Annotated in this window: 43 protein-coding genes and 3 pseudogenes (1 of these 46 only partly in view); 30 read left to right on the top strand and 16 right to left on the bottom strand. The window is 64.3% G+C overall.

The annotated features are described in order from the left end of the window. On the top strand, positions 1–63 hold the 3' portion of the coding sequence (locus AB5Y48_RS06610; RefSeq protein WP_368164043.1) for an FIST signal transduction protein. 1,083 nt of this gene lie to the left of the window's left edge; only the last 63 of its 1,146 coding nucleotides appear in the window; its start codon lies beyond the left edge, outside the window; its stop codon occupies positions 61–63. A 136-nt stretch (positions 64–199) separates the two neighbouring features. Here AB5Y48_RS06610 and AB5Y48_RS06615 read toward each other — a convergent pair whose 3' ends face one another. After that, entirely contained in the window at positions 200–661 is a 462-nt protein-coding gene (locus AB5Y48_RS06615; RefSeq protein ID WP_368164058.1) for a hypothetical protein, read from the bottom strand. Here AB5Y48_RS06615 and AB5Y48_RS06620 point away from each other — a divergent pair. Next, positions 644–697, top strand: a pseudogene (locus AB5Y48_RS06620) (hypothetical protein); the annotation flags it as partial. The gene AB5Y48_RS06615 and the pseudogene AB5Y48_RS06620 overlap by 18 nt on opposite strands. Positions 698–737: 40 nt before the next feature. After that, positions 738–1,463, top strand: a complete 726-nt coding sequence (locus AB5Y48_RS06625; protein WP_368164044.1) for a diguanylate cyclase — start codon at positions 738–740, stop codon at positions 1,461–1,463. Between the two features lie 135 nt (positions 1,464–1,598). Here AB5Y48_RS06625 and AB5Y48_RS06630 read toward each other — a convergent pair whose 3' ends face one another. From AB5Y48_RS06630 to AB5Y48_RS06645, 4 genes are all read right to left on the bottom strand, one after another. Continuing rightward, complete coding sequence (locus tag AB5Y48_RS06630; RefSeq protein WP_368164045.1) at positions 1,599–2,234, bottom strand: nucleotidyltransferase family protein; 636 nt, start codon at positions 2,232–2,234, stop codon at positions 1,599–1,601. 94 nt (positions 2,235–2,328) lie between these two features. Beyond that, complete coding sequence (locus AB5Y48_RS06635) at positions 2,329–4,161, bottom strand: U32 family peptidase (RefSeq protein ID WP_368164046.1); 1,833 nt, start codon at positions 4,159–4,161, stop codon at positions 2,329–2,331. Between the two features lie 112 nt (positions 4,162–4,273). Next, the gene (locus AB5Y48_RS06640) at positions 4,274–4,876 is read right to left on the bottom strand and encodes a LysE family translocator (RefSeq protein WP_368164047.1); all 603 of its coding nucleotides are present in this window, start codon (positions 4,874–4,876) and stop codon (positions 4,274–4,276) included. A gap of 148 nt (positions 4,877–5,024) precedes the next feature. After that, a complete protein-coding gene (locus AB5Y48_RS06645) occupies positions 5,025–5,960 on the bottom strand; it encodes a LysR family transcriptional regulator (protein ID WP_050665104.1) in 936 nt (311 codons plus the stop codon). A 137-nt stretch (positions 5,961–6,097) separates the two neighbouring features. Here AB5Y48_RS06645 and AB5Y48_RS06650 point away from each other — a divergent pair, with 137 nt between their 5' ends. Beyond that, positions 6,098–7,186 carry a ketoacyl-ACP synthase III gene (locus AB5Y48_RS06650; RefSeq protein ID WP_050665103.1) on the top strand — a complete coding sequence of 363 codons (1,089 nt, stop codon included), beginning with the start codon at positions 6,098–6,100 and terminating at the stop codon, positions 7,184–7,186. A 40-nt stretch (positions 7,187–7,226) separates the two neighbouring features. Here the strand turns inward: AB5Y48_RS06650 and AB5Y48_RS06655 are convergent, their stop codons facing one another. Beyond that, positions 7,227–7,517, bottom strand: coding sequence for a hypothetical protein (locus AB5Y48_RS06655; protein ID WP_050665102.1), 291 nt, complete (start codon positions 7,515–7,517; stop codon positions 7,227–7,229). A 233-nt stretch (positions 7,518–7,750) separates the two neighbouring features. Here AB5Y48_RS06655 and AB5Y48_RS06660 point away from each other — a divergent pair, with 233 nt between their 5' ends. The 18 genes from AB5Y48_RS06660 to AB5Y48_RS06745 all read left to right on the top strand — a co-directional run bounded on the left by AB5Y48_RS06660 (position 7,751) and on the right by AB5Y48_RS06745 (position 23,333). Beyond that, on the top strand, positions 7,751–9,169 hold the full coding sequence (locus AB5Y48_RS06660; protein ID WP_050665101.1) for a coniferyl aldehyde dehydrogenase: 1,419 nt from the start codon (positions 7,751–7,753) through the stop codon (positions 9,167–9,169). A 9-nt stretch (positions 9,170–9,178) separates the two neighbouring features. Continuing rightward, entirely contained in the window at positions 9,179–9,751 is a 573-nt protein-coding gene (locus tag AB5Y48_RS06665; protein WP_050665100.1) for a TetR/AcrR family transcriptional regulator, read from the top strand. After that, positions 9,748–10,257 (top strand): SCP2 sterol-binding domain-containing protein, encoded by a 510-nt coding sequence (locus AB5Y48_RS06670; protein WP_050665099.1) that lies wholly within the window; start codon positions 9,748–9,750, stop codon positions 10,255–10,257. Before AB5Y48_RS06665 ends, AB5Y48_RS06670 begins: the two co-directional genes overlap by 4 nt. Before the next feature lie 10 nt (positions 10,258–10,267). Beyond that, positions 10,268–11,458: an iron-containing alcohol dehydrogenase gene (locus tag AB5Y48_RS06675; protein WP_050665098.1), complete on the top strand. Its 1,191-nt coding sequence runs from the start codon at positions 10,268–10,270 to the stop codon at positions 11,456–11,458. 59 nt (positions 11,459–11,517) lie between these two features. Further along, on the top strand, positions 11,518–11,817 hold the full coding sequence (locus AB5Y48_RS06680; RefSeq protein ID WP_060584765.1) for a DUF134 domain-containing protein: 300 nt from the start codon (positions 11,518–11,520) through the stop codon (positions 11,815–11,817). Between the two features lie 63 nt (positions 11,818–11,880). Further along, complete coding sequence (locus AB5Y48_RS06685) at positions 11,881–12,141, top strand: GNAT family N-acetyltransferase (RefSeq protein ID WP_050665096.1); 261 nt, start codon at positions 11,881–11,883, stop codon at positions 12,139–12,141. Continuing rightward, positions 12,128–12,697: a nucleotidyltransferase family protein gene (locus AB5Y48_RS06690; RefSeq protein ID WP_368164048.1), complete on the top strand. Its 570-nt coding sequence runs from the start codon at positions 12,128–12,130 to the stop codon at positions 12,695–12,697. The genes AB5Y48_RS06685 and AB5Y48_RS06690 overlap by 14 nt, the downstream gene beginning before the upstream one ends. A gap of 68 nt (positions 12,698–12,765) precedes the next feature. Further along, positions 12,766–14,532 (top strand): SulP family inorganic anion transporter, encoded by a 1,767-nt coding sequence (locus AB5Y48_RS06695; protein ID WP_050665094.1) that lies wholly within the window; start codon positions 12,766–12,768, stop codon positions 14,530–14,532. 70 nt (positions 14,533–14,602) lie between these two features. Then, positions 14,603–15,949, top strand: coding sequence for an MATE family efflux transporter (locus AB5Y48_RS06700; protein WP_368164049.1), 1,347 nt, complete (start codon positions 14,603–14,605; stop codon positions 15,947–15,949). After that, entirely contained in the window at positions 15,949–16,530 is a 582-nt protein-coding gene (locus tag AB5Y48_RS06705) for a hypothetical protein (RefSeq protein ID WP_050665092.1), read from the top strand. Before AB5Y48_RS06700 ends, AB5Y48_RS06705 begins: the two co-directional genes overlap by 1 nt. Before the next feature lie 106 nt (positions 16,531–16,636). Then, the gene (locus tag AB5Y48_RS06710; protein ID WP_050665091.1) at positions 16,637–17,278 is read left to right on the top strand and encodes a thermostable hemolysin; all 642 of its coding nucleotides are present in this window, start codon (positions 16,637–16,639) and stop codon (positions 17,276–17,278) included. After that, positions 17,275–18,753 carry an AMP-binding protein gene (locus AB5Y48_RS06715; RefSeq protein ID WP_368164050.1) on the top strand — a complete coding sequence of 493 codons (1,479 nt, stop codon included), beginning with the start codon at positions 17,275–17,277 and terminating at the stop codon, positions 18,751–18,753. The genes AB5Y48_RS06710 and AB5Y48_RS06715 overlap by 4 nt, the downstream gene beginning before the upstream one ends. Then, positions 18,750–19,403: a TenA family transcriptional regulator gene (locus AB5Y48_RS06720; protein ID WP_368164051.1), complete on the top strand. Its 654-nt coding sequence runs from the start codon at positions 18,750–18,752 to the stop codon at positions 19,401–19,403. The genes AB5Y48_RS06715 and AB5Y48_RS06720 overlap by 4 nt, the downstream gene beginning before the upstream one ends. A gap of 10 nt (positions 19,404–19,413) precedes the next feature. Beyond that, complete coding sequence (locus AB5Y48_RS06725) at positions 19,414–20,211, top strand: SDR family oxidoreductase (protein ID WP_136613107.1); 798 nt, start codon at positions 19,414–19,416, stop codon at positions 20,209–20,211. Positions 20,212–20,213: 2 nt separating this feature from the next. Next, positions 20,214–20,819 carry a tetratricopeptide repeat protein gene (locus tag AB5Y48_RS06730; RefSeq protein WP_224162685.1) on the top strand — a complete coding sequence of 202 codons (606 nt, stop codon included), beginning with the start codon at positions 20,214–20,216 and terminating at the stop codon, positions 20,817–20,819. Between the two features lie 81 nt (positions 20,820–20,900). Then, positions 20,901–21,572, top strand: a complete 672-nt coding sequence (locus tag AB5Y48_RS06735; protein WP_050665087.1) for a response regulator — start codon at positions 20,901–20,903, stop codon at positions 21,570–21,572. Further along, positions 21,569–23,032 (top strand): ATP-binding protein, encoded by a 1,464-nt coding sequence (locus AB5Y48_RS06740; RefSeq protein ID WP_224162683.1) that lies wholly within the window; start codon positions 21,569–21,571, stop codon positions 23,030–23,032. Before AB5Y48_RS06735 ends, AB5Y48_RS06740 begins: the two co-directional genes overlap by 4 nt. Before the next feature lie 73 nt (positions 23,033–23,105). Further along, positions 23,106–23,333: a YdcH family protein gene (locus AB5Y48_RS06745; RefSeq protein ID WP_050665085.1), complete on the top strand. Its 228-nt coding sequence runs from the start codon at positions 23,106–23,108 to the stop codon at positions 23,331–23,333. 114 nt (positions 23,334–23,447) lie between these two features. Here AB5Y48_RS06745 and nifJ read toward each other — a convergent pair whose 3' ends face one another. The 3 genes and pseudogenes from nifJ to AB5Y48_RS06760 all read right to left on the bottom strand — a co-directional run bounded on the left by nifJ (position 23,448) and on the right by AB5Y48_RS06760 (position 29,601). Then, complete coding sequence (gene nifJ / locus AB5Y48_RS06750; RefSeq protein WP_368164052.1) at positions 23,448–27,029, bottom strand: pyruvate:ferredoxin (flavodoxin) oxidoreductase; 3,582 nt, start codon at positions 27,027–27,029, stop codon at positions 23,448–23,450. Further along, positions 27,026–28,666: pseudogene (locus AB5Y48_RS06755) on the bottom strand (NAD(P)-binding protein); the annotation flags it as partial. The gene nifJ and the pseudogene AB5Y48_RS06755, both read right to left, overlap by 4 nt. Positions 28,667–28,839: 173 nt before the next feature. Continuing rightward, positions 28,840–29,601 (bottom strand): substrate-binding periplasmic protein, encoded by a 762-nt coding sequence (locus tag AB5Y48_RS06760; RefSeq protein WP_368164053.1) that lies wholly within the window; start codon positions 29,599–29,601, stop codon positions 28,840–28,842. Positions 29,602–29,700: 99 nt separating this feature from the next. On the opposite strand from AB5Y48_RS06760, the gene AB5Y48_RS06765 reads away from it, so the two are divergent. Both AB5Y48_RS06765 and AB5Y48_RS06770 read left to right on the top strand, forming a co-directional pair. Continuing rightward, a complete protein-coding gene (locus AB5Y48_RS06765; RefSeq protein WP_368164054.1) occupies positions 29,701–31,506 on the top strand; it encodes an MOSC N-terminal beta barrel domain-containing protein in 1,806 nt (601 codons plus the stop codon). A gap of 120 nt (positions 31,507–31,626) precedes the next feature. Then, complete coding sequence (locus AB5Y48_RS06770) at positions 31,627–33,342, top strand: methyl-accepting chemotaxis protein (RefSeq protein ID WP_050665081.1); 1,716 nt, start codon at positions 31,627–31,629, stop codon at positions 33,340–33,342. A 61-nt stretch (positions 33,343–33,403) separates the two neighbouring features. Here the strand turns inward: AB5Y48_RS06770 and htpX are convergent, their stop codons facing one another. The 5 genes from htpX to bioB form a co-directional block, all read right to left on the bottom strand. Continuing rightward, positions 33,404–34,276 carry a protease HtpX gene (htpX, locus tag AB5Y48_RS06775; protein WP_050665080.1) on the bottom strand — a complete coding sequence of 291 codons (873 nt, stop codon included), beginning with the start codon at positions 34,274–34,276 and terminating at the stop codon, positions 33,404–33,406. A 104-nt stretch (positions 34,277–34,380) separates the two neighbouring features. Then, positions 34,381–35,061, bottom strand: coding sequence for a dethiobiotin synthase (gene bioD / locus AB5Y48_RS06780; RefSeq protein ID WP_224162678.1), 681 nt, complete (start codon positions 35,059–35,061; stop codon positions 34,381–34,383). Positions 35,062–35,110: 49 nt separating this feature from the next. Beyond that, entirely contained in the window at positions 35,111–35,902 is a 792-nt protein-coding gene (bioC, locus tag AB5Y48_RS06785; RefSeq protein WP_050665078.1) for a malonyl-ACP O-methyltransferase BioC, read from the bottom strand. After that, positions 35,899–37,053: an aminotransferase class I/II-fold pyridoxal phosphate-dependent enzyme gene (locus tag AB5Y48_RS06790; protein WP_368164055.1), complete on the bottom strand. Its 1,155-nt coding sequence runs from the start codon at positions 37,051–37,053 to the stop codon at positions 35,899–35,901. Before AB5Y48_RS06790 ends, bioC begins: the two co-directional genes overlap by 4 nt. After that, positions 37,050–38,114 (bottom strand): biotin synthase BioB, encoded by a 1,065-nt coding sequence (bioB, locus tag AB5Y48_RS06795; protein WP_136613097.1) that lies wholly within the window; start codon positions 38,112–38,114, stop codon positions 37,050–37,052. Before bioB ends, AB5Y48_RS06790 begins: the two co-directional genes overlap by 4 nt. Before the next feature lie 93 nt (positions 38,115–38,207). Here bioB and bioA point away from each other — a divergent pair, with 93 nt between their 5' ends. Together bioA and AB5Y48_RS06805 are read left to right on the top strand one after the other, a co-directional pair. Beyond that, on the top strand, positions 38,208–39,500 hold the full coding sequence (bioA, locus tag AB5Y48_RS06800; RefSeq protein ID WP_368164056.1) for an adenosylmethionine--8-amino-7-oxononanoate transaminase: 1,293 nt from the start codon (positions 38,208–38,210) through the stop codon (positions 39,498–39,500). A gap of 97 nt (positions 39,501–39,597) precedes the next feature. After that, positions 39,598–40,428 (top strand): HAMP domain-containing protein, encoded by an 831-nt coding sequence (locus tag AB5Y48_RS06805; protein WP_224162675.1) that lies wholly within the window; start codon positions 39,598–39,600, stop codon positions 40,426–40,428. Here the strand turns inward: AB5Y48_RS06805 and AB5Y48_RS06810 are convergent. Beyond that, positions 40,378–40,725: a hypothetical protein gene (locus tag AB5Y48_RS06810; RefSeq protein ID WP_050665073.1), complete on the bottom strand. Its 348-nt coding sequence runs from the start codon at positions 40,723–40,725 to the stop codon at positions 40,378–40,380. The two genes, AB5Y48_RS06805 and AB5Y48_RS06810, sit on opposite strands and share 51 nt — an antisense overlap. Positions 40,726–40,882: 157 nt before the next feature. Here AB5Y48_RS06810 and asnS point away from each other — a divergent pair, with 157 nt between their 5' ends. The 4 genes from asnS (at position 40,883) to AB5Y48_RS06830 (ending at position 45,167) form a co-directional block, all read left to right on the top strand. Beyond that, positions 40,883–42,283 (top strand): asparagine--tRNA ligase, encoded by a 1,401-nt coding sequence (asnS, locus tag AB5Y48_RS06815; RefSeq protein WP_050665072.1) that lies wholly within the window; start codon positions 40,883–40,885, stop codon positions 42,281–42,283. A 245-nt stretch (positions 42,284–42,528) separates the two neighbouring features. Further along, positions 42,529–43,872: an anaerobic C4-dicarboxylate transporter gene (locus tag AB5Y48_RS06820; RefSeq protein WP_050665071.1), complete on the top strand. Its 1,344-nt coding sequence runs from the start codon at positions 42,529–42,531 to the stop codon at positions 43,870–43,872. A gap of 100 nt (positions 43,873–43,972) precedes the next feature. Continuing rightward, positions 43,973–44,641, top strand: coding sequence for a hypothetical protein (locus tag AB5Y48_RS06825; protein WP_368164057.1), 669 nt, complete (start codon positions 43,973–43,975; stop codon positions 44,639–44,641). A gap of 208 nt (positions 44,642–44,849) precedes the next feature. Beyond that, positions 44,850–45,167 (top strand): hypothetical protein, encoded by a 318-nt coding sequence (locus AB5Y48_RS06830; RefSeq protein ID WP_050665070.1) that lies wholly within the window; start codon positions 44,850–44,852, stop codon positions 45,165–45,167. A 43-nt stretch (positions 45,168–45,210) separates the two neighbouring features. On the opposite strand, the pseudogene AB5Y48_RS06835 reads toward AB5Y48_RS06830, so the two are convergent. Continuing rightward, a pseudogene (locus tag AB5Y48_RS06835) lies at positions 45,211–45,366 on the bottom strand (IS4 family transposase); the annotation flags it as partial.

The raw sequence follows: 45,366 nt of genomic DNA on the forward strand, positions 1-45,366 counted from the left end.
CACAACCAGACCATGACGGTCACGGCCCTTTCGGAAGCGCCCCCGCATGCATCGTCTTCTTAAGCGGCAGCTCGCTCGCTGCTTTCCTGACGGTATACCACCATCGGAAGTGCTGGCGGCCTTTATCGAGGCCGTCAACGACTCCTATGAAAGTTTTAGCGAGGATGAGGCCATATTGGGCCGCTCTCTGGACATCAGCTCACAAGAGCTCAACGAGCGTAACGATTTGCTCAACACCCTGCTCGATGCCCTCCCCGACACCTGCCTGTGGCTCGATGAGACGAACGTCATCCGCGACATCCGGCCAGGCCAATACCTGGCGCAGCTGTTTGGTGATATCGAAAAATACAGCTGCATCGACACGCTCCCCCTGTTTCGGGAACATCCCCAGTTTTTTACCCACCTCGATAACTGCCGCCGGCTCCATCGGCTCGAACAACACGAGTGCCGGCTCAAACGCAATGGCGAGACTCTCTATATCGAACTCCGCTGCTCTCCCCTCAAGAGTGGGCAGGTGCTGATCCTGTTTCGCGATATCACGGTACGCAAGGTAGTGGAGCGACTGAAAAATGCGGCGCTGGAAGAGTCTAAACGCTCCAGCAAGCAGTTGCAGGAGCTGATCAACGGGGCACCGATCGGCATCATGCTCATCGATCCCCACCGGGTGATCATCATGGTCAACAGCTACTGCGCCACACACCTGGGGATGCGCCAGGACGATCTGCTGGGACAGTGCTGTGACAGCTTCATCGCCCCCCCCCTTTCGCGAGGAGTATCTGGCCGCCGTCGATCAGAGCTTCGAGCCCCATCCCTGCGAGAGCCGTATCGATGTGGACATGTGTTCTCCCTCCCACCCGCCGTTTGCCGTCGAGATCGCCTTCAGCCTGTTTCACCACAAGGGACATACCCTGCTCACCCAGGCCTTTAGCGACATATCGGAGCGCAAGCAGATGGAGAGAGAGCTCAGGCGCCTGGCCCAGACCGACCCCTTGACCGGAGTCGCCAACCGGCGCCACTTCACCAACCGGGCCCAGGCCGAGCTGGAGTCCTGTCTCACATCCGGCGCCCCCTTGAGCCTTCTCTCCATGGACCTCGATCACTTCAAGGGGATCAACGATACCTATGGCCATGCCGTCGGCGATGAGGTGCTCAAGGCCTTCTGCCGCATGCTGGAACGCGTGGCAGGAAGCGATGCTCTGATTGGCCGTTTCGGGGGGGAGGAGTTCACCCTGCTGTTACCGCGGCAAGGGAGAGAGGAAGCGCAAGCGATGGCAGCCAGGATCCTGACTGCCCTGCACCACAGCGGGATAGAGACGCAGAAGGGGCCGCTCACCTTTACCACCAGCATAGGCATTGCCACCCGGGAGGAGGCCGGCCACCGGCTGGAGACCCTGCTCAATATCGCCGATGACCGCCTCTATCTGGCCAAGAGTCGCGGGCGAAATCGCTACTGCTCCGGTTAGGGATGGGGGCGCATAGCAGGATGATATCTTGCGCATCCGTCTCGCCCTGAGAGCGCCTGTGACGCAGCCCCTCTCTTTTTAGACCCCCGCCGTTGAGCTGACCATTGAGCCGACCCGGCGCTGCCGCCACCGAGCTCAGGCGCCCCCGTCCCCACTGCCGACAACGGCCTTCACCAGTTGCCGCAGTCGGCTGTGATCAAGAGGGTGGCGATAGCTTGCCTCAAAACAGCCATGAGTCTCGGGATCCTGCGCTTTCAGATAGGCAAAGCCCTGTTTATGGCCGAGAAACCAGAGACCGCGCAGCTCAAAATAGAGAGAGAGCAGCTCACACTGCAGCCAGGTACGGCGGTAGTGGCCATCGAGTTCGTCACACCCGGCCCGCGCCACCATCTTCTCGACCCACAACAGGGTGGAAGCCCGCTCCTGCGGGCTCATGGGTGAGCGCCCGGCCTTGAGCAAGGCATCAAGGCGCTCGAGCAGCCCCTTGCCCTCACCGGTGAGATCGAGCAGTAACTGCCCCCCGGCAAAGCGTAACCACTCGGGGTCTGTGCTGCCCAGGGCCGTGGCCGGGTAAATCCAGCCATCGAGAAAAGTGCCGTGAAAGGGCCTGGCATCCTGCTGCGCCTCCACCCCGTCACAAAAACAGACGATATCGATATCGCTCGAGGGACCCTCATCGCCACGGGCGTGAGAGCCGTAGAGGATGATGCAGTGCGGCCGATAACGCTCCATCAGATAATCCCGGGCGAGGGAGATCACATCCATGCTCATTCGTCTATCCCTGTTCAGTGAGGCGGCCCCCATAGTGCATCAGGGCCACCTCGACGAGAAGCGAAAAGGGTGGCGGGACACAGGGGCCATGAGCTCAGGGCTTGAGGCTCCCCAGCACCTGCATCTCGCAGCGCACACAATCAAAACGCAGGCGGAAGGTATCCTTGCCCATCTTGAGCTCGAGGGGCTCGGGCTTGATCTCCGGGTTCTGCTTGTGACAGAGGTGCTGGCTAAAGCGGATGCAGTGTTTGGTGATCATCAGGACCGCCTCTCCCTGCTCCTCCCCGGCCTCATAGGCGGGAGCCACCCGTCCCACTCCATGCTCCTGGAAAAACGCCACCGCCGCCTGATTGAGGGCATTGCCCAGGTAGTTGAGCCGCTTGGCCGGATAAACGGCCTCGCGCATGGCAACCCGCCGCGCCGGGCGCTGCCAACCATCGATGCGCGCCGCCTCGAGTCGTTCGGCCGCCTCCCGGCGCAGGCCGTTCAAGAGTCCCGCCGGCACGAAGCGGGGCTGCTCCCACACCACCTCGATGGCGCGAGCGGCAAACAGGGTATTGCCGAGCTTGGCGAGCTGATCACGCACCTGTTGCGAGGCCCGCTCCGGATGCTCTGCCGGGGCAAACTCCCCCTGCCCCTCGCACGTCACATTAAACCCCTGCTCGTCGGTGACCCTGAGGATGAGCCGATCGGCCGTCACCGTCAGTGCGAGGTCGAGGGCGATGCGCCTGTCGCTGCTCTTTTTCTCCAGCTGTCGGCTGAAGGCCTGATCGTGGTTGCGATAGAGGGCACTACCGGGCTTGAGGCCACGCAATGGATCGCTAAAGCGCAGCTCACCGCCGCTCACCTCGTTGACCCGGGCCCCCACCAGTTCCCCCCTGGGGTTGAAGAAAGCCACTCCGTCGCCGTTGTTGACCACCACGCCGGAGTCGAGCTCGATACCGCTGCGGGTCACCCGTTTTACCCGGCCAATGGCCTCACCGAGGGACTTTGGCGAATCTGGTGAGCCGATATCGATATTGCGACCATGCAGGAAGTAGTCGGTACTGCCCCGGTTGAAGCTCTTCTTCGGGTTGGGGGTGAAGGCATAGGTGCAGCGCCCGGCCGAGGCCGGAGCGAGATCGGGGCGGCGCGCCAGAATGGCGTCGAGCCGCTGGCGATACCAGGCGGTGACGTTCTTCACATAGCCGAGCTCCTTGAGGCGCCCCTCTATCTTGAACGAGCGCACCCCGGCGTCGATGAGCGCCTCCAGGTTGTCGCTCTGATCCATATCCTTGAGAGAGAGAAGGTGCTTGTCGGCCACCAGCACCTCACCCTCCGGGGTCTGCAGGCTGCAGGGCAGGCGACAGAGCTGGGCGCACTCGCCCCGGTTGGCACTGCGCCCGGTGCGGGCATAGCTGATGTTGCACTGACCGCTATAGGAGACGCACAGGGCACCGTGAATGAAGCACTCGAGCTGGACGTTGGTGGCCGCGCTGATGGCGCCGATCTGCTCAAGGGAGAGCTCGCGCGCCAGCACCACCTGTGAAAACCCCACATCTTGCAGGAACTTCACCTTCTCCGGGGTGCGGTTGTCGGTCTGGGTGCTGGCGTGCAGCGCAATGGGTGGCAGGTCGCACTGCAGCAGGCCGAGATCCTGAATGATGAGGGCATCAGCCCCAGCCTGATAGATGTCGTGAGCCATGCGACTCGCCGCCTCCAGCTCATGGTCATAGAGCAGGGTATTGCAGGCGACGAAGACCTGGGCTCCGAAGCGGTGGGCATGGCGGGCCAGCGCCTCGATATCGGCCACCGTATTGCCGGCGGCACTGCGGGCACCGAAGGCGGGCCCACCGATATAGACGGCGTCGGCGCCGTGATTGATGGCTTCAATGCCGTACTCCAGCGTCTTGGCGGGAGCGAGCAGCTCGAGTCGATGGCTGTGCATGGGAGAGTTCAGGCGAGAAAAAGGGGAGGAGAGTGTAGCCTCCCATCCCCCTCTGTGTCTTGATCCCGCTTAATTTATAGGGATAAAGATACCTTGTGCATTCACCTTTATCCTAGGCCACCACCTTGACCGCCAACCCCAGCAGCACCAGGCCGCTCGCCTTGTTGATCATCGAAGCCTTGCGGTGCAACCAGGCCAGCACGGGGCCGTGGGAGAGGCCGAGGGCCACCAGCAGATACCAGAGCGCATCGATGCCACCGGCGGTGAGCATCATGATGCCCCCCTCGCGCCAACCGGTCTGCTGGTGCACAAACTGGCTGAACAGCGCCACGAAGAAGATGGCGAGCTGGGGGTTGAGAAAGGCGACCATAAACCCCTCCAGCGCGCCGCGCCGGTTACTCCCCTGGTGCTCATCGGTCGCCGCCGGCCCCCCCCTGGCGAGCAGCGCCCTGACCCCGAGCCAGGCGAGAAAGGCGGCCCCACCATAGCGGATCCCGTCAAACAGCAGCGGGGTCTTGGTGATAAGCAGCGCCAGCCCCATGGCGGTAATGAGCGCATAGAGGCCAACCCCGAGACCGTGACCCAGAGCCGTGGCCACGCCGTTGCCGCGCCCACCGCCGACCGTGTTGCGAATGATCAGGGCCAGGCTCGGCCCCGGGCTCACGGCCCCCATGACACAGATGGCGGCCAGGGCCAACCAGCTACTCCACTCCATCTTTGATGCTCCATTTGCAATCGCCTTGGTATGGCCACACTGTGACAAAGTTGGTGCTATGCACAAAATAAAACTATTTCATACAAGCCATAACTTATGGCAATACCAAAGACGACCAACCCGGCTGGCCGCCTCTGCAAGCCGGTGCTCAGCATGGGTTGCCCAGTACCCGCCGGCTCTGCGCCACCCCCTGTTGCAAGTGGCCACTCAGAATGGGCCACACCAGCTCCCGCAGCCAACGATGGGCGGGATCCTGCTGGTGACGACGGTGCCACAGCAGGTGATAGCGCTGAGACCGGGTGTCAAACGGCAAGGCGGTGAAGGCAAGCGGATGGCGCTCGGCCAGCAGCCAGGCAATATGGGCCGGAATGGTGAGCAGGCAGTCGGTGCGCAGCAAGACCTCCACCGCAGCCTGAAAGAAGGGAACCCTGGCAAACCAGCGCCGGCTGCGACCGAGTGAGGCGAGCACCAGCTCGACCGGGCTCTCCTTGTCGCCGCCTCCGCTCACCTGCAGATGGGGCCAGGCGAGATAATCCTCCAGAGTCAGGGAGGAGCCCGCCAGGGGGTGATGGGCCCCCATCAGCACCGCCAGATGATCGCTCCCCTGCTGGCGGCCACAGATCTGATCCGGTACCTCGTCCGTGATGGTGGAGACCAGGTCGAGATCGAGCTCCCACAGACGCGGCAACTGCCCTTTCTCCCACAGCTGGTAGTCGATGGTCGCATGGGGTGCCTGCTCGGCCAGGGCGACGCAAATCTGCGGAAAGATATGCTGGGCCACGTAATCGGAAGAGGCGAAGCGAAACACCCGGCGACAGTCAGCAGGCTCGAAGGTGGGGGCGGCATAGAGTCGCTCGAGGGCACCAAGGGAGCCATCCAGCTCGGCCGCCAGCCCCTCTGCCCTTGGGGTCAACAACCAGCGCTGTCCCTCGCGCACCAGCAGGGGATCGCCGAACTCGCGGCGCAGCTGACCCAGCTGTTTGCTGATGGAGGGCTGACTCAGGTGTAACACCTCGGCAGCGCGGCTCACGTTGCGCGTCTCGAGTAATACCCTGAGGGTGGGCAACAGATTGAGGTTGGGCATAGGGGCTCCCATGGGACGGCCGGGAGTGCCAGCCTAGCAGCTTCACTGCCCCGTCGAAAGCCGCAGAGGATTGTGACACTCGGGTTACTTTGCGGCATAATCGGGCGATTTTCCGCCCGCATACCCGTGGTATCCCTATGACTTACGCCAACATAACCGGCTGGGGCAAGTGCCTCCCTCCTGCCGTGCTGACCAACGACGATCTCGGCACCATCATGGAGACTTCCGATGAGTGGATCTATCCGCGCACCGGCATCAAGGCGCGCCGCGTCTCCCACGTGAGCCAGAGCGAGCTGGCCACCCTGGCCGCCCGCCGCGCCCTGGCCTGCGCCGGCCTCGATGCCACCGAACTCGACGCCATCATACTGGCCACCGCCACCCCGGGCACACTGGTGCCAAACAGTGCCTCCGCCGTGCAGCAGGCCCTCGGCGCCCACCGTGCCGCCGTGTTCGATCTCAATGCCGCCTGCACCGGCTTCGTCTACTCCCTGTCGGTGGCCACCTCCCTCATCCAGAGCGGCATGATGAAGAAGATCCTGGTGATCGGCGCCGAGCGTCTCACCTACCTGCTGGACTGGGCCCGCCGCGATACTGCCGTGCTGTTTGGCGACGGTGCCGGTGCCGTGGTGGTAGAGGCAAGCGAACAGGAGTCCGGCCTCATCGCCAACAAGCTCGGCAGTGACAGCGAGGCGCGCGAGATCCTGCACGTGCCGAACTTTGGCTCTGATCGGGTGCGCTTCGCCGACACCGATGGCCACTACATCTTCAACTTCGAGGGTCAGGAGATCTTCAAACGCGCCGTGCGCGGCATGGGTGAGGCAACCGCCACCGTGCTGGCCCAGGCCGGCATCGCCCCCGAGCAAATCGATCTGTTGGTGCCGCACCAGGCCAACGTGCGCATCATCGAGTTCCTCGCCAAGCGTATGAACGCCGACATGGACAAGGTGATGGTCAACATCGAGCACTACGGCAACACCTCGGCCGCCACCGTGCCCATCGCCCTGTGCGAGGCCCTCGAGCAAGGGCGCGTCAAGCCTGGCAGCTACCTGCTGACCGCCGCCTTTGGCGCCGGGCTGACCTGGGGCGCCGGCCTCATCAAGTGGGGCGAGCGGGTCACCCCGATCGCCACCTGCGACGAGGAGCTCCCCCCCTGCGAGGCGAGCGCGCTGGATCTCATCCGCGCCGCCGTCGAAGGGTGCAACGCCGCCCCCGCCAATCAGGGTTAACCCCCCAAACACGAGGCCCCGCACTGCGGGGCCTCGTCGTTTAGTGCTTGCGGTGCCAGCGCGGCGAGCTGCTGCGCTCTCCCCAGGGGGTGGTGCAGGGAAGATGCGCCCCCTCTATCACCCGCTCTCCCCCGGCCAGGTGCGCCGCCACCGCATTGTGGAGGGCATGCAGGGCATGGGGATCGCCCCCCTGGGCCAGGGCGTGACCAGCCGCAAAGTAGTCGGCGGGATAGAGGGCCGAGAGGCGCTGTACCAGCTCGTAGGTATTGAAACTCTCGGGCATGCGGTCGATCACCTCATCCAGTTGGGTCAGCAGTCGCTCCACCGTCATAATCTATCTCCTTATAGGTATCCACTTGCTCCAAGCTACCTCCTGGCGCGGCGGCAGCACAGCCATTAATAACAGAATTGTGTTTGAAGCCACACTTCCAGAGCCCGTCCTCTATCCTCAAAGGGGCTTCGCTTGATGCCAGCTGAATAAAATGCTCACCCGCCTTTACAAAGGAAATCTCCTTGTCTAGATTTCAACCGACCAATCAGTCGGTTTTGTTGCAGGAGATGACCATGACCCAGGCCCCGGTATGGAATGCGGCCCCTATTGACACCTTGCTGGAGTGCCAGCGTCAGGCCTTCGCCGCTACCCCCTATCCCTCTCTCAAGCAGCGCCAGGAAGCCCTCGCACGGCTCAAGGAGGGACTGCTTACAGAGGGCAAACGCCTCGAGGAGGCCCTCGCTCAGGACTATGGCCAGCGCAGCGCCTTCGACACCCGCATCTCGGATCTGCTGCCCTGCGTGCTGCAGATCAACTACACCCGCCGCCGCCTGCGCCGCTGGATGGCACCCAGCCGCCGCCATGCCGGCCTGCTGCTGGCCCCGGCCTCGGTCAGGGTGCACTACCAACCGCTGGGGGTCGTGGGCATCATGGTGCCCTGGAATTTTCCGGTGATGCTCTCCATTGGCCCGCTCATTACCGCCCTGGCGGCCGGCAACCGGGCCATCATCAAGCTCTCCGAGTTCACCCCGGCCACCAATGCCGTGCTGCGGCAGCTGCTGGCCGAGCGGTTCGATGAAGACGAAGTCGCCGTGGTGGAGGGGGGGCCCGAGGTGGCGGCCCAATTTAGTGCCCTGCCCTTTGATCACCTCATCTTCACCGGCTCAACCGCCGTCGGGCGCAAGGTGATGGCGGCCGCGAGCCAGCACCTCACCCCCTTGACCCTGGAGCTTGGCGGCAAGTCCCCTTGTCTCATTGCCCCCGATATGCCGCTGGATCTGGCGGTGGAGCGGATCATCTATGGCAAGTGCCTCAATGCGGGCCAGATCTGTGTCGCCCCCGACTACCTGCTGCTGCCCCGTGGCCAGGAAGAGGCGCTGGCAGAGGCCTTCCGCCGCGCCTTCCTGCGTCGTTATCCCAAGGGACTGGGGAGTCCCGACTACACCAGCCTCATCAATCAGACTCACTTCCAGCGTCTCAGCGCCTGGCTGGAGGAGGCAAAAGCGGCGGGCGCCGAGGTGGCCAGCGTGGCCGAGCCGGGGATGGATCCCGAGCAACACCGCATGGTGCCGCACCTGCTGTGGAACCTGCCCGAGCGCTGCACCCTGCTCGAGCAGGAGATCTTCGGCCCTCTGCTCCCCATCATTCCCTACGACACCCTGGACGAGGCGCTCGACTACATTCGCGCCCGTCCGAGGCCGCTGGCCTGCTACCTGATGAGCCTGGATGAGGCGCTGACCCGACGGGTGGTGGAGGAGGTACACGCCGGTGGCATGGCCATCAACGAGACCGTCTTTCACGTGGCCGCCGACGATGCCCCGTTCGGGGGGATAGGCCCCTCCGGCATGGGTCACTACCACGGCCACGAGGGCTTCCTTACCTTCTCCAAGGCCAAGACGGTGCTGCGCCGCGGTCGCCTCTCCACCGGTGGCCTGGTCCATCCTCCCTACGGCTGGTTGCAGCGCCTGATGCTGCGCTTCTTCATGCGCTAGGAGGGGAGCATGCAGGACAAGCGCAGTCAGATCCTCGATGCCGCCCTCACTCTCTGCGCCGAGGAGGGAACGGCCGGTGCCGCCACCGCCCGCATCGCCAAGGCGGCAGGGGTGGCTAACGGAACCCTGTTCCACCACTTTCCCAACAAGGAGGCACTCATCCTCTGCCTCTATCAGGAGATCAAGGGGCGGCTCGCCGCCGCCCTGGCCCCCCCCGAGGAGACGCTTCCCCTCAAGGCGCAGGCCTATCACTACTGGGAGGGGACCATGAGCTGGCTGCTGGCCCACCCCAGGGAGCTGCGTTTCCTGCTTGGCTTCTTTCACTCGGCGGCCCTGCCCCTGGCACTGCGCAGCCGCATCATCAACGAGAGCCTCACCTTCCTGCCCATCCTCCTCGAGGAGGGGATCCGGCAGGGGGTGGTACGTCCCTGCCCCCTGCCGCTGCTGATGGAGGCATGCCAGGGACAATTTCTCGCCTGCGCCGCTCTGTTCGTCGCCGAGCCCGAGTGCTCACGCGATCCCGAGTGGCATCAGGCGGCCTTCGACCTCTTCTGGCATGCCATCGCAAGGAGTGCATCATGAGCAAAGCCCTGTCCCTCCCCCTCTCTACCCTGGCCTGGCAGGGTAAGCGCACCCTGATCTCGCTCCTGATGTGGGGCATGGGGCGCACCCTCTCCCGCGCCGCCCGGGTTGACCCCGTGGTCTCACGGGAGCTGGCGCCCCTGCCCGACGGCTTCTGCTTTCAGCTCAAGGTGCGGGGGCTAAGCTGCCACCTCACCTTGCAAAAACGGGGGGAGAGCTGGCACGTGAGCCACTCAACCCCCTCTCTTAGCATGACCTTCAAACACCCCCAGACGGCCCTGCGGGTGCTGGGCTTTCGCCTCGGCATCAACCAGAGCTTCTGTGAAGGCAGGGTGAGCGTGGAGGGGGATCTCACCGCCGCCATGCATCTGGTGCGGGCCCTGGAGGCCCTGGAGTCCCTGCTGCTGCCGGCGTTTCTGGCTCGTCCCCTGCTTCGCCAATACCGCGCCCCCGAGCGCAAACTGCCCCGCGCCCTCAATATCTGCGCCGGCCTGCTTATCGCCTGAGGAGTTCACCATGGATCACAGCCGCTATTTCGAGTTCTTCTGTCCGGTCAAACTGCTGGTGGGGGAGTCTGCCATCGAGCAGCTGCCTGCCGCCATGGCCGCCCTCGGCGCCGAACGCCCCCTGCTCATCACCGACAAGGGGATCCGCGCCAGCGGGTTGGCCGACAAGGTCTACGACATCCTGGGCGCCGGCGCCCTGGTGGCCCTGGCCATCGAGGATGAGGTACCGCCCGACTCCTCCACCCAGGTGGTCGAGCGCATCGCCGAGCGCTATCGCCGCCTCGGTTGCGACTCCCTTATCGCCCTCGGCGGAGGCTCGGTCATCGATACCGCCAAGGCGGTCAATATTCTGGTCTCCATGGGAGAGGAGAACGATCTCTTGGCCTGGTCGGGGGCCGATCTGCTGACCCGCCCCCTCAACCCCCTGGCCGTGCTGCCCACCACGGCGGGCACCGGCTCCGAGGTGACCCTGGTGGCGGTGATCCGTGACGAGAAGAGCGGACGCAAGGTGCCCTTCACCTCTCCCTTCCTCATCCCCAACCTGGCGGTACTGGATCCGCGCCTGACCCTGTCACTGCCGCTGCCCATCACGGCAGCCACGGCCATGGATGCCATGACCCACGCCATCGAGTCCCTCATTGGCAACAGCGCCAACCCGGTCAGCCAGGGGCTGGCCCTGATGGCCGTCGAGAAAATAGCCAGGGCACTGCCCGCGATCCTCGACAAACCCGATGACGCCGAGCTGCGTCTGGCCCTGGCCGAGGGGGCGACCCTGGCCGGTATGGCCTTCTCCAACTCCATGGTGGGACTGGTGCACGCCCTGGGTCACAGCCTGGGTGCCCGCTGCCACCTGCCCCATGGCCTGTGCATGAACCTCTTCCTCCCCTGGGTGCTGGAGTACAACCGCCCCGGCATAGACCCGGCCCTGACCCGACTGCTACTGGCCCTGACCGATGCCGAACACTATGCCGGCACCCCGCCCTCGGAGCGCCCCCGCGCCGCCATCACGGCCCTCTGCCGCCTGCGCGATCTGCTCTGGGAGCGGGTCAAGTTGCCGCGCACCCTGCGCGAGGCGGGCCTGACCGAGCAGAGCCTGCTGGTGGAGATCCGGGATCTCGCCATCAATGACGGTGCCCTGCTGTTTAATCGCAAGGATGCCGATCGGGAGGAGCTGCTGACCCTCCTGGAGCGTTGCTGGTAAGCCGTTTGCACCGCACCGCGGGGTCGGGTTAAATAGGCGCGTTTATCGAAGGAGGCCTCATGCCCAGACCCCGCATACCCCGTCACATCTGTGGCCAGCCGGCCCACCCCTGCTTCAAGCCAAGCGGCACCCCCCTTAGCCAACTGGAGCGGGTCACCCTGGCCGATGACGAGTACGAGGCCCTGCGCCTGGTGGATCTGCAGGGGATGCAGCAGCAGGATGCCGCCGTGGCCATGGGGGTCTCCCGTCAGACCCTGGCCAACATGCTAAAGAGCGCCCGCTTCAAGGTGGTGAGCTGCCTCTCCGAAGGCAAGGCCCTGATGATGCAACGCCAGGAGAGTGAACAGGAGCCGCTCTGAGATGGACTTGCTCGCCCCAAGCGACCATGCTTTGCGTAACCGAGCCAACTCGAGGGAAACCCGATGAACGAGATCGTCCACCAGCAGGATCAACGCCAGTTTGTCTGTGTCGTCGAAGGCCAGGAGTCCAGACTGCGCTATCGCCGTATCGATGCATCGACGGTGGAGGCCTTCAACACCTTCGTCCCTCCCGAGGCTCGCAGCGCCGGTGTAGCCGACCAGCTCGCCCGCGCCTTCTACAACTGGACCCAGAGCGAGGGGCTCAAGATAGTACCCACCTGCAGCTATATCGAGGTGTGGCTGAGCCGTTATGCCAAGCAGTGATCTCTTTGCCCTCACTCGCCAACTCCTGCTCGCCTCCCCCCTGCATCTGGGCTGTCTGCGGGCGGCCCGTACGCTCAATCTGCCCGACTGGTATCTGGGGGCAGGCTTCGTGCGCAACCTCATCTGGGATCACCTGCACGGACACACCACTCCCACCCCCTTGAACGACGTCGATCTCATCTACCTCGACCCGAGCGACCCCGAGGGTCAGCGGGAAGCCGAGCACCAGATCCGCATCCAGGCCCTCTGGCCCGCCCAATGCTGGGAGGTACGCAACCAGGCGCGGATGCACCACCGTCAGCACCTCCCCCCGTTCGAGAGCAGCCTCGCCGCCCTCTCCCACTGGGTCGAGCTCCCCACCTGCGTCGGAGTCCGACTGGCGCCGGACGACAGCCTGACCCTGGTGGCTCCCCACGGCCTTTCCCACAACTGGAGCCTGGTGGTCGCCCCCAACCCCCTCTGCCGTCAGGATCCTGCCATCTTCAACGGGCGCGTCACGGAAAAAGGGTGGCTACACCTCTGGCCCAGGTTGCGAGTCCTCTGGCCCGCCCAGTGAGGGCGGCATTGCATTTCTGTTACCTCTTTGGGCACACTTGAAAAAGCTGTAGTTTCAAAGGGTTCACTATGCGCGATTTCTTCTCTCTGGCCCGCTGGATGCCCGGCCTCGCCGCTCTGCTCCGCTACGAGCGCAGCTGGCTTGCCCCCGATTGTCGCGCCGGCCTCTCGGTGGCCGCGGTCGCCCTTCCCGTCGCCATCGCCTATGCCGAGCTGGCCGGCGTCGGTGCCGTAGTGGGACTCTACTCCTGTATCCTGCCGATGATGGTCTACGCCCTCTTTGGCACCTCACGCCAACTGATCGTGGGGCCCGATGCCGCCACCTGCGCCGTCATCGCCGCCGTGGTCACCCCCCTGGCCGCCGGGGATCCGACCAAACACTGGCAGTTGGTGATGACCATGACCGCCATGACCGGTGTCTGGTGTCTGGTGGCCAGCCGCTTCAAGCTGGGTGTGCTGGCCGACTTTCTGTCGCGCCCCATCCTGATGGGGCTGCTTAACGGCGTGGCGATCACCATCATGGTGGGACAGCTCTCCAAGATCTTCGGCTTCACCTTCAGCGAGAAGTACCTCATCGAGCGACTGGCAGGGAGCCCAGGCTACCTCTCCCAAAGCCACCTGCCGACCCTGGCCATGAGCCTCTTCACCCTGCTACTGCTGCTCGTCTGCCGGCGGCTGCGCCCCCACTGGCCCGCCACCATGCTGGCTCTGGCCGGCGCCGGCCTGCTGGTCTGGGCCGGCACCCTGGGGCAATTTGGCATCAAGACCATAGGACATGTCCCCTCCGGGATTCCCGACCTGCAACTGCCCGAGTTTCCCCCCGGTCTGCTGCGTGAGCTGGTGCTGCCGGCCCTGAACCTCGCCATGGTGAGTTTCGTCTCCATGATGCTCACCGCCCGCAGCTTTGCCGCCAGGAACGGCTACGAGATCGATGCGGATCAGGAGTTCCGGGCCCTTGGCATGGCCAACCTGGCCGCCGCCGCATCCCAGGGATTCGCCATCAGCGGAGCCGACTCGCGCACCGCGGTCAACGACGCCAACGGCGGCAAGAGCCAGCTGGTCTCCATCATCGCTGCGGCGGTGATCGCCCTGGTCACCTTTACTCTCACCGAGCCCCTGCAGTACATCCCCACCGCGGCCCTCGGTGTGGTGCTGGTGATGGCCTCTCTCTCACTGACCGACTTTCGCGGCCTGTGGGCCCTGCGCCACTCGGACCGATCCGCCTTCTGGCTGGCGCTCACCACCTTTGTCAGCGTCCTCACCATGGGGGTGATCCCCGGCATCACCCTGGCGGTGCTGCTCGGCCTGTTCCAGTTCCTGCGCAACGTGATGCGCCCCACGGACCAGCTGCTCGGCACCGATGAAGAGGGGGTGGTGCGCACCATAGGCAACAACGAGCAGGTGAAGGGGGTTCCCGGCATCCTGGTCTATCGCTTCAACTCGCCGCTCACCTACTTCAATGCCCCCTACTTCAAGCGGCGAGTGCTGGCGCTGCTGGTGCAAGACCCGCACGGTCCCCGCTGCCTGGTGATCGATGCCGTGGCCTGCTTTACCCATCAGGACATCAGCGTCATGAGCATGGTGGGAGAGCTGCACCAGGAGCTGAAACGACGGGGCATTCACATGGTGATGGCCGGTCGCCACGGCCAGCTCAGTCACTGGTTCCGCCAGGCCGGGGTGCGGGTTGGCGAGGATGGGATCCTGCTCTGCCCCGACATCTATCAGGCCCTGCGCATGACCCGCTGCTACCGCTCCGCCGAGGAGACGCTGCCCCTGGCCGAGACCGATCCCGAGCAGGAGGAGCGGGAGGTGAGCCTGGCCACCACGATTGCGTGACCCGGCCCCTTGGTGTTAAATGGCGCACCGTGGAGGGCCCTACCGGCCCTTCCGTAGCCGTGGAACACCGATGCAAAGCCATTCCGAGCGGGGCCCGGGAACCCTCTTCTCCCTCACCTGGCCCCTCTTTATCGATCTCGCCCTGCACTTTCTGACCGGGGCCCTCAACACCTTCATGGTGGGGCACGTCTCCTACCGGGGCGTGGCCGCCCTGGCCGTGGGCAACCAGGTCTTCGACCTCGCCATCACCCTGTTCAGCTTCGTCAGCATCGGCACCAGCGTGGTGATCACCCAGTATCTGGGTGCCGGCGACAGGGAGAAGGCCCGGGTGGTGATCCACTCCGCCATCGCCTTCAACCTGCTGGTTGGCCTGGTGGCCGCCGTGGGGGTCATGGGCGGCGCCAATCCCATACTGGCGCTGATGAACCTGCCGGCAGATCTGATGGACGACGGTCGTCTCTATTTACAGATCATCGGCCTGTGTCTGCTGCCCGAGGCGGCGGCGCTCTGTCTGGCCGCCACCCTGCGCGCCCACGGCCATACCCGGGAGGCCATGTACGTCACCCTGCTGGTCAACCTCATCACCTTCGCCGGCAACCTGCTGCTGCTCTACGGCTGGTTCGGCCTGCCCGAGATGGGGGTGGCCGGGGTCGCCATCAGCACGGTCGTCGGCCGCCTGGTCGGGGTGGTCCTGCTAGTCTGGCTGGTGGCCCGCAAGACCGGCATCCGCCTCATTCCCCGCGACATCCTGCGCCCGAGCCGGGAGATGCTGGGCAAGGTGCTGCATATCGGTTTGCCCGCCGCCGGGGAGAACCTCTCCTGGATGCTGCAGTTCATGGTGGTGACCGCCTTCGTCGGCCTGCTCGGCGACAAGGCGCTGGCGACCCACTCCTATTTCTTCCAGATCTGTCTCTTCATCCTGCTGTTTGGCCTCTCCATCGGCCTTGGCAACGAGATCATCATCGGCCATCTGGCCGGTGCCCGACAGTTTGAGCGCGCCTATGGGCAGCTGCTCAAGAGCCTCAAACTGGGCCTTGTCGTCACCTGTTTCATCGCGCTGGCCGCCGCGCTCAGCGGGCGTCAGCTGATCGGTCTCTTTACCCACGACCCGGATATCGTCAACCAGGTGGCGCAGCTCTTTTTGGTGAGCCTCATCCTCGAGCCGGGGCGCACCTTCAACCTGGTGGTGATCAACGCCCTGCGCGCCACCGGGGATGCCCGTTTCCCTCTGCTCATGGGACTTATCTCCATGTGGGGGATTGCCGTGCCTCTGGCCTATTTCCTCGGTATCATGCAGGGTCATGGACTGGTCGGCATCTGGCTGGCACTGGCCTGCGACGAATGGGTTCGCGGCCTGGCCATGTACTGGCGCTGGCGCAGCCGACGCTGGCAAAACAAACTCTTGGTGGAATCATGATGCGAAATTCGATTAAGACTCTCTTCGGCCTGCTGCTGGCCACACTGCTATTGGGCCAGTCGGCCCTGGCCGCCACCTGGTATCTGGCCCCGATCCAGACCGATGCCAATGCCCCGGAGCAGGCTGCGCTGACCAAGGAGTTTACCAACCAGCTCATCAAGGCGATCAAGGTCAACGAGTATCAGGTGGGCAAGCCGCTCGGCAAGGATCAGAAGCAGCCCAAGTGGGTCGTGCGCACCCGCCTCATCCCGGCCAGCGATGCCCCGCTGGCCGGCAAGAAGCATCCCCAGGGGCTCACCTATGGCAAGGGCGAGCCGACCAGGGAGATCGTCGGTGAGCTGCTGCGTGACGGGGTACTGGTGGCCCATATGGGGCAAGGGTGGCGTGAGCCGCTGGTGGCCCAGACCCCCATCGCCGAGAAGATCACTGTGGTCAACTGGCGCTATGCGGTAGGCAGCGACGCCAAGGCCGCCGACCTCGAGGAGCTGGCCGCCCAGATCTGCTTCGAGGCGGGCAAGGTGATCGCCCGGGATGGCAAGCCGCTGCCCGAGCGCAAGAAGAAAGAGAAAAAAGAGAGTTGAGAAAGGGGCGCTGCGGCGCCTCTTCCATTGGGCATCTCACCGCGCTTAAGTCCTTCTTAAGAATGGCTTGTCACCCTCTCCTCATCGACCCAGTGAGGAGCCCACCATGCCTTCAGAGATCCAGGCCCCCTATCGTCTCGTCATCGCCGACACCCCCGACGAGATCGGTCGCCTGCAAGGCTATATCCAGACAGCCTATGCCCGCGAGTTTGACGCCACCATTCCCCATTTTCTGCCCACGCTCATCGCTCTCTACCGGGCCGACGACTCCCTGGTCGGTGCCTGTGGTCTGAGTCTGGCCACAGCCCCCCTCTATCTCGAACGCTATCTGGACGCTCCCATCGAGGCGGTGATCGCCGAGCGTCTTGGGATCACCACCCGGCGCGACCGACTGGTCGAGGTGGGCAACTTCGCCTGCGCCGAGCCGGGTCACGCCCGCATCATGTTTGCGGCCCTGTGCAAGCTGTTGTGCGAGAACGCCCTCGACTATGTGGTCTTTACCGGTACGGCGCGCCTTCGCAACAGCTTCACCCGCCTGCAGTTAAACCCGGTCGAACTCGCCACTGCCCTGCCCGAGCGGATGGGGGAAGAGGCCAGCGCCTGGGGTCACTACTACCACTGCAAGCCTAGGGTGATGGTCGGCGATCTCGGCCTCGGCCGCCGGGTGCTGGCCAACCACTCCCTGCTGCTCGGCCTGTTCGCCCCCATGCCGCCCCTCTTCCCCCTGGCCAGGAGTGCCCTCTCATGACCCTGCTGACCCGGATCCGGACCACAGCGCTGTCCCACCCCGATCGCATCGCCCTGTGCGATGGTGGACAGAGCCTCACCTACCGCCAGTTGGAGCAAGGGATCGCCAGCCTGGCCATGGCACTGACCGACGCCGGGGTGCAACGCCTCGCCATCGCCCGGGACAACGGCCTGCCCTGGGCCCTGCTCGATCTCGCCTGCCTGCAGGCCGGCATAGTGTCGATACCGGTCCCGGGCTTCTTCTCAAAGAGCCAGCAGGCCTGGCTGCTCGAGAGCAGCGGGGCCGATGCCCTGGCGGTGAGCGATGCTCAAGCGGCATCGCAGCTCAGCGAGCGCGGGGCCGGCTGGCGGCTCGAGCAGTGTGAGGGCTACCCCTTGCTGCGCCGAGCCATCACAGCCCCCCCGGTGCCGGACGGCACGGTCAAGATCACCTATACCTCGGGCACCACGGGTCATCCCAAGGGAGTCTGCCTCTCCCAATCCTTGCTGGAGGCAGTCTGTACCTCTCTGGCCAGCCGGGTCGCCCCGAGCGGGGTGGTGCGCCACCTCACCCTGCTGCCGCTAACGACCCTGCTCGAGAACCTCACCGGCCTCTATGTGCCGCTGCTGATGGGAGCCCAGAGCACACTCCCTTCCTTGAGTGAGGTGGGGTTTACCGGCTCCAGCACCCTGGACCCCGGCCGCTTCACCGCTCTGTTGATGAGAGAGCGCCCCCACAGCCTGGTGCTGGTGCCCGAACTCTTGCGACTGCTGGTCGGGTTGTGTCGCCAGCAGCCGCTCCTCGCCACTCATCTGGCCGGGAGCCTGCGCTTCGTGGCCGTCGGTGGCGGCAAGGTCTCCCCTGCCCTGCTGATGTCAGCCCGCCAGTTGGGGCTTCCCGTCTATGAGGGGTATGGCCTCGCAGAGTGCGGCTCTGTGGTCGCCTTGAATGAGCCGGGTTGCGATCGTATCGGCAGCGTCGGTCGCGTGCTGCCCCACTGCCACGTGACCCTGGCACCCGATGGGGAGGTGCTGGTCGAAGGGGCCTCCATGCTGGGTTATCTGGGCGACCCTCCTCAGTGCGGCCCCATCGCCACCGGGGATCTGGGCCAGTTCGACGAGGAGGGATTCCTCACCATCACGGGGCGCAAGAAGAACGTGCAGATCACCGCCTTTGGCCGCAACTTCTCCCCCGAGTGGATCGAGGCCGAGGCCCAGCTCGAGCCGGCCATCGCCCGCTGCGTGGTCTTCGGCGACGGCCTGACCCATAACGTGGCCCTGCTGCACCCCATGCCCAGCATGGAGGGCGCCCTGGCGCAGCAGGTGGAGCGTCTCAACGAGCGACTGCCCGACTATGCCCGCATTCACCACTGGTTGGTGGCCCCCCTCACCGAGGCATCCGGGCTGCTGACCGCCAACGGACGACCGCGCCGGGAGCAGATCTTCGCCATCTACCGCACCCGTATCGAACAACTCTGCCAAGGAGAGACACAGTGAGCTTTTACCACAACCTGCAAACCGAGACGGCCGGCGAGCGCGAGTACCTGCTCAGCGCCCCCGTGATCCAGGCCTGCCAGAGCGGCGAGATCACCAGCCACACCTACATCGCCTTTCTGACCCAGGCTTACTATCACGTGCGTCATACTGTTCCCCTGCTGATGGCCACCGGCGGCCGCCTGCCCCAGGAGTACGAGTGGGTGCGCGGAGCCATTGCCGAGTACATCGACGAGGAGTATGGCCATCAGGAGTGGATCCTCAATGACATCCGCACCTGCGGCGGGGATGCCGAGGCGGTGCGCGGCGGCACCCCCTGCCTGCCTATCGAGCTGATGGTTGCCTTCCTCTATGACCAGATCCAGCGGGGTAACCCCATGGGATTTTTCGGCATGGTTCAGGTGCTGGAAGGAACCAGTGTCGCCATCGCCCTGACCGTGGCCGACCAGCTCAAGCAGGGGCTTGGCCTGCCGCCCCAGGCCATGAGCTACCTGAATTCCCACGGGGCGCTCGATCAGGAGCACCTGAGGTTCTTCGAGGGGCTGATGAACCGGGTCACGGATCCCGCCGACCAGGCGGCTATCGTCCACAGTGCACGGGTGGTCTATCGCCTCTACGGGGATATGCTGCGCACCCTGTTGCCCCGGGATTGAGGAGAAGAGCATGAACCTCGATGGCAAACGCATTCTGCTCACCGGCGCCAGCGGTGGCATCGGCGAGGCCCTGGCGCAACAACTGGCCGAGCGCGGCGCCCACCTGCTGTTGCACGGTCGCCGTGAAGCCCCCCTTCGCGATCTTCAGGAGCGCCTGCCCCACCCGGAATGCCACCAGTGGCTCTGCGCCGATCTGGCACAGGGGCTCAGGCAGCTGGCCCACGAGCCCCTGCTCGCCGGTGGCATCGACATCCTCATCAACAACGCCGGCACCAACCACTTCGCCTGGCTGGAGGATCAGAGCGAGGAGCAGATAAGGGCCCAGCTCGAGCTCAACACCCTGGCCCCCATACTGCTGACCCGACTGCTGCTGCCAAGGCTGCGCCGCCCCGGCATAGTGATGAACATTGGCTCCAGCTTCGGCGCCATCGGTTACCCGGGCTACAGCGCCTATTGCGCCAGCAAGTTTGCCCTGCGCGGCTTCTCCGAGGCCCTGGCACGAGAGCTGGAGGGAAGCGGCATCCGGGTTATCCACTTTGCGCCGCGCGCCACCCGCACTCACCTCAACACCCCGGAGGTCTATGCCATGAATGCGGCCCTGGGTACCCGGACCGACACGCCCCAGGAGGTCGCCAGACTCGCCATCGAGAGTCTGGAGCAGGAGCGCCTGCGCACCTGGGTCGGCTGGCCCGAGAAGCTGTTTGTTCGCCTCAACGCCCTGCTGCCGGGTCTGGTGGACAAGGCGCTGGCCAAGCAGCACGCCACCATCTCCCGCTTTGCTCATCACCTCTTGCACAAGGAAGGTTGACCATGAAGATGCTTCTTCTCGCCGCCCTGGCGGCCACCCCGGCCCTCGCCGCCGACCCCCTCGCCGAGATCCAGTCCGCCTGGGCCGTCTGCCAGTATCAGACTCCGGAGCAACAGAAGGAGTCGTGCTTCGAGACCTTGAGTCAGCGCGCCGATGCCGCCAGTGGCAAGGAGGCCTTTCGCACCGACCTGCTGATCTGGTCGGCCATCGTCAAGAGTACCTGGGCCGGCGCCAAGGGAGGGCTGGGGGCCCTGCCCCTGGTCAAGGAGGCCAAGGCCCGCCTCGAAATTGCCCTCAAGCAGGACGCCAGGGCCCTCGACGGGTCGGCCTACACCAGCCTGGGCTCCCTCTACTATCAGGTGCCTGGCTGGCCCCTCGGCTTCGGCGACGACGACAAGGCCGGGGAGTTGCTCAAGCAGGCCCTCGCCATCAATCCTGACGGGATAGACCCCAACTACTTCTACGGCGACTTCCTGCTCGAGAAGGGAAAGAAGGCCGAGGCCAGGCAGTACCTGGAAAAAGCCCTGGCCGCTCCGGCCAGACCGGGGAGGGAGGTGGCCGACGAGGGGCGGCGCGGCGAGATCAAGGCCAAACTGGCCAAACTCTGACCACCCGAGCCCCACCCACTGGAGCCACTCCCCGGGGCGGGGCATACTGAGGCCCTGCGAGTCGTAAAGAGGGGAGTGAGAATGCGCATCCTGTTGGTGGAAGACGATGTAATGCTGGGGGATGGCATGCAAGATGCCCTCAAGGGAGCCGGCCATACGGTGGACTGGCTCACCACCGGGCTTCCCGCCCTCACCACGCTGCAGTGCGAGGAGTTTGCCGCCCTCATCCTCGATCTCAATCTGCCCGATATCGACGGCATCAACCTGCTGCGTCGCCTGCGCCGGGAGGGACACGCCCTGCCGGTGCTCATCCTCACCGCCCGCGATGCCCTGGACGACAGGGTACAGGGACTCGACGCAGGGGCCGATGATTACCTCACCAAACCCTTCGCCCTGCCCGAGCTGGAGGCACGCCTGCGCGCCCTGCTGCGGCGCAGCCAGGGACAGGCCCAGCCCATGCTGGAGTACGGGGACCTGGTGCTCTATCCGGACGCCCAGCAGGTGATCTACCGGGGAGAGCCGGTGCGCCTCACCCCCCATGAGTATCGACTGCTCTATGAGCTGATGACCCAGGCCGGCCGGGTACTGAGCCGGGATCAGCTACATCAGCGCCTCTACGGCTGGGATGAGGGGGCCGAGAGCAATGCGGTGGAGGTGCATATCCACCACCTGCGCAAGAAGCTCTTCCCCGACCTGATCCGCACCCTGCGCGGGGTCGGCTACATAGTGCCACGCCTGGAGTCACTCCCTTGAACCAGACCCGCCACTCTCTGCGCCGTTTTCTGCTCAGCGCCGTCCTCCTGCTGGTCAGTGCCAGCCTCACCGTCAGTGCGCTGATCGGCTACCTCTCGGCCAGCCACGAGATGGAGGAGCTGTTCGATGCCCGGCTGGCCCAGTCGGCCCGCATCACCGAGAAGCTGCTGCTGCGCTATCTGGCCCAGTTGCCCGATCAGCGCGCCCAGGGCGCCATCTATGAGGAGTGGGAGCAGCCCCACGCCTCCCCTTCGGGCGATCACGGCTGGGGAGGGGACGATGACGAGCTGACCCCCTATGGGCACGAGTTCGAACGCAACCTCTCGTTTCAACTCATCGCCGACGACGGGGAGATGATGCTGCGCTCACCGAGCGCCCCCGAACGCCCGCTCGGCGCCCTGGAGCCCGGTTTTGGCCAGCACAGGGACGGGCCACACATCTGGCGCACCTTCACCCTGCATAATGCCCATCTGGGCACCTGGCTCATGGTCGCCGAACGGGATGACGAGCGCGGCGAACTGGCTGGCAAGATAGCCACCGTCTCCATGCTGCCCCTCATCATCACCCTGCCCCTGCTGCTGGTATTGTTGTGGTGGCTGATGACCCGTGGCCTGATGCCGCTCACCGAGCTGACACGGGAGATAGGAGAGCGCCACCCGGCCAACCTGACCCCTCTCAACATCCCCTCCCCCCCCAAGGAGGTGGCCCTGCTGATGGGGGAGCTCAACCGCCTGATGCACACCCTGCAGGAGACCCTGGCCCGGGAGCGACAATTCACCGACGAGGCCGCCCACGAGCTGCGTACACCGCTGGCCGTGCTGCGTCTCTATAGCGAGAACGCCCTGGCCGCCGGCGACGAGCAGAGCCGCCGCCACTCCCTCGGCAAGATGGTGACGGCGCTGGACCGCTGCGATCGCCTGCTGCGCCAGCTGCTCACCCAGGCTCGTCTCGACAACCGCCAGCAGATAGAGGCCAGTCCCATGCGCCTCGACGAGTGCGTGCGCGAGGCCATTGCCAATCTCGCCCCCCTCGCCTTGCAAAAAGATCTGCAGCTCTCTCTCGAGGTCGCCGACCCTATCACCCTTGAGGGGCAAGAGACCCTGCTGGAGATCCTGTTTGCCAACCTCATCGACAATGCCCTGCGCTACACCCCCTGTGGCGGCACCATAGAGGTGAGGGTAGAGCGGGAGGGTAACCGGGGAGTCGTACACATCGCAGACAACGGCCCCGGCGTCCCGGCGTCACTGCTGCCACGCCTGAGCGAACGCTTCTTTCGGGTCAATCCCCAGGCGGGAAACGGGGTCGGTCTGGGGCTGGCCATAGTGCGCCGTATCGCTCACCTGCACGACGCCGACATCAGCGTTCACAATCGCCCCGAAGGGGGACTTCAGGTGAGTATCTACTTCGGCCACCTGCTCGATAAGGACGCTATTTCGCCCCAGCAGATGAATTGTGATTAAAGTGATATGGGTCACGTTACCGGGGAGGGAGATAGGCTAGTTTGGACTCATACCCACCAGGAAAGGAGGCGACATGTTTCCAGAGTACCGTGACCTTATCTCCCGGCTGAAAACCACCGATGCCCACTTTCAGAGGAAATTTGATCTGCACAATCAGCTGGATGACGAGATCAAGCAACTGGAAAAAGAGTACGCAAACGACGATCAGGTTCGTGAACTGAAGAAGAAAAAGCTGAAACTCAAAGAAGATCTCTACGAGATCCTGCAAGATTACAAAGCGCGAGACCAGTCACAACAGTGACACATCGACCAAAACGACCCGGGCATGGCCCGGGTCGTTGTTTTCTGTGGCCTCCCTGATTACCACCTGCCTATGAAGAAGGGGCCTGACGGCCCCTTTACCCGGCCCCGACGATCACAACACGGGATGGAACCGTTCGGCCTCCCGGGTCGCCATCTCCTCGTAGATGGACCACTTCTGCAACGCCACCTGCTGGGCAATGGCCATCATCCGCTCGGCCTCCTCTGGGTGACTCTGGGCCAGCACCCGGTAGCGGGTCTCCTGCTCCCGATAGGTCTGCAAGGGAATGCCAGGGCGCAGGCTGTCGAGGCTGAAGGGATTGTGGCCCGCCTCACGCAGCACAGGGTTGTAGCGCATCAGGGGCCAGTGGCCCGAATCGACAGCCCGTTTCTGCTGGGTCAATCCCTGCTCCATGTCGATGCCGTGAGCGATACAGTGGCTGTAGGCGATGATGAGTGACGGCCCGGGATAGGCCTCTGCCTCCCTCAGGGCCTGCAGCGCCTGCTGGGGATGAGCCCCGAAGGCGATGCGCGCCACATAGACGTTGCCATAGGCAATCGCCTGCAGGGCCACGTCCTTCTTGGCGAGCGTCTTGCCACCCGCGGCAAACTTGGCGACCGCCCCCAGCGGCGTGGACTTGGACATCTGTCCGCCGGTGTTGGAGTAGACCTCGGTGTCCATCACCAGTACGTTGACGTCGCGCCCGGAGGCCAGCACATGGTCGAGCCCGGCCGAGCCGATGTCATAGGCCCAGCCATCCCCCCCCACTATCCAGACCGAGCGGCGCACCAGCTGGTCGAGCAGCGACAACAGGGTCAACCCGGCCTCGTCGGGATGCGGCCCAAGCCGCTCCCGCACCCGGGCAATGCGCTGGCGCTGGTCACGGATCTCCGACTCCAGGCGCTGGGGCGCGTCGAGAATGGCGGCCACCGCCGCCTCGCCCAGCGCCGGGGCCATGGCCTGCAGCGCCACTTCGGCCTGACTCCTGTGCTGATCGGCACTCAGACGCAATCCGAACCCGAACTCGGCGTTGTCCTCGAACAGGGAGTTGGACCAGGCCGGCCCCTTCCCCTCGCCGTTCTGGCTCCAGGGGGTGGTCGGCAGGTTGCCCCCATAGATGGAGGAGCAGCCGGTCGCGTTGGCCACCAGCATACGATCGCCAAAGAGCTGGGTAAGCAGACGCAGGTAGGGGGTCTCGCCGCAACCGGCACAGGCGCCGGAGAACTCGAACAGGGGCTCGAGGAACTGCACCCCGCGCACGGTGGAGAAATCCACCTTGTCCCGCGCCGGCCAGGGGAGCGATTCAAACCAGGCGAGCCCCTCCTTCTCGGCCTCGAGGTGCGCGCGCATCTCCTCCATCACGATGGCCCGCTCGCCCCCCTCGGTGCGCACCGGACACGCCTGGACACAGAGGCCACAGCCGGTGCAATCCTCCGGATAGACCTGCAGGGTGTAGCGGCTGTCGGGGAACCCCCGCGCCGTCACCGGTGCCGAGCGAACCGCATCGGGTGCATCGGCCAGCCACCTGGCGTGATAGAACTTGGCACGCAGGGCCGCATGGGGGCAGACGAAGGAGCAGTTGCCGCACTGGATGCAGAGATCGGAGCGCCAGATGGGGATCTCCCGGGCGATGGCCCGCTTCTCCACCCGGCTGGTGGCGGTGGGGTAAGTGCCATCACAGGGCAGCAGTGAGACGGGAATGCGATCTCCCTGGCCCGCCAGCATGGGTCCTGTCACCCGCTCGAGGAAGGTATGCACCTCCGACGTCACCCCGTGTGGCAAGGCGATGGGCAGGGGATAGGGGGACTCCCTCTCCTCCCCCTGTTCGGGCCAGGGGATGGGATAGAGCTCGGCCAGGGTCCCATCGACCGCCGCGAAGTTGCGCTCGACCACCGCCTCCCCCTTCTTGCCATAACTCTTGGCGATGCTCTTCTTGATCAGCGCAATGGCCTCCTCCCTGGGGAGCACGCCGGCGAGGGCGAAGAAGCAGGTCTGCATGATGGTGTTGATACGCTTGCCCATGCCGGTCTGCTCGCTGACCCGATCCGCATCGATGGCCCACAGGGCAATGCCCTTGTTGCGGATCCGGGCGCGCAGACGCGCCGGCAGTTGCTGCCAGAGCTGCTCCTTGGGCCAGGGGGCGTTGAGCAGCAGGGTGGCACCGGGGGCCGCGTGCTCGAGCAGATCGACGCTCTCGACGAAAGACCACTGATGGCAGGCGATAAAACTGGCCGCCTCGACAAGCCAGGGGGCGTCGATGGGATCGGGGCCAAAGCGCAGGTGGGAGACGGTGCGCGATCCCGACTTCTTGGAGTCGTAGACAAAATAGCCCTGGGCGTGCAGCTCGCCCCCCTCCCCGATGATCTTGATGCTGTTCTTGTTGGCCCCGACCGTGCCGTCGGCCCCGAGGCCATAGAAGAGCGCCTGCACCCGGTTGGCCGGCTCCAGATTGGGCAGGGTCGGCACCGTTAGACTCAGGCCGGTCACATCATCGAGGATGCCCACGGTAAAGCGCGGGCGCGGGGCGGGCTCGCGCAGTTCGTTGAAGATGGCCACCCCCATGGCCGGGGTGAACTCCTTGGAGGAGAGGCCATAACGCCCCCCCGAGAGCCAGGGCAGCGCCCCGATGAGTCCCCGCTGCAGGGCATCGATGAGCGCGCTCTGCACATCGAGCAGCAGCGGCTCGCCGCCGGCCCCCGCCTCCTTGGTGCGATCGAGCACGGCGATGCGCCGCACTGTCCCGGGCAGGGCCGCGATGAGGGCGGCGCTCGGGAAGGGCCGATAGAGACGCACCTGCAGCACCCCCGTCTTGCCCCCCCGGGCGTTGAGCCAGTCGCTGGCGACGCGGGCAGCCGCCACCCCCGAGCCCATCAGGATCACCACCTCGCTGGCATCCGGCGCCCCCCGATACTCCACCAGCCGGTAGGGTCGACCGGTGTGGCGGGCGAGCTCGTCCATCGCTTGCTGCACCCGGGCCGGTACCGCCTCGTAGAAGGGATTGACGCTCTCTCGCCCCTGGAAATAGGTGTCGGGGTTTTGCGCCGTGCCGCGCATCACCGGCCTGTCCGGGTTGAGGGAGCGCGCCCTGTGGCTGCGGATCCAGTCGTCATCGATCATGGCCCGAATGGTCGCCTTATCGATGGCCGCTATCTTGTTCACCTCGTGGGAGGTGCGAAAACCGTCGAAGAAGTGAATGAAGGGGACCCGGCACTGGAGAGTCGCCACGTGGGCGACCAGGGCGAGATCCTGGGCCTCCTGTACGCTGGCCGAGGCCAGCATGGCAAAGCCGGTGGTACGCGCCGCCATCACATCCTGATGGTCACCGAAGATGGAAAGCCCCTGCGCCGCCAGTGCGCGGGCCGCCACATGGAACACCGCCGGGGTGAGCTCACCCGCTATCTTGTACATGTTGGGCAGCATCAGCATCAGCCCCTGGCTGGCGGTGAAGGTGGTGGCGAGCGCCCCCCCCTGCAGGGCGCCATGCACCGAGCCGGCGGCCCCCCCCTCGCTCTGCATCTCCACCACGGTCGGTACATTGCCCCACAGGTTGGTCTGCCCCTCGTCGGCCCAGGCATCCGCCAGCTCCGCCATGGTGGAGCTGGGGGTGATGGGATAGATGGCGCAGATCTCGCTTAGCTGGTACGCAATCCGTGCGGCGGCTTCGTTGCCGTCCACCATGATCATCTGGTCGCTCATCTGGCCTCCTCCATCTCGATGGCATTGCACGGGCACTGATCGTGACAGGCGCTGCAACCGGTGCAGCGGGCCGGATCGACCCGGTAACCGAGGCCGGCCCCCAGCTTCTCGATCGCCTGCTCGGGGCAACTGCCGTAACAGCCATCGCACTCGAAGCAGTTGCCACACGAGTAGCATCGGCTCGCCTCATAACGGGCCTCGCCTTCCGAAAGCCCTCCCACTATCTCCCTAAAGTCCTGGCGTGCCGCAGCCGCCATCACGGGCTGATCGCTGGCCGGCGCCCGGGTCTGGAACCACAGGTGCAGCCCCTCGTGGCCGATGAGGGGGTGCGAGGGCGGTTTTTGGTAATGCTCCCCGCGCAGCCAGGCATCCATGTGGCGCGCCGCCTTCTTGCCATGGCCGGTGGCGATGGTGACGGTGCGCTGTGAGGGAACCATGTCTCCCCCTGCGAACAATCCGGGCACATCGGTCATCAGGTTCTCGCCCACCTGCACCACCCCCTCCTGGTTGACCCGAACACCCGGTATGGTCTCGAGCACGGTCAGGTCTACCTCCTGGCCGAGGGCCAGAATGAGGGAATCCGCCTCCAGGGTCTCGATGCGGCCGGTGGGGACAGGTCTGCCATCCCCGTTCAGGGTCATCTCTTCCACCTCGATACGGCTCTCGTCCATGTGGCGAATGGAGCGCAACCAGTTGATCTTGATCCCCTCCTCCTCGGCCTCATCGGCCTCGAAGGCGTGGGCCGGCATATGATCCCGATCGCGCCGATAGATGATCATCGCCTCCTCGGCCCCGAGGCGACGGGCGGTGCGCGCCGCATCCATCGCCGTGTTGCCCCCTCCGTAGATGGCAACCCGTCGACCCAGCTTGGGCGGTGGCAGACCTTGCTCGACGCAAAGGCTTGCCTGCTCGAGGAAGCTCACCGCATCGAGGATCCGACCCGCCTCCCGGGCCGGGATATCGACCCGCTTGGCCAGATGGGCACCGATAGCCATAAAGACCGCATCGAAGCCCCCCTCGTCACGCTCGCGCAGCACATCCTCCACCTTGTGGTTGAGGGTCAGCGTCACGCCGGCCTCCACCAGACGGGCCACCTCACCATCGAGCACCTCCCGGGGCAGGCGATAGGCGGGAATACCAAAGCGCAGCATGCCGCCGGCCAGGGGACCCGCCTCGCGGATCTCCACCCGGTGGCCGAGGCGATTGAGGTGCCAGGCGCAGGAGAGGCCAGAGGGACCTGCACCGACGACAAGCACCCGCTTGCCGCCGGTGCAAGAGAGGGGTGCCGGGCGCCACCCCAGGCGCAGCGCCTCATCCCCGAGGAAACGCTCGATGGCGTGGATGGAGACAGCCTCGTCGACGGCGGCGCGGTTACAGCCGCTCTCGCAGGGGTGATAACAGACCCGGCCATGGATGGCGGGAAAGGGGTTCTCTTCGACAAGCCGCTGCCAGGCCGCCTCGAAGTGGCCGGCCTGGGCAAGCGACAACCAGGCCTGGATGTTCTCTCCGGCCGGACAGGCGTGATTGCAGGGGGGCAGGGCCGGGCGCCAGACAGGCACCCGACTGCGCACCGGACCCGTCCCCGTCTTGCGGGAGAGATCCGGCGGCGATGTCATATCCAGTTGTCTGCTCATAACATTGCTTTCTGCTTGTGGGTGAACCGACCGCCCTGAGCCCTTGAAAACCGGTTTGCCGTGGCGGCCGGTGGCAGGCGGGGAAAAGCAAAAGCGTTAAAAACCGGAAACTCGGTACAGTGTGTAACAAACGTTTGTCGAGGATGGCCACCCAGATCAAAAAAAGGCCGATTTGTTCAAGGCTTGTCCATCGCATAACGACCGGAGCGGGAGTCCAGCACCATTTTGTCCAGCTCACCGCTCTCACGCAGGGCCTTTAGACCCAGGTTGAAACGGGCGATAAGCTCGGCGGCATCGGGCCGCTTGCGGCTGATGAGCAGATGCCCCTCGACCCTCATCACCGGCTTGCTGTGAGTGGTAAAGAGATCCACTGTGCTCGCCGGATAGAACTGGCGCAGGGAGTAAAAACCCACATCCAGATTCTCCAAAGTGAGGTCGGCTCGCCCCGAGAGGATGAGATCGAAGCTCTGACGCAGCCGGGTCACAAACTGAACGTTGAGGGGTACCGACTCGATCGCCTTGTAAAAGGCCTCGTTATAGGTGTAACCACTGATGGCCACCAGGGCGCGAGGGGCGAGATCCCGAAACTCCTGCCACTCGAGGGGAGCCGACTTGAGGTAGAACCAGACATACGTCTCGGCCAGGATGGGATCGCTGTAGAGGTGGGTCTCGCGCCGCTCGGCCGACTCATACCAGTGGGCGGTGCCATCGACCACCCCCTCCTCGGAGAGACGATAGGCCCGCTTCCAGGGATAAAAGTCGAAACGAACGGTCACTCCCACCCTGGCGAACGCGCTGGTGATGATATGGGGAATTAACCCTTGATGCTTGAGGCGTTCCGAGCAGTAAGGTGGATACTCGCCGGTAGTGAGCACCAGCGAGGTTTCGCCATGACAGACCCCGCTTAGCAGCAGTAAAAACAGCAATATCGCTCTCATGGCCACCTCCCTTTTCACCTCTACAAACATAGACCGCCGATGGAGTCGGGACCGAGAAGCCGGTATGCTCGGGGACTGATCCATACAAGGGAATCCACCATGTTCACCCTCAGCGCCCTCCACCTCTATCCCGTCAAGTCCTGCGCCCCCCTCTCCCCGAACCAGGCCCGGGTCACCGCAGAGGGACTGGCGGGTGATCGCCGCTACATGGTGGTGCGCCCCGACGGCAGCTTTATCACGGCCAGGACCCATCCCAGGCTGCAACTCATCCGGGCCCACCTCTGCGAGGGGGGTCTGCGACTCGAATATGGACAGGAGCCGCCGCTCTGTGTGCACGAAGCCGAGTTTGACCGCATCCCCTTTGCCACCCGAGTTTGGAGCGACGACTTCACCGCACTCACCACCACGGCCGGCGCCGATGCCTGGTTGAGTCGGGTGCTGGGCGAGCCGGCCCGATTGCTGTGGCTGGGGGTTACCTCCAATCGCTACCGGGAGAAAATCGGCACCCGGGTCAGCTTTGCCGATGGCTACCCCCTGCTGCTTATCTCGCAGGCTTCGCTCGAGGATCTCAACCTGCGCTCCGACGCCTTGCACACCATGAGTCAGTTCCGCACCAATCTGGTGGTCAGCGGCACGCTCCCGTTTGCCGAAGATGGCTGGGAGCGCATCCGCATCGGTGAGGTGGAATTTGCGCTGGCCAAACCCTGCAGCCGCTGCATCATGACCACGGTCGAGCCGGGCAGTGAACGCTTCAACGGGCTCAAGGAGCCGCTGGCGACCCTCTCCCGTTACCGTAAGGGGGAAGATGGGGAGGTCTACTTCGGCCAGAACCTCATTCCTCTCAACGAGGGAGTGATCGAGGTGGGCGCCCCCATAGAGGTGCTCGAGTATCGGCGCCCTGCCCACTACCCGAACGCGGCACCGGCTCGCCGCCGCCTGCGCTGTGTGGCGCGTGAATCCCTGGCCCGGGATCTCGAGACCTTCTGGCTGGAGGCCGACGACGCTCTGCCCCTGCCCGATTACCTGCCGGGCCAGCACCTGCCCATTGCCCTGGACATTGAAGGCCAACGCATCCTGCGTCGCTACACCCTGAGCTCCAGCCCCTCTCGTCCGGAGCGCCTCGCCATCAGCGTCAAGCGCATCGAGGAGGGGCACGCCTCCCCCTGGCTGCACAAGGAGCTGCAGGTAGGGCAGCCCCTGCTCGCCCACGCCCCCGAGGGTCAGTTCCAGCTGGGGGGACGGCGCAAACTGCTGCTGCTTTCGGCCGGCTCAGGAGTCACCCCCATGCTCTCCATGGCCCGCTTCCTCGCGGATCGGGGAGAGCTTGGGGACGTTCACTTCCTTCATCAGTGCCGCAGCGAGGCGGATATTCCGGCCCGCGAAGAGTTGCTCGCCCTGCGTCAGGCCGGCCTGCACCTCACCCTGCTGCTAAGCCAGCCCGACCCCCACTGGCAGGGGTTAAAAGGACATCTCACCCGTGACCACCTGGCCGCCATCCCCCACCTGAGCGAGCGGGATGTCTACCTGTGCGGCCCCAACGGCTTTATGCAGCTGGCGATGGGCTGGCTCGGCGAGCTTGGGGTACCGGCCGAGCGGTTGCACCACGAATCCTTTGGGGGAACCGTGCTGGCGGTGGCTCGGCCCCACAAGAGCGTGCGCATTCGTGTCGGCGAGCGGGTGTTTCTCGGCAATAACCAGGGCTCCTTGCTCGATCAGGCCGGCAAACAGGGGATTGAGATCCCCTGGTCATGCCGTGCGGGTCTGTGCGGCAGTTGCCGCTGCACCCTGCTGGAGGGGGAGGTAGAGCATCCGGCAGCGCCGGCGCTGGATGAAGCGGCCCGGGCCCGGGGCGAGATCCTCGCCTGCTGCGCCGTCCCTCTGAGCGATATCGTGGCACAGCCCTAACTCCAGATTTGCGATCGTTCCCACTTGAGCGCTATACCTAATGGTGTCGGCACGGCATCAGGGTGACCGACTCCCCCCTGCTCCCGTGGCAGGAATGCACACGTAGTTGGAACGCTCGTCATGGAACAGACAAAATCCACCTTTCAGGTCAACCTGCTGATCTCGGTTGTCCTGCTGTTGTTGTTAGCGCTCACCTTTATCGCCTACATCTGGTCCAGTGCCCGGATCCAGGAGGCCAGTGAGCAACGATACCACTCCTATCAGTTGGCCGATGAGCTGCGCCAGTCCTCAGACGATCTGACCCGACTGGCCAGAACCTACGTCATCACCAAGGATCCCGCCTATGAGCAGCAGTACATGCGCATCCTGGCCATCCGTAACGGTGAGGCCGCCAGGCCCCAGGACTATCACCGGATCTATTGGGATTTCGTCGCCGCCACCGGTCAGCCTCCCCGGCCCGACAGCGGTGAGCGACGCGGGCTCATCGATCTGATGAAGGATGCGGGCTTTACCAGCCAGGAGCTGGCCAAGCTGACCGAGGCCAAGAACAACTCCGACGGACTGGTCAACACCGAGGTGGCCGCCTTCAAGCTGGTGCAGCAGAGCGATGGGGACCCCGTGGCCAATCAGCAACAGGCCATCGCCATGATGCATGACAAGGCCTATCACCAGAACAAGGCCAAGATCATGGAGCCCATCGATCAGTTCTATGTGCTGCTCGACAACCGCACCCAGGAGGCGGTAGAGGGGGTGGCCAGCCTGTCCCGGCTCATCGGCTACCTCTTCATCCTGCTGGGTGTGGCCCTGATGTTCTTCCTCTGGCGCACCTATCGCTCCCTGCTAGAGCTGGTGGGTAGCCCGGTTCAGGTGCTACGCCGGGAGCTGGAGCACATGGCCCGTGGCGACTTCTCCCGCGCCATAGAGGTGCCCGCCAATGCTCGCTATAGCCTGATTGGCATGCTCGCCGAGATGCAAAAGACCCTGCGCGACATCATCGGCAAGGTCTCCCACTCGGCCCAATCCCTGATGCAGTCGGCCGACAATATCGCCATGACGGCAGAGCAGACCTCCCATTATGCGGCCTCCCAGCAGGGCAGTACCCAGACCATGGCGGCCGCCATTGAGCAGTTGGTGGTGAGCATTACCCATCTCTCGGATAATGCCAGCAACGCCGATCAGCTCAGCAAGGATGCGGCAACGGCACTGGATCAGGGCTCTGCCGTTATCAACCAGACCCTAGACAGCATAGAGAGCATCTCCAGCACAGTGACCGACGCGGCCACCAGCATCGCCGAACTCAACACCCATACCCAACAGATCTCGGAGATCATCGAGGTGATCCGCGGCATCGCCGAGCAGACCAATCTGCTCGCCCTTAATGCGGCCATCGAAGCGGCGCGGGCCGGTGATCAGGGACGCGGCTTTGCGGTCGTGGCCGACGAGGTGCGCAATCTCGCCAGCCGCTCGGCCGCCTCGACCCAGCAGATCACCGGCATGATTCAGAAGATTCAGGGAGGGACAGACAGCTCGATCCGCAACATGGAGGCGGCGGTCAATAACGTCTCTCGCGGGGTTTCCCTTGCCAACCAGACCGGTGAGGCCATCACCAGTATCAAGAGCAATGCGGCCAATCTGACGGGACTGATGGGTGAGATTAGCCACACCCTGCGCGAGCAGTCGGTGGCAGCCAATGAGGTGGCGTCGACGGTGGGCACCATCACCTCCCTCTCAGAGCAGTCGCGGGATGCGGCCAGAAACTCGGCCCAGGAGGCCGAGCGGCTGCAGCGCCTGTCCCGTGAGCTGGAGACGGAGATGACCCACTTCAGATTGAGATAACAGAGTCAAAAAAGAAGGGCCGAACAATCGGCCCTTTTCATTCTCTGGCGCTCGCCGGCAATCAGCCGCGCAGAGCCTGAATCCGCTGCTCGATGGGCGGGTGGCTCAAGAAGAGCTCGCTCATGGAGCGCTTGCCGTTGATACCAAAGGCCATCATGGTGCCCTCCATCTGGGACTCGGGACCCCGGGCCAGACGCTGCAGGGCGGCGATCATCTTGTCACGACCGGCCAGCTTGGCGGCACCGGCGTCGGCACGAAACTCACGCTGACGGCTGAACCACATGACGATGATGGAGGCGAGGATGCCAAACACCATCTCCAGCACGAACACGGTCGCCATATAGGCAAGGCCACCGGTGCTGCTGCTCTCTTCATCGTTGTTGTTGCTAAAGAAGTTGCTGATGACGCCGGCCACGATACGGGCGAAGAACATGACGAAGGTGTTCACCACCCCCTGGATCAGGGTCAGGGTCACCATGTCGCCGTTGGCTACGTGGCTCACCTCATGGGCCAGCACCGCCTCGGCCTCGTCGCGACTCATGGTATAGAGCAGACCCGAGGAGACGGCGACCAGGGAGGCATCACGGCTCGCGCCGGTGGCAAAGGCGTTCATCTCGGGGGAGTCGTAGATCCCCACTTCCGGCATCTGGATGCCGGCCTCACGGGCCTGGCGAGCCACGGTGCTGACCAGCCAGTGTTCCATCTCGTTGCGGGGTTGTTCGATCACCTGCACGCCGTAGCTGCGCTTGGCCATCCACTTGGACATAAACAGGGAGATGAAAGATCCCCCGAAGCCGAACACGGCACAGAATACCAGGAGCCCACTGATGCTGGACTTGTTGATGCCGAGTACGCTGAACAGGATATTGAGTACCACCCCCAGCACCAGCATCACGGCGAGGTTGGTGACCAGGAACAGTAGGATGCGCTTCATTCTTGACTCCTCATTGGGCTACGCCATTTCATCAAAGTGGCGCCATGACCACTTCATGGCGCCACTATCGCAAAATCCAATGAATGATTGCTGAATGTTAACAATCAGAGCAAGGGGGAAACATCGAGCAGCCCTGAAGTTTCATGTCGTTTGTGCTCGGGTAGCCAGGGCATCTCGCCGAGGAAGGGGGCCGGCAACAGACCCCGCAGGGTATCGAGATTCTGCCGGTAGTGGCTCATCTCGGGGGTGACGCGATTCATGACCCAACCCACCACAGGCAGCCCTTCGCGGCGAATGGCCTCGAAGGTGAGCAGGGCATGGTTGAGGCAACCCAGCCTGGCCCCCACCACCAGAATGACCGGCAGGTTCTGCTCGCGCACCCAGTCCGAGAGGAGGTGCTGGCGATCCAGGGGCAAATACCAGCCACCGGCGCCTTCGACCAGCACCACATCGGCCTCGCTCTGCTGCAACCGGTGCAGACCCGACGTGATCGTCTCCAGCGAGATGGGGCTGTGGCACTCCTCGGCGGCGATATGGGGGGCGATGGGAGGCTCGTAGGCGATGGGATTGATCGCCTCATAAGGCAGGTCCACATTGCCCGCCTCCTGCAGCAGCAGGGCGTCGAGATTGCGCAGTCCCTGCGGGGTGCGGGCGCAACCGGCCGAGATGGGCTTGTAGCCTGCCGCCTTGTAGTCGAGGGCTGCCAGCTCCCTGAGCAGGGCGCACGCCACCTGGGTCTTGCCCACATCGGTATCGGTACCTGTGATAAAGAATGTCTTGGCCATAACGACTCCTGGCTCTGGATCGACCCCGCGCCGATCGGAATTAGGATGATTATATGACGGGCGTCGCCACACAGAGCGCCACCTGATAGGTGAGCGGCAACCCCTGCGCCTCTCGCCTTGTCTCAAACGCCTGCGCCAGTCGCCTCAGGCGGGCTCGTCCACCCAAACCAGCAGCCCCCTGAGCGTCGTTGACCTGGCTGGCGCCGATCCCCTTGATATCGCGCAGCAGCGCCTCGACCCCCTGATAGTAGAGGCACCAGGGGCGCACCTCGAGCCGCTCGATGGCAAGCCCACCGGCCGAGATAGCGGCGTCGAGCGCCTCTTGCTCCAGGAAGCGATTGACGTGCGGGGCCTCGTCGAGGGCCTGGTAGGAAGCCTTCAACTCGGCCAGTGAGCCCGACAACAGGGTCGAGAAGCAGAGCCGACCGCCCGGAGCCAGCACCCGGCGCGCCTCGGCAAAGGCCTGCTCGGGATACTCGCACCACTGCAGGGCCAGACTGGAGAAGATGAGATCCTGTGAACCATCACCCAGGGGCAACGCCTCCGCATCGCCGCACACCAGCAGGGCACCGCTGTGGCGTTCGCCGGCCCGGGCCAGCATGCCGGGGGAGAGATCGAGGGCCGTGAGGGTGCGGCTGCGCGCCGCCAATGCGGGCAGAAAGTAGCCAGTGCCACAGCCCAAATCGAGCAGGCGATCCCTTCGCGCCGGCAGCCAGCCCAGCAGCGCCTCCCCCACCTCCCGCTGGAAGGCGGCGTGGGCATCATAATGGCGGGCCGCCGCCCCGAAGCGGCGGGCCAGCAGGGCCTTGTCGACCCGCTGAAACGGCTGCAACTCGCTCATGCCCCCTCCCGGCAGGCATTCAGCGCCGCCAGCAGGGCATCCACGTCCGCCTCGTTATGGGCGGCGCTTAAGGTGATACGAAGTCGCGCCGTGCCGGCCGGCACTGTGGGCGGGCGAATGGCGCTGACCCAGATGCCGCACGCGCGCAGCCGCGCCGCAAGCCCCAGGGCCGCCTCGCTCTCCCCCACCAGCAGCGGCTGGATCGGGGTGTGGCTCTGCCCCAGTTGCCACCCCTGGGCCTGGGCTCCCGAGCGAAAGCGCTCGATGAGGCGCGCCAGCCGTTCGCGGCGCCCCTCCCCGTCCCGCGCCTGGGCGATTGCGGCCGTGATGGCGTGGGCCTGGGCCGGCGGCATGTGGGTGCTGTAGACATAGGTGCGGGCGAAGTTGGCCAGGTACGCCACCAGCTCGCGGCTGCCGGCCACAAAGGCGCCGGCCACCCCGAGCGCCTTGCCGAAGGTCCCCATGTGGATGTGGACCCGGCCCGGCGCCATGCCGAGCGATGCCAGGGTACCGCGCCCCTCGGGCCCCAGCACGCCGAGGCCGTGGGCGTCGTCGATCATCAACCAGTTGTTCGTTTCGGCGGCGAGCTCGCACAAGGCCGGCCAGGCACCGAGATCCCCGTCCATGCTGAACACCCCTTCCGAGACGATGAGGCCACGGCCGGGTTCGAGTTGACGTGCCAGCGCCCCCATATCGTTGTGGGCAAAGCGCCGCATGGTGCAGGGGAGCTGGCTGCCCGCCTCCTGCAAGGAGGCGTGATTGAGCCGGTCTTGCCAGAGCAGATGCTCCTTGCCAAGCAGCGCCTTGAGCACCGCCTGATTGGCAGAAAACCCGCAGTTAAAGAGCAGCGCCGCCTCCACCCCGAGCCAGTCGCACAGGGTCTCCTCGAGACGCAGGTGCACCTCCTGGTAGCCGGTGACCAGGGGCGAGGCGCCGCTGCCGGCGCCAAAGCGGGCGACCCCGTCGGCAAATGCCTCGGCCAGCACCGGCTCCCGGGCCAACCCCAGGTAGTCGTTGCCGGCAAAATGAAGGTAGTCTCGCCCCGCAACGCGCAGCCGTGCCCCCTCAAGGCAGACCGCGCTGCGAGTGCGCAGCAAGGCCGCCTCGCGCCGCGCGGCCAGGGCGCCGGCGAGATCAAACGGGGCGTTCATCGGCGGGCCGTGGCGTCGTAGAAGAGATCGCCGCTCGCCGGCGCACTGGCGGCCTGACGCGCCAGGGTGGCGTTAAGCTCTTCTTCCTGCACCGCGTCGGGTTTTTGGGCGCACTGGGCGGGACGGATGCCGAGGCGCTTGAACAGCTGCATGTCACTGCTCTCGTCCGGGTTGGGGGTGGTGAGCAGCTTGCAACCATAAAAAATCGAATTGGCGCCGGCCATAAAGCAGAGGGCCTGCAGCTGATCGTTCATCTTTTCCCGGCCGGCGGAGAGGCGCACGTGGGAGCGCGGCATCATGATGCGCGCCACGGCGATGGTGCGCACGAACTCGAACGGATCGAGGTTCGCCTCGTCTTCGAGCGGCGTCCCCTTCACCTTGACCAACATGTTAATCGGCACGCTCTCCGGGTGGCGCGGCAGGTTGGCCAGGGCCATCAAGAGGCCGGCCCGGTCGCTTGGCTGCTCACCCATGCCGACGATGCCGCCACTGCACACCTTCATGCCGGCGCCGCGCACGTGCTCCAGGGTATCGAGCCGGTCCTGGTAGGTGCGGGTGGTGATGATGTCACCGTAGAACTCGGGCGAGGTGTCGAGGTTGTGGTTGTAGTAGTCGAGCCCCGCCTCGGCGAGCCGGCCAGCCTGATCGGCGGTGAGCATGCCGAGGGTCATGCAGGTCTCCATCCCCATGGCGCGCACTCCCTCGATCATCTGGATGAGGTAGGGCATGTCGCGCTCCTTGGGGTTACGCCAGGCGGCGCCCATGCAAAACCGCGACGAGCCGTTCTCTCGCGCCTCGCGGGCCCGCTCCAGCACCTTCTCCACCTCCATCAGTCGCTCCGCCTCGAGGCCGGTCTGGTAGCGGGCGCTCTGGGGGCAGTACTTGCAATCTTCCGGACAGGCACCGGTCTTGATGGAGAGCAGGGTGCTCACCTGCACTTCGTTGGGGTCGAAGTGAGCGCGGTGCACACTCTGGGCGCGGAACAGGAGATCGTTGAACGGGAGGGCGAAGAGGGCCTGGACCTCGGTCAAGGTCCAGTCGTGGCGCGGTTCGATGCTCATGGAGTGCTTCTCGTTGTGGGGCTCTCGGGCCGTTAATGGTTGGCCAGTGTAGGGATTGCCGGTATCCTGTCAACACCAACCAGTTGAGCAACATTGACATCGGATTATTTTGTGAGCGAATTTGATTTGCGCCACATCTGGCACCCCTACACCTCCCTCACCCGCCCCCTCCCCTGCTACGAAGTGACCGAAGCAAGCGGCGTACACCTCACCCTGGCCGACGGTCGCCAACTGGTGGATGGCATGAGCTCCTGGTGGGCCTGTATCCACGGCTACCGGGTCCCCGAGCTCGACGCCGCCGCCACCGAGCAGCTCGGGCGCATGTCCCACGTCATGTTTGGCGGCATTACCCACCAGCCAGCCATTCGTCTGTGCCAGAAGCTGGTGGAGATAGCCCCCAAGGGGCTGGATCGGGTGTTCCTCGCCGATTCGGGCTCGGTCGCGGTGGAGGTGGCGCTCAAGATGGCCCAGCAGTACTGGCACGCCAAGGGGACGCCCAGAACCAAGTTTGTCTCCCTGCGCCGTGGCTATCACGGGGACACCTTCGGCGCCATGAGCGTGTGCGATCCGGACGGTGGCATGCACGAGCTCTACAAGGGCTTCTTGCCCGAGCACTACTTCGTCGAGGCACCGAGCTGCCGCTTCCACGACGAGTGGGACGAGCAGTGCGTGGTGGAGCTGGCGACCCTGATGGCGGATCACCATGAGGAAATCGCCGCCATCGTGCTCGAGCCCATAGTGCAAGGAGCCGGCGGCATGCGCTTCTACCACCCCCGCTACCTGCAGTGGGTGCGCGCCCTGTGCGACGAATTCGGGGTACTGCTGATTGCCGACGAGATCGCCACCGGCTTTGGCCGCATCGGCCAGCTGTTTGCCTGCGACTGGGCCGGCATCCGCCCGGACATCATGTGCCTTGGCAAGGCCATCACCGGGGGCTACCTCACCCTGTCGGCGACCCTCACCACAGAGCAGGTCGCCACGACGGTCTGCGAGGGCAAGGCGGGGGTCTTTATGCACGGGCCCACCTTCATGGGTAACCCGCTCGCCTGCGCGGTGGCCTGCGCCTCCATCGAGCTGTTGCTGGACTCTCCCTGGCAGGCGCGGGTCAAGGGCATCGAGGCCCAACTACGGGAGGAGCTGCTGCCCCTCAAGACCCACGCGGCGGTGGCCGATGTGAGGGTGCTCGGGGCCATCGGGGTGGTGGAGCTGACCAGACCGGTCGATGTGGCCGCTATCCAGCGCCGCTTCGTCGAACTTGGGGCCTGGATCCGCCCGTTTGGCAAGCTGGTCTACCTGATGCCACCCTTTGTCATCACGGCACAGGAGCTGTCGGTGTTGACCGGCGCCATCGCCACCGTGCTTGAGGAGGGAGGTTATACCGTTTGACTCCCGATTTTCTTGCGACTTTGTGAGCAACACACCAGACCGGGTCCCTGAAGAGGCGTAGACTGGAGCGGTTTTACCCAACGAACCCTCCATCGTCATGCGCCTCTCTATTGCCGCCAAGCTCAACTTCTTCCTGCTCTTCATCTTCTCCATGGTGCTGGTCTTCTCTGCCGCCTATCAGGCCGTGCGCGAGCGGGGTCTGATCCTCGATCTCGTCAAGGAGCAGAGTCAGGAGCAGACCGAAGCCTATTTTGACAGCCTCAATCTCTTGATGCTGACCGGCAAGATGAGCGCGCGGGATACCTTAAGAGAGAAATTCCTCAAGCACAGTCACGTGGAGGAGGCCAGAGTCATTCGCGCAGAGGCAGTCAACATCCAGTTTGGCGCGGGGCGAGCCCAGGAGCAGGCCCGCGACGACGTTGACCGGCAAGCCCTGGCGGGCCAAGCCACGTTGGAGGTCGTGCAGGAGGGGATCCACAGCCGCCTGGTGGCCACCCTGCCCCTGCGCGCCAGCAAGGAGTACAGGGGCACCGACTGCACCGCCTGCCATCAGGTACCGGAAGGCACCGTACTCGGTGCCGTGCGCATCGACTACTCCCTCGATCCCCTGTTTGCCCAGGTAGAGCGCAGCATCCTCGGCTCGACCCTGATCCTCACCGCCATCTTCAGCCTGGGGCTGCTGCTCACTCTCTGGGTATTGCGCACCTGGGTCGTCAACCCCCTGGCCCAGCTCACCCGAGCCATGGAGGAGGCGACCGATCGCCACGACTTCGGTCATCGTCTCGACTATGAGGATACCGATGAGATTGGGCGGGTCGCGGTGGCCTATAACCAGATGCTCGACAGCGTAGAGCAACAGTTGGCACTGCAGCAGGCATCAACCCAGGTAATAGGCACCGAGTCCCCCCAACAGCACCATCATCAGTAACCAGAGCTGGGTCTGGCGGCTATCTTCCAGCCGCCGGTTACGCCGCCATCCGATGACCAGGGTGGTCAAGGTCAGCAGGCAGTTAAACCAGAGGGCCCCGAGCAGCCAGAGGGTCAGCTCGGGCAGCCATTCACGCCGGATCTCGATGCCACCGTAGCGCAGGAAGCCCACATCCATCTCCGGCCTGGCCAGATGAAAGAGTGCCAGCGCCACCAACAGCAGGCCCCAACAGATCAGAGTCAGCCCCTGGGTGAGACGCACCCAGAGATCCGGTCCTCGACGACGATCCCTCTCCATTTCAATACCACTCCCGGGTAGCGCCTATACCCATATTTTTGCTTGTTTATCAATCCGGCGCGGGTAAGATTATGCCTTCGGCTGGCGCCCGGCGCCCAGCCCGTCAGAACTTTGCACAATAAAGCGTTGCAAGAACAAGCTGGAGACAATATTTCAAATGACGCACGCATCCGTAGTTGATGTGCTGACCGGCAAGTATGCGGTTGGCACCACCCTGACCGTCAAGGGGTGGATCCGGACCCGCCGTGATTCCAAGGCGGGGATCTCGTTTTTGGCCATTACCGATGGCTCCTGTTTCCATCCGGTGCAGGCCGTCGTCCCCAATTCCCTGGCCAATTACGAGAATGAAGTGCTGCGTCTGACCACCGCCTGCTCCGTCGAAGTGACCGGCACCGTGGTCGAGTCCCAGGGCAGCGGCCAGGCCTTCGAGCTGCAGGCCTCCGAGGTCAAGGTGGTCGGCTGGGTCGAGGACCCGGACACCTATCCCATGTCCGCCAAACGCCACAGCATCGAGTACCTGCGCGAGCAGGGTCACCTGCGCGCTCGTACCAACATCGTCGGCGCCGTGACCCGGGTGCGTAACTGCCTCTCCCAGGCCATTCACCGCTTCTTCCACGAACAGGGCTACCTCTGGATCGCGGCACCGCTCATCACCGCCTCCGATACCGAAGGCGCCGGCGAGATGTTCCGTGTCTCCACCCTGGACATGGAAAACCTGCCGCGCACCCCGGAAGGCAAGGTCGACTACGACAAGGACTTCTTCGGCAAGGAGACCTTCCTGACCGTGTCCGGCCAGCTCAACGTCGAGACCTATGCCTGCGCCCTCTCCAAGGTCTACACCTTCGGGCCCACCTTCCGCGCCGAAAACTCCAACACCAGCCGTCACCTGGCGGAGTTCTGGATGGTCGAGCCGGAAGTGGCCTTCGCCGATCTGAACGATAACGCCGCCCTGGCCGAAGCCATGCTGAAGTATGTCTTCAACGCCGTGCTGCGTGAGCGCCGCGACGATCTGGAGTTCTTCACCCAGCACGTGGACAAGGATGCCATCGGCCGTCTCGAGCGTTTCGTCGCCTCTGACTTCGCCCAGGTGGACTACACCGACGCCATCACCATCCTGGAGAACTGTGGCAAGAGCTTCGAGTTCCCGGTCTCCTGGGGTATCGATCTCTCCTCCGAGCATGAGCGTTACCTGGCCGAAGAGCACTTCAAGGCACCTGTGGTGGTGAAAAACTACCCGAAGGACATCAAGGCCTTCTACATGCGCCTCAACGACGACGGCAAAACCGTTGCCGCCATGGACGTGCTGGCCCCGGGGATCGGCGAGATTATCGGTGGCTCCCAGCGTGAGGAGCGTCTCGAGGTGCTGGATCAGCGCCTGGCCGAGATGGGCCTGAACAAGGAAGACTACTGGTGGTACCGCGACCTGCGTCGCTACGGCACCGTGCCCCACTCCGGTTTCGGCCTGGGCTTCGAGCGCCTGGTGGTCTATGTGACCGGCATGGGCAACGTGCGCGACGTGATCCCCTTCCCGCGCACCCCCCGCACCGCCGAGTTCTAATCGAACCCGATTCACGAGCCGCCCTCTTGGGCGGCTTTTTTATGCGCCGGGCCCGGCAAATAACAAAATACCTATTAGCCGCTTTTTTGTGGTTTTTAAGTTCTTATTGAAGCGGCTCAACTTTTCCTGGTGGCGCTGCCGGGATAATGAAAACTAACCCTTAAGGGCTAATAATAACATTGACGAGGGGAGCGTGTTTTTCCACCAGGAAAACACCTACACAACGCAACTGGAGGATACAGGATATGATCCTGATGGAATTTCTCGTGGTGCTGGGCTGCTTGCTGCTCGGTACCCGATTTGGGGGAATGGGGCTAGGTCTCATCAGCGGCATCGGCCTGTTCATTCTGAGCTTCGTGTTCGGCCTCACCCCGGGTGAGCCACCGGTACAGGTCATGCTCACCATCCTCGCCGTGATCGGCTGCGCCGCAACGCTGCAGACCGCCGGTGGTCTCAATCTCATGATGCAGATCGCCGAGCGCCTGCTGCGCCGCCATCCCCAGTACATCACCATACTGGCGCCGCTCACCACCTGGACGCTGACCTTCCTGTGCGGCACCGGCCACGTGGTCTACACCATGTTCCCCATCATCGCCGACATAGCGCTGCAGAAGAACATTCGCCCCGAGCGCCCCATGGCGGTCGCCTCGGTCGCCTCCCAGATGGCCATCTGCGCCTCCCCGGTCTCGGTGGCCGTGGTCTCTCTGGTCTCCATCCTGGGCGCCAAGGCCGGTATCGGCCATGCCTACAGCCTGCTCGAGATCCTGATGGTCTCGGTACCGGCCTCCCTGTGTGGCGTGCTGACCGCCGCCCTGTGGAGCCTGCGTCGCGGCAAGGATCTCGACAAAGATGAAGAGTTCCAGGCCAAGCTGCAGGATCCCCATCAGCGCGAGTTTATCTATGGTGGCAGCGAGACGCTGCTGGACAAGAAGTTCCCGAAAGAAGCCTATCGCTCCACCTGGATCTTCTTTGCCGCCATTGCCGCCGTGGTCGTGCTGGGTGCCGATGCCTCCTTGCGCCCGGTGTTCGAGATGGGTGGCAAGACCGGCCCCCTCTCCATGAACCTGGTGATCCAGATGATGATGCTGATCGCCGGCGCCGTGATCCTGATGAGCTGCAAGGTCAAGGCCTCCGAGATCTCCAACGGCCCCGTCTTCAAGGCCGGCATGGTTGCCATCTTCTCCGTCTTCGGCGTCGCCTGGATGAGCGAGACCTTCTTCCACAGCCATATGCCGCTGCTCAAGGAGAACCTGGCCCACGTGGTGCAGGCCCAGCCCTGGACCTACGCCCTGGTGCTGTTCCTCATCTCCAAGCTGGTAAACAGCCAGGCCGCGGCACTGACCGCCATCGCCCCCATGGGGCTGGCGCTGGGGGTCGATCCCAAGCTGCTGATCGCCTTCCTGCCGGCCAGCTATGGCTACTTCATCCTGCCGACCTACCCGAGCGATCTGGCCTGTATCGGCTTCGACCGCTCCGGCACCACCCGCATCGGCAAGTACATATTGAACCACAGCTTTATCATCCCGGGTCTCATCGGGGTGAGTGTGGCCAGTACCGTCGGCTACCTGCTGACCAGCGTACTCCTCTAAGCCACAGCCTCTGCTCAACGCCCCCATCACGGGGGCGTTTTACTTTGTGCTCGACACCCGGGCTATCCCCGCGCATCATGGCCTTTTTGAGCCGTTTCCCATGTCCCGTGCCATCATGCTCTGGACCGGTGGCAAGGACTCCATGCTCGCCCTCACAGAGGCGCGTCTGCAAGGGGTCGCTGTCGCCGCTCTGGTCACCTTTACTCCCCCTTCCCCCCATTTTCTGGCTCATCCACTGCCACTGATCCATGCCCAGGCCGACGCCCTCGCACTCCCGCTGTATCGGATGACCATCACGGCCCCCTATGCCACCAGCTACGAGCGCACCCTGGCAGAGCTGCGAGAACGACTGGGGATCGACTGCGTCATCACAGGGGATATAGCGCCGGTGGGCGCCCCCAACTGGATCGTCGAGCGCTGCCACTCGCTTGGACTCAGCCCTCTGCTTCCCCTCTGGGAGAGGCCCAGGAAGGCGCTGCTGGAGCGCCTCCTCTCGCTTCGTATCGAGTGCCTCTTCTCCTGCGTGAATACTCGCAACCTCCCTGCTAACTGGGTAGGGCGCCGACTCGATGCGCAGGCCCTGCTCGATCTGGAGCAACTCGCAGCAAGAGGCAAACTGGATCTCTGTGGTGAGCAGGGGGAGTACCACACCATGACCCTCAATGGCCCTGGCTTTCGTCTCCCCCTGCGGGTGGAGCCCGGCACCATCGCCCGCCAGGGAGAGCTGGCCTATCTGCACGCCCCCAGGCTCATACTGCCGGCAGCATAAAGGAGGCCTCCTCTGTCACTTCACAGAGCAAGCACTGGCCATCAGTGACATAAACGGAATAAAATAAAGACAAGCTCGGATCAGACCAGCAATAACCGCCAGATACACCGGATAATGGGCTCCTGTTTGCGCCAGATCATGGCCGCCAACCCCTCTGGCGCCCACTATGCGGACCGAGATCCCGCGAACTGTCGCATCGGAGAAAACTATGACCAGTCAATCCACTCAAGCGCATGGCGTGTGCGATGCCACCCTTTGGGCCATTCTGACCGAATTGGCCCGGGAGCGGACCACCATTCGCTACTCCAAGCTGGCCAAACTGGCCGGGCTTGAAAACTGTCAGGACGAGCTAAGAACCCTGCTGCAACGGATCCGCATGCACTGCACCGAGCATCAGCTGCCCATCCTCTCTGCTCTGGTCGTGGACGATGTGGGCAAATATCAGGGGCTCACCTCGGCCCAGCCCGATGCGCCCTGGGAGCGGGCCCGTATCTTCGATCACCCCTGGCCGACCCGACCCCGGTGATCCCCCAATAAAAAAACCACCTCAAGCGAGTAATGCCAGTCAGTTAAGACTGACTGGCATTGTTTTTATTGGATTTTTTTACGCTGTACTTCTGTGGTCTTGGCTTCACGCAGCGGGGGTAACTTCGCTCCATCCTATCGGGTAACACAAACTGCCCCGCTTGTTTCTCCAACTCCGCCACCCGCTTAGGGATATTCCC

The sequence above is a fragment of the Aeromonas sp. R6-2 genome, assembly GCF_040908155.1.
Taxonomy (GTDB): Bacteria; Pseudomonadota; Gammaproteobacteria; order Enterobacterales; family Aeromonadaceae; genus Aeromonas; species Aeromonas schubertii.

Bases quoted from the DNA above. Each gene is read 5' to 3' on its own strand.
- AB5Y48_RS06630 (WP_368164045.1), bottom strand. From the start codon at position 2,234: ATGAGCATGGATGTGATCTCCCTCGCCCGGGATTATCTGATGGAGCGT.
- AB5Y48_RS06635 (WP_368164046.1), bottom strand. From the start codon at position 4,161: ATGCACAGCCATCGACTCGAGCTGCTCGCTCCCGCCAAGACGCTGGAG.
- AB5Y48_RS06640 (WP_368164047.1), bottom strand. From the start codon at position 4,876: ATGGAGTGGAGTAGCTGGTTGGCCCTGGCCGCCATCTGTGTCATGGGG.
- AB5Y48_RS06645 (WP_050665104.1), bottom strand. From the start codon at position 5,960: ATGCCCAACCTCAATCTGTTGCCCACCCTCAGGGTATTACTCGAGACG.
- AB5Y48_RS06650 (WP_050665103.1), top strand. From the start codon at position 6,098: ATGACTTACGCCAACATAACCGGCTGGGGCAAGTGCCTCCCTCCTGCC.
- AB5Y48_RS06655 (WP_050665102.1), bottom strand. From the start codon at position 7,517: ATGACGGTGGAGCGACTGCTGACCCAACTGGATGAGGTGATCGACCGC.
- AB5Y48_RS06660 (WP_050665101.1), top strand. From the start codon at position 7,751: ATGACCCAGGCCCCGGTATGGAATGCGGCCCCTATTGACACCTTGCTG.
- AB5Y48_RS06665 (WP_050665100.1), top strand. From the start codon at position 9,179: ATGCAGGACAAGCGCAGTCAGATCCTCGATGCCGCCCTCACTCTCTGC.
- AB5Y48_RS06670 (WP_050665099.1), top strand. From the start codon at position 9,748: ATGAGCAAAGCCCTGTCCCTCCCCCTCTCTACCCTGGCCTGGCAGGGT.
- AB5Y48_RS06675 (WP_050665098.1), top strand. From the start codon at position 10,268: ATGGATCACAGCCGCTATTTCGAGTTCTTCTGTCCGGTCAAACTGCTG.
- AB5Y48_RS06680 (WP_060584765.1), top strand. From the start codon at position 11,518: ATGCCCAGACCCCGCATACCCCGTCACATCTGTGGCCAGCCGGCCCAC.
- AB5Y48_RS06685 (WP_050665096.1), top strand. From the start codon at position 11,881: ATGAACGAGATCGTCCACCAGCAGGATCAACGCCAGTTTGTCTGTGTC.
- AB5Y48_RS06690 (WP_368164048.1), top strand. From the start codon at position 12,128: ATGCCAAGCAGTGATCTCTTTGCCCTCACTCGCCAACTCCTGCTCGCC.
- AB5Y48_RS06695 (WP_050665094.1), top strand. From the start codon at position 12,766: ATGCGCGATTTCTTCTCTCTGGCCCGCTGGATGCCCGGCCTCGCCGCT.
- AB5Y48_RS06700 (WP_368164049.1), top strand. From the start codon at position 14,603: ATGCAAAGCCATTCCGAGCGGGGCCCGGGAACCCTCTTCTCCCTCACC.
- AB5Y48_RS06705 (WP_050665092.1), top strand. From the start codon at position 15,949: ATGCGAAATTCGATTAAGACTCTCTTCGGCCTGCTGCTGGCCACACTG.
- AB5Y48_RS06710 (WP_050665091.1), top strand. From the start codon at position 16,637: ATGCCTTCAGAGATCCAGGCCCCCTATCGTCTCGTCATCGCCGACACC.
- AB5Y48_RS06715 (WP_368164050.1), top strand. From the start codon at position 17,275: ATGACCCTGCTGACCCGGATCCGGACCACAGCGCTGTCCCACCCCGAT.
- AB5Y48_RS06725 (WP_136613107.1), top strand. From the start codon at position 19,414: ATGAACCTCGATGGCAAACGCATTCTGCTCACCGGCGCCAGCGGTGGC.
- AB5Y48_RS06730 (WP_224162685.1), top strand. From the start codon at position 20,214: ATGAAGATGCTTCTTCTCGCCGCCCTGGCGGCCACCCCGGCCCTCGCC.
- AB5Y48_RS06735 (WP_050665087.1), top strand. From the start codon at position 20,901: ATGCGCATCCTGTTGGTGGAAGACGATGTAATGCTGGGGGATGGCATG.
- AB5Y48_RS06745 (WP_050665085.1), top strand. From the start codon at position 23,106: ATGTTTCCAGAGTACCGTGACCTTATCTCCCGGCTGAAAACCACCGAT.
- nifJ (WP_368164052.1), bottom strand. From the start codon at position 27,029: ATGAGCGACCAGATGATCATGGTGGACGGCAACGAAGCCGCCGCACGG.
- AB5Y48_RS06760 (WP_368164053.1), bottom strand. From the start codon at position 29,601: ATGAGAGCGATATTGCTGTTTTTACTGCTGCTAAGCGGGGTCTGTCAT.
- AB5Y48_RS06765 (WP_368164054.1), top strand. From the start codon at position 29,701: ATGTTCACCCTCAGCGCCCTCCACCTCTATCCCGTCAAGTCCTGCGCC.
- AB5Y48_RS06770 (WP_050665081.1), top strand. From the start codon at position 31,627: ATGGAACAGACAAAATCCACCTTTCAGGTCAACCTGCTGATCTCGGTT.
- htpX (WP_050665080.1), bottom strand. From the start codon at position 34,276: ATGAAGCGCATCCTACTGTTCCTGGTCACCAACCTCGCCGTGATGCTG.
- bioD (WP_224162678.1), bottom strand. From the start codon at position 35,061: ATGGCCAAGACATTCTTTATCACAGGTACCGATACCGATGTGGGCAAG.
- bioC (WP_050665078.1), bottom strand. From the start codon at position 35,902: ATGAGCGAGTTGCAGCCGTTTCAGCGGGTCGACAAGGCCCTGCTGGCC.
- AB5Y48_RS06790 (WP_368164055.1), bottom strand. From the start codon at position 37,053: ATGAACGCCCCGTTTGATCTCGCCGGCGCCCTGGCCGCGCGGCGCGAG.
- bioB (WP_136613097.1), bottom strand. From the start codon at position 38,114: ATGAGCATCGAACCGCGCCACGACTGGACCTTGACCGAGGTCCAGGCC.
- AB5Y48_RS06805 (WP_224162675.1), top strand. From the start codon at position 39,598: ATGCGCCTCTCTATTGCCGCCAAGCTCAACTTCTTCCTGCTCTTCATC.
- AB5Y48_RS06810 (WP_050665073.1), bottom strand. From the start codon at position 40,725: ATGGAGAGGGATCGTCGTCGAGGACCGGATCTCTGGGTGCGTCTCACC.
- asnS (WP_050665072.1), top strand. From the start codon at position 40,883: ATGACGCACGCATCCGTAGTTGATGTGCTGACCGGCAAGTATGCGGTT.
- AB5Y48_RS06820 (WP_050665071.1), top strand. From the start codon at position 42,529: ATGATCCTGATGGAATTTCTCGTGGTGCTGGGCTGCTTGCTGCTCGGT.
- AB5Y48_RS06825 (WP_368164057.1), top strand. From the start codon at position 43,973: ATGTCCCGTGCCATCATGCTCTGGACCGGTGGCAAGGACTCCATGCTC.
- AB5Y48_RS06830 (WP_050665070.1), top strand. From the start codon at position 44,850: ATGACCAGTCAATCCACTCAAGCGCATGGCGTGTGCGATGCCACCCTT.